The sequence below is a fragment of the Ochrobactrum chromiisoli genome, assembly GCF_026241335.1.
In the GTDB taxonomy this organism is placed as follows: Bacteria; Pseudomonadota; Alphaproteobacteria; order Rhizobiales; family Rhizobiaceae; genus Brucella; species Brucella chromiisoli.
Genome location: NZ_JAPHAV010000001.1, coordinates 229,869 through 287,093 on the forward strand (window position 1 = coordinate 229,869; position 57,225 = coordinate 287,093).

Below are 57,225 nucleotides of genomic sequence, written 5' to 3' on the forward strand. Positions count from 1 at the left end.
GCCGATGATTATGTGGTGAAGCCTTTTTCGACACCGGAACTGCTCGCCCGCGTTAAAGCCATGCTGCGCCGCGCCAATCCAAGCGTGCTTTCGCATGTGCTGAAAGTCGGAGAGCTTGTGCTCGACCGTCAGCAGCATCGCGTCTATCGCAAGGAAAAAGAAATCCGCCTGGGGCCGACAGAGTTTCGTCTGCTCGAATATTTCATGATGTCGCCGGGCCGCGTCTTCTCGCGCAGTCAGCTGCTGGATGGTGTCTGGGGACCGGATATTTATGTCGATGACCGCACGGTGGATGTGCATGTCGGACGTCTGCGCAAGGCCATTAATCTCGGTCGCGCGCTTGATCCGATCCGCACGGTGCGCGGCGCGGGCTATTCCTTTGGATAGCCGTTCAGGCATCCTCAAATGTGTATATTGGCATCTCGCTGCTTGAAAAAAGCGGCGAGATTTTTGTTTGGTGAGAGGCTTTCTGCCTCACCCATAACAACAGCCGATTCGGAAATTATGGTCTTCAGCAGCGCCGGAATGGCCCTTCTCACGCGATATTACAGTTTTGTCGATAAAGTTGAAGGCACTTATTTGGCGTGGTGAAAACAGCGTTTTCGACGTGCTTTTTTGGCCCAAAATTCCGATTGCTAAAAACTTGAAAGAAAATGGGAATTGGGGCGCTGATGTGGCTTGTGTGTAACCAGATTGAATCGCGTTAAATCAATACCTTATAAGAATTGACGCGTCTCATTAAGGATTTATTAATATATTTGAAGGGTTTGCAGCAAAATTCAAGCTTATGATTCAAGTTGATTTCATCATCATCCTATTGGTGACGTGAATTTTGAAATTTGACCCTTTGCCTTTTTTTGGCCTAAAAATTCAAAAACCTTGTAGTCGATGCGTAACTGCAAAACAGTCGATTTTTGATTTTCGTTCTATTTGGCTTTGCATCATAGCCGGTTTTGCAAGCGCCTATGCGGCGCGTATGACAGGCTGGATCAGGTAAGGGGTCTAATTATGAGATTTGTCCGTTGACGCGCGCTGGTAAATGGAAATGGCCTGTTGTTATCGGGTTGCTCGTAGCACCGTTTTTGGTGACGGGCTGCACGACGACAGGCGGAACAACCAAGGCCAAGACGGAAAAGACAGCGGCGACCAGCCACGTCAAGACCGTCAATGGCGTTAAGACTTTCACCTACACTGCCAGAGACCGCGAGTGCCTTGAGCGCGCGATGTTCTTTGAATCAAACCGCTCAAGCCCGGATGGTCTGATGGCTGTCGGTACAGTTGTAATGAACCGCCTTGCATCGGGCAGCTATCCCGACACAATCTGTGGCGTTGTGGGGCAGAAAAACCAGTTTGCGCCCGGTGTTTTGAGCCGCAAGATGAATTCCAAGGCAATGCCGGATGTTGAGGCCGCAGCCGATGCCGTTCTCAAGGGCAAGCGTCATCCAAAGCTGAAAAACGCGATGTTCTTCCACACGGCGGGCCTCAAGTTCCCCTATCGCAACATGCATTATGTGCTGGTTGCTGGCGGAAACTCTTTCTATGAAAAGCGTGGCCGCGATGGTGCGTTGGAGAATCCTGTTCCGCAGATACCTTACAATTTGGCCTATGTATCAACACCACAGTCGCCTTCCATGCCCGATGGCCCGTTCTATAACGTGACATCGCAGCAGGATGTTCCTGTTCCGCAGGCGCAGCCAACTGTTCAGGTTGCTCTGGCCGAAGCAGCTAACAGCGTTGAAGCGCGGCAGAATGATGGTTCGGGCCCACAGGCTCGTGGCAACCGGCTCGCGACCCTTCCTGTGAAGCCAGCTGAAAAGCCGGCTGTGATGCAGGTGGCAAGCTATCAGCCGACATTTGATGAAACGGCACCAAACGTTCAAAATGTGTCACTCGGATATGCGGCTGACAAAAAGCACGTCGATGCAATCGGCGCGATGCTTCTGTCGCAGGAACGCCCGGAAGCACCGCTCTAACAAGAGCTTGAGATGTAAAAAGCGCCCTTAGCGGGCGCTTTTTTATTTGACGGGCACTGCAACGGGAACTGGCTGATAAATTACCATCGGTCCATCGTAGAAATCAGCTCTGTTTTGCCATGCACGACTGTCTGCGCGGCGGTCGAGATCAAGCCGCATCATACAATTTGCAAAAGCATCGGTCCTTTGTTTGAAACCATAATTGCGGCAGGTCTGTTCATCTGCTGCACGGCGCTGTTCCGGTGTCATGGTCTGACAGCCTGCAAGCAGTCCCGCCAGACCGAGGATAAGAAGCACAGTTTTCTTCATGAAGTTGCTCTCGTAAAATCAAAAAATTATCGACCGCTATAAGAATATAGCGCAGTTGCAGGAAAAAGAGTGGTGAAATTAAGGGCTCTGATACACTGCCGCTGATTCTTTCAAACACGAGGTTTGCAGCCCTATGGCAATTGACAATAACGCTCCCGTCATCGATCCGGTAAAACTCGAACGTCTGGCCGAAGTTGCCGTGCGTGTGGGCCTGCAATTGCGCGAAGGACAGGACCTTGTCATCACGGCGCCCGTTGTTGCTCTGCCGCTGGTACGCCTGATTGCAAAACATGCCTATAAAGCAGGCGCGGGTCTTGTCACGCCGTTTTTCTCAGATGATGCAATCGCGCTGGCACGGTATGAAAATGCAAGCGATGAAAGCTTTGATCGTGCAGCCGACTGGCTCTATGAAGGCATGGCGAAAGCCTATGCCAATGGGGCGGCCCGTCTTGCCATTGCAGCCGATAATCCGATGCTGCTGTCGGCGCAGGATGCATCAAAGGTTTCGCGCGCCAATCGCGCCAATTCCAAAGCCTATCAGCCAGCACTCGAAAAGATTGCCGGTTTTGACATCAACTGGAACATCATTTCCTATCCGAACCCGGAATGGGCCAAGCTGATGTTTCCGAATGAAACGGAAAATGTTGCGACCCGCAAGCTGGCGGATGCGATCTTTGCAGCCTCCCGCGTTGATGTCGATGACCCGGTCGGGGCATGGGCCGCACACAATGCAGCGCTGCGCACCCGCACGCGTTTTCTGAATGCAAAGGCCTATAGTGCGCTGCATTTTCAGGGTCCGGGTACCGACCTGACGGTCGGTCTCGCCGATGGCCATGAATGGCATGGTGGCGCATCGACGGCAAAGAATGGCGTTACCTGCAATCCGAATATCCCGACCGAAGAAGTCTTTACCACGCCCCATGCGTTGCGCGTTGAAGGCCATGTATCGAGCACCAAGCCATTGTCGCATCAGGGAACATTGATCGACAATATTTCGGTGCGCTTTGAAGGCGGCCGCATTGTCGAGGCCAAGGCAAGCCGTGGCGAAGAAGTGCTCAACAAGGTGCTGGATACCGATGAAGGCGCACGTCGCCTGGGCGAAGTGGCGCTTGTTCCGCATTCCTCACCGATCTCGCAGAGCGGGCTGTTGTTCTATAACACGCTGTTTGATGAAAATGCTGCGAGCCATATCGCGCTCGGCCAGTGCTATTCGAAATGTTTTGTTGATGGCGCAAAGCTGACGCCAGAACAGATCAAAGCGCAGGGCGGCAATTCGAGCCTCATTCACATCGACTGGATGATCGGATCTGACAAGATTGACGTTGATGGCGTCAATGCAGATGGCAGCCGCGAGCCTGTGATGCGTGGCGGCGAATGGGCTAATTAACTGTTGCAAATGAAAAGCCCGGCTTAGAGCCGGGCTTTTTATAGGTCTTTAGAGCACTAAAATCAGTTTTTTTCCTGAACATGGGCTTCCAGGAACCACAGCGCCTTGTCGAGACTGCGCGATGCAGCAGTGAAAATGTCTGCGGTCGTGTCATCACCTGCTTCATCAGCATCTTTAATCGACTGGCGCACAAGATTGGCGACATCGCCATAACGCTCGATCAGTGCGTTCAGGTGGTCGTGCACAGCGTAAATATCGGTCGGATAGGCTTTAAGCTTGGAGTCTTTTGCGACAACCTGCGTCGTGCCATAGGCGGTGCCGCCAAGCTGCACGGCGCGTTCTGCAATTGTGTCCACATGACCGTCAAGATCGGAACGGAACGTGTCGAGCAATTCATGCACGGCGATAAACTGAGGCCCCTTGAGGTTCCAGTGCGCCTGCTTGGTGATGAGGGCAAGATCGATGGTCGCAGCCAGATTTTCATTCAGCAGCGCAATCATCGTGGTCTTTGTATTGGAGGGAAGATCGTTGCGGGTTGCATGCATCGACTTCTTGGACATTTTATCCTCATATCCTTTGCACGATCCGGCTTTTTCCAACGTTGAGAAACCGCTGTTGAAAAACAGATTTGTTTTCTGAAACCGGTCCCGCCAGATCTCAATGAAAGGCCGGTTCAGGGATACGAAATTGAAAATTGCCCCGCATCCTCAATTTTAACGCCGTGCATGGCGTTTTGTTCCGAAAATATGTAGTAATTTTCGCAAGATTCATGTGTTTTGCTTGTCGCAAGCCGATTTCTGATTTACCCGATGGCTCATGAAGATACTTGCCCTTGATACCGCCTCTTCCTGGTGTGCTGCCGCAGTCTATGATTCGCGCACGGATAGGGTTCTTGCCAAAATAAGCGAGAATATCGGAAAAGGTCATGCCGAAGTTTTGATGGACTATATCGGGCGCGTGATGGAGCAATCCGGTATTGCCATGACTGAACTTGATCGCGTGGCGGTCAATGTCGGTCCCGGATCATTTACCGGCGTGCGCATTGGTGTGTCGGCGGCACGCGGTTTTGCACTGGCTCTTGGCCGTCCGGCTATGGGCATCAGCGCCTTTGATGCGCTTGCCGCTGAAGTAGCGCTCAGCCAGCCGGGACAGCCGGTTCTGGTGCTGCTTGAAGCGCATCGCGGTGAAATCTACGCGCAGGCCTTTGGTGGTGATGCGGTGGCCACAACCGGGCCAATGGTGCTCGCGCGTGACGAAGCGCTGACGCTTATTCAGCAACAGCCGTCTGAAACGGTTCTGGCTGGCTCGGCTGCTGCTGCGCTCAATGAAATTCTGGCTGGCACATTCAGTGTCGTGCGCCCTGAGCCAACGGGTCAAATCGGCACGTATGCAAAGCTTGCAGCCATCGGCGCGCCGGGTGAAGCACCAAAGCCGCTCTATATGCGCGGACCGGATGTGAAGCCACAAACCGGATTTGCCTTGCCGCGCAGGGCGGACGGGGATGCGCGGTGATGGGACTTTCGTTTCTGCGCTTCGGTAGCAAACCCGTTTCGGTGGAAAAGCTTGATGTTCATGACAGCGGCGAAATTCAAAGAGTTCATGCGCTTTCCTTCCATCACGCATGGAGTTCGGACGATTTCCGTTCGCTGATCGCGCAGGATAGCGTTTTTGGCTTTGTGGCGCGGCCCGAAGGCAAGCCGGGCAAGGCGTGTGGCTTTGTGCTGGCGCGGCTCGTTGCCGGTGAGGCGGAAATTCTCACCATTGCGGTTTCCAATGCGGTGCGCAAGCAGGGCATCGGCCATGCGTTGATGGATGCCGTGCTGCGCTATCTCTATCAGGAGCGCGCCGAGACGCTGTTTCTGGAAGTCGATGAAAACAATGTCGCAGCACTGGCTCTTTATCGCCGCATGGGGTTCAACAAGGTCGGTGATCGCCCTGCCTATTATGAAACGGCCAATGGCCGTTCTTCGGCTTTCATTCTGCGCCGCGATCTGGTGAGGCCGCAATGATCGGTGCCATCCGCATTATTCTGGTTGTTGCAGCCATGGTGGCGCTCAGCCTGTCGCTCATTCCGGTGCAATATGTGTTTTTGAAACTCAAAAACACATGGAAGCGACGGCTTCCGAATTTCTTCCATCGTATCATTGCGCGCCTGCTCGGTTTCCGCATTACAATCGTCGGCGAGATGCCGGAAGGCCGACCGTTGCTGCTGGTTGCCAATCACGCATCGTGGAGCGATATTGTCGTGCTTTCGGCTGCGGGGCAGGTGTCTTTCATTGCCAAATCACAAGTCAGAAGCTGGCCGGTGTTTGGCTTCTTTGCCGTGTTGCAGCGCACGGTGTTTGTGGAGCGTGAACGGCGCGGCAAGACCGGCGAACAAACCTCTGACATTGCAAAACGTCTGGCTGATGGTGACGCCATGGTGCTGTTTCCCGAAGGAACGACATCGGATGGCAATCGTGTGCTGCCGTTTAAGACCGCTTTGTTTGGTGCAGCCCATGCCGCAATCCGGGAAGCAGGCGTGCCGGAAGTCATCGTGCAGCCGGTCGCGATTGCCTATACCGGCGTGCATGGCATGGCGATGGGCCGATACCATCGCCCGATTGCTTCATGGCCGGGCGATGTTCAGCTGATGCCGCATCTCAAAGGCATTCTGCGCGAAGGTGCCATTGATGTTGAAATACGTTTTGGCGAGCCGATTGTGGTCACCGCCGAAACGGACCGCAAGGCGCTGGCGCGCACCATGGAGAACCGGGTGAGGGCGTTGTTGCAGACCTCGCTGCTCGGGCGCGAAATCGCGGAAGATTAAAGCATTTCCAGCAAAAGTGCGGAGCGATTTTGCGTGGGATAATGCGATAAAAACAAAGAGATTTAGCATTCCCTATGATTCATTCTAAATAGGAAATGCTCTGAGAGTGTTAGTTTGTCGCCTTCCAAAGCAGCGATAAAGACGCTAGATAGCCGCGCATGAGCGAAAATATGACCGATATCAAGACAAACCCGAATGGCAGCAACACGCGTAAGGTTTTTGTAAAAACCTATGGCTGCCAGATGAATGTCTACGACAGCCAGCGCATGGCCGACAGCCTTGCCGCTGAGGGCTATGTTGCGACTGACACGCCCGATGATGCCGATCTGGTTTTGCTCAACACCTGCCATATTCGTGAAAAGGCATCGGAAAAGCTTTATTCTGCGCTGGGTCGGCTGCGCAAGATGAAGGATGCACGCGGACCAAATGGCAAGGAACTGACAATCGGCGTTGCCGGTTGTGTGGCGCAGGCCGAGGGGCAGGAAATTCTGCGCCGTGCGCCCAATGTCGATCTGGTGATCGGACCGCAGACCTATCACCGCCTGCCGGATGCGCTTGCGCGTGTGCGTGGCGGCGAAAAGGTCGTCGAAACCGAATATGCGATCGAAGACAAATTCGAGCACCTGCCAGCACCCAAGCGCGAAGAAACCCGCAAGCGCGGCGTTTCAGCCTTTCTTACGGTGCAGGAAGGTTGTGACAAGTTTTGCACGTTCTGTGTGGTGCCTTATACGCGCGGTTCGGAAGTCTCGCGCAGCGTTGCGCAGATTGTGGCCGAGGCCGAGCGTCTTGCTGACAGCGGCGTGCGCGAACTGACCCTTCTGGGTCAGAATGTGAATGCGTGGCATGGCAAAGGCGATGATGGCCGCGAATGGGGGCTTGGCGAGTTGCTGTTCCGCCTTGCACGCATTCCCGGTGTGGCACGTCTGCGGTATACGACCAGCCATCCGCGCGATATGGATGATACACTGATCGCAGCGCATCGTGATTTGCGCCAGCTGATGCCTTATTTGCATCTGCCTGTTCAGGCGGGTTCGGATCGTATTCTCAAGGCGATGAACCGTCGCCACAAGGCCGATGAATATATCCGTCTGGTTGAGCGTATCCGTGAAGTGCGCCCCGATATGGCGCTTTCGGGTGATTTTATCGTTGGCTTCCCCGGCGAAACCGATCAGGATTTTGAAGATACGATGCGGCTGGTGCGTGAAGTGCATTATGCGCAGGCCTATTCATTCAAATATTCGCCGCGTCCGGGCACGCCGGGTGCCGATCTTCCCGATCATGTTGAAGAAGCGGTCAAGGATGAGCGCCTTCAACGGCTTCAGGCATTGCTCAACGAACAGCAATATGCGTTTCAGGATTCGCTGGTCGGTCGCGAAATGGATGTGCTTCTGGAAAAGCCGGGCCGCTTCGAGCGCCAGATGGTTGGCCGTTCGCCTTGGCTTCTGCCAGCAATCATCGATGACAATGACGATCAGGTCGGTGAAATCATCCGCGTAAAAATTACGGGGACTGGTACCAATAGTCTTATTGCGCAAAAGCGCGTCTAAGCGCATGATGTTGTTCAGGCAGTAGTCGCGGTGCGTAGCCTTTGACCGAACGTCCTGCCAAGACTGCGATTGCAATGCGTGAACCTTTGGGAGATGCGTTTGAGCGCTACGGAAAAACTTAAGCCTGCCAAGCCAACCATCCATACGCAAACAAACACAATTTCAAGCCCGGCTGCCAGTTCTGCGCCAAGTTCTGCAACTGGCGCCGCATCCGGGGCCTCCGATATGGCCCATATCGTCCTTACATTCGACAATAACCGTCTTGCCAGTGCGCTTTACGGCCAGTTCGATGAGAATCTGGCACGGATTGAGCAGAAGCTCGGCGTTGATGTGCGTTCAAAGGGCAATCAGCTCTCCATTCGCGGAGAACCCACCGCCACCGAACAGGCACGGCGTGCGCTGGATAATCTCTACGAAACCTTGCAGAAGGGCCATGAACTTGGGCCATCCGATGTGGATGGCGCGTTGCGCATGGCCATTGCTGCCGATGATCAGCTGATACTGCCCACCCTTGAGAATAAGGGTAAGCTTTCATCAGCTCAGATTTCGACGCGCAAGAAAACAATCTTTGCACGCACGCCGGTTCAGGACGCTTATATGCGTGCGCTTGAACGCTCGGAACTGGTTTTTGGCGTTGGTCCCGCGGGTACAGGTAAAACCTATCTCGCAGTTGCTCATGCAGCCATGCTGCTGGAGCGCGGCCTTGTCGAGCGCATCATTCTGTCTCGTCCGGCTGTTGAAGCAGGCGAACGTCTCGGCTTTCTGCCGGGCGACATGAAGGAAAAGGTCGATCCTTACCTTCGTCCGCTTTATGATGCACTTTACGACATGATGCCTGCGGAAAAGGTCGAACGCGCCATTACCGCTGGCGTGATCGAAATTGCACCGCTTGCCTTCATGCGTGGTCGCACATTGGCGCATTCCGCTGTCATTCTTGACGAAGCACAGAATACGACCTCCATGCAGATGAAGATGTTCCTGACCCGTCTTGGCGAAGGTTCGCGCATGATGGTCAATGGCGATCCAAGCCAGATCGATCTTCCGCCCGGTCAGAAATCCGGTCTTGTCGAGGCGCTGCGCGTTCTTGAGGGCGTGGATTCGGTGGTCAAGGTGCGCTTTACCGAGAAGGATGTGGTTCGCCATCCACTGGTGGCCGCCATTGTTGGCGCTTACGACGATGATGCGAAAAAGCATGCCCGGTCAGAATAATTCAAAATTATTCTTGTATTCGCGTAGAATAATGACGATTTAAAAATATTACGTCCGCTTTTTAGCGGACGCTTCTTTTAACAACTGGAAGGATAGAGCGGCTGTTTCATCGCAAGCCGCGGCAGAAGTGTCAGACAACGCGATCCAAATCGATATCATGATCGAAGCCGGCAACTGGCCGGAAGAAACAGTCCTTGAAGGACTTGTGCAGCGCTCCGTGGAGGCGGCCTGGGATAATCTTGGGCTTCAACCCGCCAAGAGCGAACTCAGTCTGGTTTTTACCGACGATGCTTCCATCCGCAAGATCAATGCCGAGTGGCGCAACAAGGACAAGGCCACCAATGTGCTGTCCTTCCCGGCTTACCCTGTAAAGGCTGGCGAGCAGCCAGGCCCGATGCTTGGCGATATCATCATCGCGCGCGAAACGGTTGAACGCGAGGCTGTTGAGGAGGGAAAGCCGCTCGATAACCATCTCACGCATCTGGTCGTGCATGGGTTTTTGCATCTTTTGGGATATGATCATGAGACGGATGATGAGGCCGAGGAGATGGAACGCCGCGAGCGCGAAATCCTTCATGCTCTTGCCATCCCGGACCCTTATGCTGTATCCGATGTGAACATTGAAACAGATTGATCATGGCTGACCAAAACAACTCATCCACCGCTGGCGATAGCCGAGGCGACACACAGGACACTGAGGGGCAAAGTACGCAGCGCTCGCAATCGAGCGAAAAGCGATCCCTTCTGGCAAATATTTTTCCATTTATGCGTTCGCGGCACTCATCTTCCCTGCGTGAAGATCTCGCCGATGCGCTTTCAAGCACGGAGAGCGAACAGGATTCCGCTTTCTCGCCTGAAGAAAAGGCGATGCTCAACAACATCCTGCGCCTGCGGGAAATCCGTGTCGAAGACGTGATGATCCCGCGTGCTGATGTTGTGGCGATAGAAATTTCCACACCGCTCTGGCAAGCGCTGGAACTGTTTGAAACCTCCGGTCATTCGCGTATGCCGGTTTATGCTGAAACGCTGGATGATCCGCGCGGCATGATCCATATCCGCGATGTTCTCAATTATATCACCAGACAGGCGCGCCAGAACACGCAAAGCGATGCCGGTGAAGCAGGCCCCGCCAAGTTCGATATAGGTCGCATTGATCTTAGCAAAACGATTGGCGAGCTTGATCTCATGCGCAAGGTGCTGTTTGTGCCACCTTCAATGATGGCGAGCGGTTTGATGGCGCGCATGCAGGCAGCGCACATCCAGATGGCACTGGTCATCGACGAATATGGCGGCACTGACGGCCTGGCTTCGCTGGAAGACATCGTTGAAATGGTTGTCGGCGACATCGAAGATGAACATGACGACGAAGAAATCATGATCGCCGAAGAAGCCGATGGCGTGTTTGTCGTTGATGCACGCGCGGACCTTGATGAGCTCACACAGAAGATCGGCCCGTCCTTTGAAGCGGGTGAACACGGGGAGGATGTCGATACGGTCGGTGGCCTTATTTTCTCCGTCCTTGGCCGTATTCCGTTGCGCGGTGAAGTCGTACAGGCGATCCCCGGCTACGAGTTCCATGTGCTTGAGGTCGATCCGCGGCGCGTCAAACGCGTGCGTATTGTACCGCTTTCTGAAGCGGACAATCACAGACATCCATCCACGGTGGGCGCCGATGATGCATCCGGCAACACCACGGAAACATCCAAAGAGGCCTGATGATCGAGAGATTTGCGGGAAGGATCTCTTCATTGAGCGGATGGCGCCGTGCGCTGGTTGCTTTTCTCAGTGGCGCTGTCGCAACGCTGACGCAGCCGCCCTTTGATATTGCCATTGCCGGTTTCGTTGCCTTTCCGCTTCTGGTCTGGCTGATTGACGGTGCTATCCCCGATAAGAACAAAGGCCTGATAAGGCGGTTTTTTCCCGCAGGCTTCATCGGCTGGTGTTTTGGCTTTGGCTATTTCGTGTCGGGCCTGTGGTGGATCGGCACGGCCCTTCTTGTCGATGCAGAGCAATTTGCCTGGGCGGTTCCTTTAGCCGTTCTTGGCCTGCCTGCATTTCTTGCGATTTTCTATGGGTTGGCTGCGATGATCGCGCGCCTGTTCTGGTCGCAGGGCATTGGACGCATCTTCGCGATTGCTGTCGCCTTTGGCTTTGTCGAATGGCTGCGAACCTTTGTTTTCACCGGCTTCCCGTGGAATGCGCTGGGCTATGCGCTCATGCCCACACCGATGATGATGCAATCGGTCGAGATTGTGGGTCTGGTTGGAATGAGTGCGCTTGCGGCCCTTATTTTTTCCGCACCGGCATTGTTGAGCGGCGGGCGTCTGGCCAAAAGCGGCATTGTTCTGGCCGCAACCTTGCTTGCTGCCCATATTGGCTTTGGCGCATGGACGTTATCGCGTGCACCAGCGCCTGATACGGAGCGTACTACGCTTTCAATCCGCGTGGTTCAGCCCTCCATTTCACAGAGCCTGAAATGGGATGATAACGAACGCCGCGCGATTTTTGACAAGTTCATTGCCATGACAAAACAGCTGCCGGCTGAGGGCAAGCCAAGGCCCGATGTCGTTATCTGGCCTGAAACCGCAGTTCCCTATATCCTTTCGCTGACGCCCGATGCGCTTCAACGCATTTCTGAAGTGATTGACGATGATCAGGTGCTGTTGACAGGGGCAGTGAGGGAGGAACGCGTTCCGCGTCGCGAGCCACGCTATTATAATTCCATCCTGACCATCAACAGCCAGGGTACAATCATTGATTATACCGACAAGGTGCATCTGGTGCCTTTCGGCGAATATCTGCCTTTTGAGCGGACGCTGCGCAGTTGGGGCTTGCAGGAAGTGGTGGAATTGCCCGGTGGCTTCACCGCTGCCAAGACGCGCCACGCAATCAATGTCATGGAAGGGCAGACCTTCCTGCCGCTGATCTGCTATGAGGCGATTTTCCCTGATGAACTGTCTTATACGGGCCGCAAGGTGACGGCGATTGTCAATGTTACCAATGACGCATGGTATGGAGACACGCCGGGGCCTTATCAGCATTTCCGGCAGGCACAGGTGCGATCTGTCGAACAGGGGCTGCCGCTTGTTCGTGCGGCCAATAACGGCATTTCGGCTGTGGTGGATTCTTACGGTCGAATCATAGATGAGTTACCGCTTGATGCGGTGGGCGTCATTGATGCCTATCTGCCGGAGGAACGTGTGCCATTTTGGGGCAATGCCCCCGGTGGCAAACAGACTCTTGCAGTTCTGTTAACCCTACTCGCCATATGCGTGTGGTTCAGGCTGCCTTTCAGCAGGCGTTTTCATTGACACGGCAATTTTGTTAAGCTGTTATATTAGCGCGGTGACGGTTAATTGCGCGAACTCGTCTGACTACCTCCCATATTGATTTTTATCCCTGTTCACATGAACAGGCCATGAATGAAAGCTCGCTGTTGCGAGGAGTGACACTGTATGATTGAGAATAAGAAGAAACCCAACCCCATCGATGTGCATGTGGGCAGCCGCATCCGCCTTCGTCGCAATATGCTGGGTCTCAGTCAGGAAAAATTGGGCGAAAGCCTTGGCATTACATTCCAGCAGATCCAGAAATACGAAAAAGGCACCAATCGCGTTGGCGCGAGCCGTCTTCAGGCAATTTCCTCGGTTCTCACGGTCCCTGTTTCCTTCTTTTTTGAAGATGCACCGGGTTCCAATGCCAGCACGCAGCCAGGCTTTGCCGAAGACAATGAAGCGACCTATGTTGTCGATTTCCTCAGCTCAAATGAGGGCGTGCAGCTGACGCGCGCATTTACAAAAATTGCCGATCCGAAAGTGCGCCGCAAGATTATCGATCTGGTGAAGTCACTGGCGGCCGAGAGCGAATAACCCGTCGCCACGCCAAAAAAAGCGTTTGCCGGGCAAATTTTTTCCGGCAACGCGGTGTCGCAACAAGAATATGCATTGACGGTTTAATCCCAACTTCGCTAACACAAACATGTGCCCGGACCCTGTTTATTGTTCCGGGCGCTACTGTGTTTCCATAACGGATCGTCGTCCGTTGGATTTTCAAGAGGGGTTACCCGTGTCGCGCAGTTCTTATCTCTTCACCAGCGAATCGGTGTCCGAAGGTCATCCGGACAAGGTTTGCGATCGTATTTCCGATGAAATCGTAGACATGATCTACAAGGAGGCGCGCCGTTCGGGCGTTGACCCCTGGTCCGTCCGCGTCGCATGTGAAACGCTGGCCACCACCAATCGCGTGGTTATTGCCGGCGAGGTGCGCGTGCCTGAAACGTTCCTGAAGAAGAATAAGGACGGCACAATTGCGCATGACAAGAATGGTCACCCGCTGATCAATCCTTCACGTTTCCGTTCAGCTGCGCGTAAAGCGATCCGCGAAATTGGCTATGAGCAGGACGGCTTTAACTGGCGCACCGTGAAGATTGATGTGCTTTTGCACCCGCAATCGGCCGATATTGCGCAGGGCGTGGACAACGCAGCCGACCGTCAGGGCGAAGAAGGTGCGGGCGATCAGGGCATCATGTTTGGCTATGCCTGCCGCGAGACCCCTGATCTCATGCCGGCGCCGATTTATTATTCGCACAAGATTCTCGAAAAGCTCGCAGAAGCCCGCCACAAGGGCGAAGGCGATCCGGGCAAGCTCGGCCCTGATGCCAAAAGCCAGGTAACCGTGCGTTATGAGAACGGCGAGGCTGCGGAAGTAACCCAGATCGTTCTTTCCACACAGCATCTGGATGCAAGCTGGGATTCCAGCAAGGTTCGCTCCGTTGTCGAACCCTATATTCGCGAGGCGCTTGGCGATCTTCCGATTGCCGCAAACTGCAACTGGTACATCAACCCGACCGGCAAATTCGTCATCGGCGGACCGGATGGCGATGCAGGCCTGACAGGCCGCAAGATCATCGTGGACACCTATGGCGGCGCAGCTCCGCATGGCGGCGGTGCCTTTTCGGGCAAGGACACGACCAAGGTTGATCGTTCCGCAGCTTATGCCGCGCGCTATCTTGCCAAGAATGTCGTTGCTGCCAATCTTGCAGACCGTTGCACGATCCAGCTTTCCTACGCTATCGGCGTCGCACAGCCGCTTTCCGTCTATGTCGATCTGCATGGCACGGGCAAGGTGGAAGAAGCAGCCGTTGAGGACGCCCTGCGCAAGGTTATGGACCTGTCGCCAAGCGGCATCCGCAAACATCTTGATCTTAACAAGCCGATCTATGCCAAGACGTCGTCCTACGGTCACTTTGGCCGCAAGCCGGGTCGTGATGGTTCTTTCTCATGGGAAAAAACCGATCTCACAAAGGCATTGAAGAGCGCTCTTTCAGCGTGACTGTTTTTAAATGAGCGATGAAAATCATCCCGTACGTGCGGCCGGAAATTTTTTCGGCCGCCGTCATGGCAAGCCGCTTCGTCCGCATCAGAACAGTCTGTTTGAGGATCTGCTGCCGCGCCTGAAACTTGACCCCGACACACCTGCACCGCAGGATTTGCGGACATTGTTTGATGCGCCGGTTGAAAATGTGCGTATGGAAATCGGCTTTGGTGGTGGCGAACATCTCCATCATGAGAGCGGCCGTTATCCGCAGTCTGGCTTTATCGGTGTCGAGCCTTTCGTCAACGGTATGGCAAAAATGCTCACAGCGCTTCATGACGCGCCACGCCCGAATCTTCGCCTCTATGATGAAGATGCGACCGATGTGCTGGATTGGCTGCCGGATGCGTCGCTTTCTGGAATTGACCTGTTTTATCCCGATCCATGGCACAAGCGTCGCCATTGGAAGCGGCGCTTTGTCAGTGATGCCAATCTCGATCGTTTCGCACGTCTGCTGAAGCCTGGTGCAAAATTCCGCTTTGCGTCCGATATCGAACATTATGTCAATTGGACGCTTCAGCATTGCCGCAGACATCCGGCTTTTGAGTGGCAGGCACAAGGCCCGGACGACTGGAACAATGCCTATGATGGCTGGCCGGGAACCCGTTATGAAGCCAAGGCATTTCGGGAAGGTCGCCGTGCGGCCTACCTCACTTTCATCCGCCTGTAATCTATCTCAGATGCGGGTCTTGAAAAAATCAGCATCGGCTGGTATATAAGTCTCAAATTCTTGGTCGTTTGAACAAGAGTGGGCCCTCCCGGACCCGCTCTTTTTTGTTACCTGCGGCCCAGTGAAGAAGGTTTATCGAGTGAGCGAACACGAACAGGCAGCTGAGGCCGTAACCGCAGATGAGCGTATCATTCGCGAAACGGGCATCGATGCAAAAATAGCATCCATTGTGGAGCCGGTGATCAATACGCTGGGTTTCCGCCTTGTGCGTGTGCGCCTTTCCGGCCTCAATGGCCAGACATTGCAGATCATGGCCGAGCGGTCTGACGGCACCATGACGGTTGAGGATTGTGAATTGTTGAGCCGCACCGTGGCTCCGGTTCTCGATGTCGAAGATCCGATCAGCGGCAAGTATCATCTTGAAATCTCGTCGCCGGGTATTGATCGTCCGATGGTGCGCAAGTCCGATTTTACCGATTGGGCCGGGCACATCGCAAAGGTCGAAACGTCGATTGTTCATGAGGGCCGCAAAAAATTTCGCGGTCGTATCGTGATCGGCGATGGCGATTCGGTCGTGATCGAAAGCGATCAGATTTCCTATGGCAATGAGCCCGTCGTTCGCATTCCCTTCGATCTGATTGCGGATGCGCGTCTGGTTCTGACCGATGATCTGATCCGTGATGCGTTGCGCAAGGACAAAGCTTTGCGTGAAGGCCGCATTCCCGGTGATGATCTGGGCGATGGTCTGCGCGGCGATACGGAAGAAGCAGGTTCAGCGGAATCTGAAACGGAAAAGAAATAAGTTTCAAAGTGAGTTTCAGGCGTCCGGTACTCGAAGAAGGCCGGATGCGTCACCAAGGAGAGACCTATGGCAGTCAGTGCAAACAGGCTGGAACTTCTGCAGATCGCCGATGCGGTCGCACGTGAGAAGTCAATTGACCGCGAGATCGTTCTTGCGGCCATGGCCGATGCGATCCAGAAGGCAGCGCGCTCGCGTTATGGTCAGGAAAGCAACATTCGCGCCGACATCAATGCAAAGTCCGGTGAGATTAAGCTCCAGCGCCTGCTCGAAGTGGTCGAGACTGTCGAAGACTATTCCACGCAGATTTCGCTGTTCACGGCCCGCGACCGCAACCCGGATGCGCAGGTCGGTGATTTCATCGCTGATCAATTGCCTCCAATGGACTTCGGTCGTATTGCTGCGCAGTCTGCCAAGCAGGTCATCGTGCAGAAGGTCCGCGAAGCCGAGCGTGACCGCCAGTATGATGAATTCAAGGATCGTGTCGGCGAAATCGTCAACGGCACCGTCAAGCGCGTTGAATATGGCAATGTGATTGTCGATCTTGGCCGTGGGGAAGCAATTGTTCGTCGTGACGAGTTGATCCCGCGCGAAGCATTCCGCTATGGCGACCGTATCCGCGCTTATGTCTATGACGTTCGTCGCGAACAGCGCGGTCCGCAAATTTTCCTCTCGCGCACCCATCCATCTTTCATGGCGAAGCTGTTCAACATGGAAGTGCCGGAAATTTATGACGGCATCATTGAGATCAAGTCGGTTGCCCGTGATCCGGGTTCGCGCGCCAAGATCGCCGTTGTTTCGCGTGATGCGTCGATTGATCCGGTCGGTGCCTGCGTTGGTATGCGTGGTTCCCGCGTTCAGGCCGTTGTTGCCGAATTGCAGGGTGAAAAGATCGACATCATTCCATGGTCGCCAGATGCGGCTTCCTTCATCGTCAATGCGCTTCAGCCTGCTGAAGTTGCCAAGGTTGTTCTCGATGAAGATGCGGAACGTATTGAAGTTGTGGTTCCGAATGACCAATTATCATTGGCAATTGGTCGTCGCGGTCAGAATGTGCGCCTTGCGTCGCAGTTGACGGGCTGGGACATTGACATCCTGACCGAAGACGAAGAATCCGAACGTCGCCAGAAGGAATTTGCTGAGCGTTCGAACCTCTTCATGGAAGCCCTCAACGTTGATGAGATGGTTGGTCAGGTTCTGGCTTCGGAAGGCTTTGCCTCTGTTGAGGAAATTGCTTACGTTGAGCCGGGTGAAATCGCTTCCATCGATGGTTTCGATGACGATACGGCTGGTGAAATTCAGGATCGCGCCCGCGAATATCTTGAGCGTATCGAATCCGAACAGGATGAGCGCCGCAAAGAACTGGGCGTTGAAGACGAACTTCGCGAGCTTCCGGGCCTCACCACAGCCATGTTGGTTGCGGTTGGCGAAGATGGCGTGAAGAGCATCGAAGACTTCGCCGGTTATGCGGTTGACGATCTGGTCGGCTGGCGTGAGCGCAAGGAAAACGAGACCGTTATACACAGCGGTATCCTGTCGTCGTTCGATGTGTCGCGCGTTGATGCGGAACAGATGATCCTGACGGCACGTTTGAAGGCTGGCTGGATCACCGAAGATGAGCTGGTCGCGACGGAAGTCGAGGAAGAGCTTGAAGCAGGCGAGGAAGAAGCCGCTTCGTAAAATATTTAGAGCGTTTCCTTGTTCACTCAAAACAGGAAACGCTCTAAATTGAGTTTGATATTGTGATGTGGCTTTACCTCTGCTAGGCCGCTGCCAGTTACGTAAGTTGAATAAAAGGCAGTTCATGGCAAAGTCGGCAGCGCGTGTGGAGCAGGATATGAATGACAGAACCTGTATCGTCACACGCGAAAGCGGTTCTGCGGATGATCTGATCCGTTTTGTGGCCGGTCCTGATGGTTCGGTTGTGCCGGACTTGAAGCGTAACCTGCCGGGCAGGGGGTGCTGGGTCAAGGCGGAACGGCGTCTGGTGGACGAAGCTGTCAAGCGCAAGCTGTTTGCGCGGGCGCTGAAGGAAGGTGTAACGCCGCAGGCGGATCTTGGCGCACTGGTTGACCAGTTGCTGACGAAATCTGCACTGGGCAGTCTGGCGCTGGCCCGCAAGTCGGGTGCTGTGGTATCCGGATCGACAAAAGTGGATCAGGCGATCCGCTCCGGCGCTGCGGCTCTGGTGCTGCACGCGCAGGAAGCCGCCACAGATGGTGTGCGCAAGCTAGATCAGGCGCGACGTGTCGTCGTGCATATGGATGGCCCCGAAATCCCGGCCTTCTCTCTTTTCAAGGGGGAAGAAATGGATTTGGCATTTGGGGGTGGAAATGTGATACATGCAGCCGTGCTCGACACAAAGGCAGCCGCCGGGGTCGTGCAACGATTGCTTTTATTGCATCGCTATCGAGGTGAAAGCCCAGTGAATTGAAACGGCGAATTGAAACGGCAGTCCGACACTGCTGTGGTATAAATTAGTAGAGCGGTTCTCTTGAATTCCGAGAATATAGGATCCGCTCTGGAGCATGAACCGGATTGTCGGCTTGATTGGCCTAACCGGATTATGCGCTGAGGTGGATGACCGGAGCATTATTCAAAATGATCTGATCGCGTGGGATAATGCTCGGGTAAAGCAGCAGAAGCTGCGAAGGAAACGGAAACGTAATGAGCGATAAAACAAACGACGACAAGACGCTGAGCGTCAACTCCAAGAAGACGCTGACCATTAAGCGCCCAGGCGTTGAGCAGAGCACCGTGCGCCAGAATTTCAGCCACGGCCGCACAAAGGCTGTCGTCGTTGAAACGAAAAAGCGCAAGTTCTCACGGCCTGATGAGAAGCCTGAAGCGGAAGCGCCGGCACTCAAGCCTGCAGCGCCTGCGCCTGCGGCTCCAGCACCCGTTGCAGCACCCGCCCCAACACCTGCGGCTCCTGTTGCGCCGGCTCCGGTAGCGGCAACGCCAGCACCGGCGCCTGCGCCAGTAGCTCCGGTTGCAGCAAAACCGGCCGCTCCCGCGCCGCAGCCGCCAAAGCCTGCGGCACCTGCCGCCGCTGCACCGCGCCCGCAGACAGCACAGCATCAGCGTCCGGGCCAGCAGCAGTCTCGCTCTGGTCAGCCACAGCGCTCCGGCCAGCAGCAGCGCCCGCGTCCGTCTGATCGCTCAGGCATGGTGCTCAACACGCTGTCGCGTTCAGAAATGGATGCACGCCGCCGTGCGCTTGAAGGTGCTTTGGTTCGTGATGCGGAAGATCGCGTGCGCGCTGCCGAAGAAGCCAAGCGCCGCGCCGAAGAGGATGCACGTCGTGCCAAGGAACGTGAAGAATCCGCTCGCCGTCAGGCTGAAGAAGAAGCACGTCTGAAGGCGGAAGCGGAAGCCAAGGCACGCGCCGCTGCGGAAGCAGCCAAGCGCGCTCCACAGACAGAAACGCGTTCTCCGGAACGTCGTGATGATCAGCGCGCCGCGCCGCAGGGTGGACGTCCGCAGCATTCCGGTCGCCCACAGCAGGGTGGTCGTCCCGGTCAGGGACAAGGTCAGCGCCCGGCATCGCCGGCGATTGCAGACGTTATTCCAACGGCAAACAAGCCGCTTCCACAGAGCCAGCAGCGCAAGCCCGGTGGCAATGTGGATGACGATGATCGTCGCGGTCCGGCAGGCGCCCGTCGTGGCACCCCTGCCAAGCCGGAAGTGCGTGCACCAAAGGTTGTTAAGGGTGAAGACGACCGCCGCCGCGGCAAGCTGACGATCTCCAGTAATCTGGAAGATGAAGGCCGTTCGCGTTCGCTTTCGGCAATGCGTCGCCGTCAGGAAAAGTTCAAGCGCTCGCAGATGCAGGAAACCCGCGAAAAGATTTCGCGTGAAGTGGTTATTCCTGAAACGATTACGCTTCAGGAACTCGCACAGCGTATGACCGAGCGTTCGGTTGACATTATCAAGTACCTGATGAAGCAGGGCCAGATGATGAAGCCGGGCGATGTGGTCGATGCCGATATGGCGCAGTTGATCGCTGAAGAATTCGGCCACACCGTGAAGCGCGTTGCTGAGTCGGACGTTGAAGAAGGTATCTTCAACGTGGAAGACGATCAGGGTGCAATGGTTTCGCGTCCGCCGGTTGTCACCATCATGGGTCACGTCGATCACGGCAAGACCTCTTTGCTGGATGCGATTCGTCAGGCCAATGTGGTCTCCGGCGAAGCAGGCGGCATTACCCAGCATATTGGTGCCTATCAGGTCGAACAGAACGGTCAGAAAATCACCTTCATCGATACACCGGGCCACGCAGCGTTTACGGCAATGCGTGCACGTGGTGCACAGGCAACCGACATCGCCATTCTGGTGGTCGCAGCTGATGACAGCGTGATGCCGCAGACGATTGAATCGATCAACCATGCCAAGGCGGCTGGTGTGCCGATCATCGTTGCCATCAACAAGATCGACAAGCCGGAAGCCGATGCGCAGAAGGTTCGCACAGCCTTGCTTCAGCACGATGTGTTCGTGGAAACCATGGGCGGTGAAGTGCTCGATGTTGAAGTGTCGGCCAAGAAGAAGCTGAACCTCGACAAGCTGCTTGAAGCTGTTCTGTTGCAGGCCGAAATTCTTGACCTGAAGGCTGATCCGGCCCGTACGGCTGAAGGTGTTGTCATCGAAGCGCAGCTTGATCGCGGTCGTGGTTCTGTTGCAACCGTTCTGGTTCAGAAGGGTACGCTTCGTCCGGGTGATATTATCGCTGCCGGTAATGAATGGGGCCGTGTGCGCGCTCTGGTCAACGACCGTGGTGATCATGTCAAGGAAGCTGGTCCTGCAATGCCGGTGGAAGTTCTCGGTCTTCAGGGCACGCCACAGGCTGGTGACCGCTTCGCGGTTGTTGCCAATGAAGCCAAGGCCCGTGAAATTGCCGAATATCGTCAGCGTCTGGCACGCGATAAGGCCGTGGCACGTCAGTCTGGCCAGCGCGGTTCGCTTGAGCAGATGATGAGCCAGTTGCAGGTGACGGGCACCAAGGAATTCCCGCTTGTCATCAAGGGCGACGTGCAGGGCTCGGTCGAAGCGATTATCTCCGCTCTCGAAAAGCTCGGCACCGACGAAGTGCGTGCGCGCATCGTTCATTCGGGTGCAGGTGGTATCACGGAAAGCGACGTATCGCTGGCCGAGGCCTCCAATGCCGCGATCATCGGCTTCAACGTGCGTGCCAACAAGCAGGCGCGTGATGCAGCCGACCAGCAGGGCACCGAAATTCGCTACTACAACATTATCTACGATCTGATCGAAGATGTGAAAGCAGCGATGTCGGGTCTTCTGTCGCCAGAACGCCGTGAAACCTTCATTGGTAATGCTGAGATTCTCGAAGTCTTCAACATCACCAAGGTCGGTAAGGTTGCCGGTTGCCGTGTGGTGGATGGTAAGGTTGAACGTGGTGCAGGCGTCCGCCTCATTCGTGACAACGTGGTTATCCACGAAGGCAAGCTCAAGACACTCAAGCGCTTCAAGGATGAAGTGTCCGAAGTGCCGATGGGTCAGGAATGCGGTATGGCGTTCGAAAATTACGACGACATCCGTGCAGGCGATACGATCGAAGCGTTCCGCGTCGAACATATTACTCGTACCCTTTAATGCTGTTATGCCGGGCCGCCCCTTTTATGGGCGGTCCGGTTTTTCATAAATCCGTTGCCCGGTTCCGAGGGTCTGACTCCCGTCTGAATTGTGGTAAATTGCGCTTTATAGCGCTTGCCAATTTGTCGTCATGTTATCGGCCGGCCCCGTGGGGCTGGATTGCGATTCATGGTGTTTATCGAGGATATAGCTATGGCCCGTTCTCCAGACCCCAAAGGCTCGGGTGGCCTTTCCCAGCGCCAGCTCCGCGTGGGCGAGCAGGTGCGTCATGCATTGGCGCAGGTTCTTCAGCGCGGAGAAATCCGTGATGATCTGATTGAGCGCACGGTTATTTCGGTGTCGGAAGTCCGTATGTCGCCGGATCTGAAAATTGCGACCTGTTTCATCACGCCGCTCGGCAGCACCGATGTTCAGGCCGTCATCAAGGCATTGGCCGCAAATGCGAAATTCATTCGTGGACGTGTGGCTCCAAGCCTAAATCAGATGAAATATATGCCGGAATTCCGCTTCCGGGCCGATACCAGCTTCGACAATTTTTCCAAGATTGATGCGCTTCTGCGTTCGCCGGAAGTGGCGCGTGATCTGGCACGTGACAATGATGATGACGGTGAAGCAGATGACGCTTCGCGCAATGGAGACGCATAAAGCATGGCAAGACGGGGCAAGAAAAAAGGCCGTCCGGTTTCTGGCTGGGTTATTTTTGACAAGCCAAAGGGCATGGGATCGACAGAGGCGGTCTCGAAGATCAAGTGGCTGTTCAACGCTGAAAAAGCCGGTCATGCAGGCACGCTTGATCCGCTGGCATCCGGCATGCTGCCGATTGCGCTGGGCGAAGCAACCAAGACCGTGCCTTACGTCATGGATGGAACCAAGGTCTATCGTTTCACGGTGAGCTGGGGTGAAGAGCGCTCGACCGACGATCTGGAAGGCGTTGCCACTAAAAATTCAGACAATCGCCCGTCACGTGCAGATGTCGAGGCTTTGTTGCCCAATTATACCGGCGTCATTTCACAGATTCCGCCACAGTTCTCAGCCATCAAGATTGCAGGCGAGCGCGCCTATGATCTGGCGCGTGAAGGCGAAACGGTGGAGATTCCGGCCCGTGAAGTCGAAATTGACCGTCTTGAGATTGTCGAATTCCCGGACGAGAACCGTACCGAATTTGAAGTCGAATGCTCCAAGGGCACCTATGTGCGATCACTCGCACGCGATATGGGGCGCGATCTTGGCTGCTTTGGCCATATTTCGGACCTGCGCCGCATTGAAGTCGCGCCTTTCACCGATGAGGATATGGTAACGCTGGCCGAGCTTGAAGAAGCATGGCCGCCATTGCCGCCCAAGAAGGAAGAGGGCGAGGCAGAGGCTGAGGTTATCGAGCAGCCAGCGCCGCGCCGCGATTTTTCGGCACTTGATGCGCTGATCATCGATACAGGCGCAGCCCTTGATTGCCTGCCGCAGGTGGCTCTGTCTGATGATCAGGCACAGCGCGTGCGCCTTGGGAACCCGGTCATCATCCGGGGCCGTGATGCGCCACTGGAAGCGGATGAGGCTTGCGTAACATCACATGGCAAGTTGCTTGCCATTGGCTATATTGAGCATGGTCAGTTCAAGCCCAAGCGTGTGTTCACCGCAGCATAACCGAACCAGTGGTTTCTATAGAGTTTCAGCGCGCCGTGACCCCGATGGTTTCACGGCGCGCTTTGTTTTCAGGCGGCTTGAAACTGATCAAAGGCGCGAATGGCGTCGGCGGCATACATAAGGGCCGGGCCACCGCCCATATAGACGCACATCGCCATAACCTCGGCCACTTCCTGCCGGGTTGCGCCAAGATTGTGAAGCGCCTTTGCGTGAAAGCCGATGCAACCATCGCAACGCTGCGTCACACCGATTGCAAGCGCAATCAGTTCTTTCGTTTTCTGATCCAGTTCACCGGATGCGCCCGCACTTTTTGCAAGCGCATGGAACGCCTGCATGGTTTCGGGCACCATTTTGCGCAGCTCGCCGCTATATTGCGATATGTCCTTGGTGATGTCCTGATAGTTCTTGGTCACGGTTTTGCCCTTTTGTCTTGCGTTTCAATTCATATTTTTATAATATCACAAAAATATAAATCGTAAAGAGGCAACAGTGTCCATCAATCAAGAAATGCCGGCTCGGGCAGATATCGTGTCCAATTTTCTAAAAGGACTGGCCAATCCGCATCGGCTTCTCATTCTGTGCGAGCTGGTGAATGGCGAAAAAAGCGTGACCGATCTCATCAACGCAACAGGCATTGCACAGACGTCAATGTCCCAGCATCTTAACAAGCTCAAGGAGGAAGGCATTCTCAGCTATCGCCGGGAACACAGATTGCTTTTCTACAAGATTGAACATCCGGCTGTGATGGAAGTCATGGCTGTGCTTTATGCCCATTTTTGCCCAAAAGACCCATTATGATGAATTGGCCAATAGGTTTCGCCGTTGCAGACGTTAGATGACTGACCTCTTTCAATTCGAGCGGATTTGCTTTATAGGCACAGCGAGCAATGGGATATGCCTGCTGCTTTCATGGCCCGCGCTGGACGACATCCCGGCCTGGGCGTCTGTTTTTCCTCTCATCAAGAAAGGGTGTACGATGTCGATTACTGCTGAGCGCAAACAAGCACTTATCAAGGAATACGCCACCAAGGAAGGCGATACCGGTTCTCCTGAAGTACAGGTTGCCGTTCTTTCCGAGCGTATTGCCAACCTCACCGAACACTTCAAGGGCCACAAGAATGACAATCATTCGCGTCGCGGCCTTCTGAAGCTGGTTTCGCAGCGTCGCCGTCTTCTTGACTATGTCAAGGGCATCGACCAGTCGCGTTATCAGGCGCTGATTACCCGTCTGGGCCTGCGCCGCTAACGGTAAATCGGGCGACGTCTCAAAACGTCGCCCGTTTGTTTTACGAGCGCATCTTGCAAGATGCGCGCAGACTTACCGACTGTATTCCAAGGACGAGCGGATAGCCGCTATCCTGAAAGAGAATGCGTTTAAAGGGCAAAAGCCCATCTGGCATGAGACGGTGCACCGGGTGCATTCCGTCATGCCAACCGAGCCATAAGGCTCATGACCTGGACCAGTCATGGGGCAGGATTGCAGGTGGTTCGTGCAAGAGAATATTCCGGGTTGAATATTCTGGTCATAACGAACTTCCCGTTGTCTTGCCCGTGGCGTGTCCGCCAACCCGGATGATGTCCCAGCGCTTTTGCGCGGCGTCTCCATATAAGGACGAGATATGTTCAATACACATAAAGTAGAAATCGAATGGGGCGGTCGTCCGCTTACACTCGAAACCGGTAAGATCGCCCGTCAGGCTGACGGTGCCGTTCTTGCAACCTACGGCGAAACCGTTGTTCTGGCGACTGTCGTTTCTGCCAAGGAACCAAAGCCGGGTCAGGATTTCTTCCCGCTGACCGTAAACTATCAGGAAAAGACCTACGCAGCTGGCAAGATTCCTGGTGGATATTTCAAGCGTGAAGGCCGTCCAAGCGAAAACGAAACGCTTGTTTCGCGTCTGATTGACCGTCCGATCCGCCCACTGTTCGTTGATGGCTACAAGAACGATACACAGGTTGTTCTCACCGTCATTCAGCATGACCTTGAAAACAATCCGGACATTCTGTCGATGGTTGCAGCATCGGCTGCACTGACCCTTTCCGGCGTTCCTTTCATGGGCCCGATCGGTGGCGCGCGCGTCGGTTACATCAACGGCGAATATGTGCTGAACCCGAATATCGACGAAATGCCGGAATCGAAGCTTGATCTGGTTGTTGCCGGTACTGCTGATGCCGTTCTGATGGTGGAATCGGAAGCACAGGAACTCTCCGAAGATGTCATGCTCGGCGCTGTTGTTTTCGGACAGCAGGGCTTCCGTCCCGTCATCGATGCGATCATCAAGCTTGCTGAAGTTGCAGCCAAAGAACCACGTGACTTCCAGCCGGAAGACCTGTCGGACCTTGAAGCCAAGATGCTCGCAGTTGTTGAAAACGATCTGCGCGATGCTTACAAGATCACCGAAAAGCAGGCGCGTTATCTGGCTGTTGACGCTGCCAAGGCCAAGGCGAAAGATCACTTCTTCCCCGAAGGCGTTGAAGAACCGGAATTCTCGACTGAACAATTCGCTACTGTTTTCAAGCATCTTCAGGCGAAGATCGTTCGCTGGAACATTCTGGATACCGGCAGCCGTATTGATGGTCGTGATCTTTCGACCGTTCGTTCGATTGTTTCGGAAGTTGGCCTTCTGCCACGCACCCACGGCTCGGCGCTGTTCACCCGCGGTGAAACACAGGCCATCGTTGTTGCCACGCTTGGCACCGGCGAAGATGAGCAGATGATTGACGCACTGACGGGGACCTACAAGGAATCCTTCATGCTGCATTACAACTTCCCGCCATATTCGGTCGGTGAAACAGGCCGTATGGGTTCGCCAGGCCGTCGTGAAATCGGTCATGGCAAGCTCGCATGGCGCGCAATCCACCCAATGCTGCCAGCTGCTGAACAGTTCCCATACACGATCCGCGCTGTTTCCGAGATTACCGAATCCAACGGTTCGTCATCGATGGCTACCGTTTGCGGCACCTCGCTGGCGCTGATGGATGCAGGCGTTCCAATCATCCGTCCGGTCGCTGGTATTGCGATGGGCTTGATCAAGGAAGGCGAACGCTTCGCTGTTCTCTCCGATATTCTCGGTGATGAAGATCACCTCGGCGACATGGATTTCAAGGTTGCCGGTACGGAAAACGGCATCACTGCTCTTCAGATGGACATCAAGATCGACGGTATCACCGAAGAGATCATGAAGGTTGCTCTGGAACAGGCAAAGGGCGGTCGCGTTCACATTCTGGGTGAAATGAGCAAGGCTCTTTCCACCTCGCGTGAAGAACTCGGTGAGTTTGCTCCGCGCATCGAAGTGATGAACATTCCAACCGACAAGATCCGTGATGTTATCGGCTCGGGCGGCAAGGTCATTCGCGAAATCGTCGAAAAGACAGGCGCGAAGATCAACATCGAAGACGATGGTACGGTCAAGATTGCTTCGTCCAACGGCAAGGAAATCGAAGCCGCCAAGAAGTGGATTCATTCGATTGTTGCAGAACCGGAAGTCGGCGAAATCTACGAAGGTACGGTGGTTAAGGCCGCTGACTTCGGCGCTTTCGTGAACTTCTTCGGTCCACGCGATGGTCTGGTTCACATTTCGCAGCTGGCTGCTGACCGCGTTGCCAAGACCACGGATGTGGTCAAGGAAGGCCAGAAAGTCTGGGTCAAGCTCATGGGCTTTGACGAGCGTGGCAAGGTTCGCCTGTCGATGAAGGTTGTCGATCAGGAAACCGGCAAGGAAATCGTTGCTGAAAAGAAGGCAGAAGCCGACGCTGAATAAGCGCTGCAGTCTGCAATCAATTGAGAAAGAGCGCGTCCCAGGGCATTTGGGGCGCGCTTTTTTGTTGCGCGCAGAACAATTGAACGGCATGGGTGAAGCATGATGACACCAGCACAAAAAACACTGTTTCTGCCGTTCGAGCAGGATATTCTGGATATTCCTGAAGAGGGCCAGTCCTTCCTCGCCTGTGGAATTTCTGCGGACCGGTCGCTTGAGGACGAATGGAAGCAGGCGCTGACCTGCCTGCAACCATGGCGCCCGGATTTTCTGGCGCTGAAAAAGGAAGGCTTTCAGGTTGAGCCGAGGTTGCCCGACAGTGCGCGTTTTTCCGGCGGGCTACTTCTGCTCGGAAAACATCGCGGGCGCAATGAGGCGTGGTTTGCGGAGCTTTTGACGCGTGTTGAGCCGGGTGGCTGGATCGTTGTCTGTGGCGACAAGAAACTGGGCGTTGACAGTTTCCGCAAATGGGTCGGCAATATTGCGCAAATCAGCGACCGCCTGTCCAAGAACCATGCCGTGGCATTCTGGTTGCAGCGTCCGGCCGATCTCGATGATGACTTCATCCATGCGTTGAAACCGCTGGCAGCTGATATTGACGAAGTGTTCCGCACCGAACCCGGCATGTTCTCACATGGCGCCATCGACAAGGGTTCAGCGCTGCTCGTTCCCCATATGGAAAAGATCGTGTTCGGCCATGTTGCGGATTTGGGTGCTGGCTGGGGCTATCTTGCAGCACAAAGCTTGAAACATGTTGATCGCCTCAAGAGCATCGATCTCTTCGAGGCTGATTACGAGGCACTGGAAGCCGCTCGCGGCAATCTGCAGCGTCTCAGTCCGTCTGTGCCGATTGCGTTCAACTGGTTTGACGTGACGAGTGAAAAGCTGACGGGCATTTATGACACCGTCATCATGAACCCGCCCTTTCACGAAGGACGGGCGACCGACATGTCGCTTGGTCAGACGTTTATTGCTGCGGCTGCCTCACGGCTCAAGGTTGGCGGACGCTTGCTGATGGTTGCAAACCGCCAGTTGCCCTATGAGGCGACACTCAAGAGCGTGTTCAAGAATGTGAGTGTGCTTGAAGAGGCAAATGGCTTCAAAATCTTTGATGCAAAAAAGTAATTAAAAAAGCCACCCTCGCAGGTGGCTTTTTTGTTGGTGAAAACAAAGCTTATTCGCCGCGTTCGGCATCTGAGCTTTTGAGTTCTTCCAGGGTGGGCATCGAAACGATGTTATAGCCCGAATCCACATAATGGATTTCGCCGGTCACACCGCTCGAAAGATCCGACAGCAGATAAACAGCCGATTTGCCGACGTCGTCGATATCGACGGTGCGACGCAGTGGCGAATTGCGGCGCTGATAGCTGAAGATTGCGCGTGCATCGCCAATGCCGGCACCAGCCAGCGTGCGCACAGGACCGGCTGAGATCGCGTTCACACGAATGCCCTGCGGGCCGTAATCGGCAGCCAGATAACGAACCATCGCTTCAAGGGCTGCTTTTGCGACGCCCATGACGTTGTAGTTCGGGATCGTGCGAGTCGAACCGCCATAGGTCAGCGTCAGGATCGAGCCGCCGTCCTTCATAAGCTTTTCTGCACGCTGTGCCATTTCGGTGAAGGAGTAGGCGGAAATCACCATGGTGCGACTGAAATTATCACGTGTGGTGACGTCTGCGTAACGTCCCTTCAGCTCCGTTTTATCCGAGAAGCCGATGGCATGAACGATGAAATCGAGCTTACCCCATTTCTTCTCGATTTCAGCAAAAACAGCGTCAACTGAAGCGATATCTTCAACATCACAAGGCAGAACCATATCCGAACCGACTTGTTCGGCCAGCGGCTTTACGCGTTTACCGAGCGCATCACCCTGATAGGTGAATGCCAGTTCGGCGCCCTGTGCTGCAAGCTGCCTAGAAATTCCCCATGCGAGTGAATGATTATTCGCGACCCCCATAATGAGGCCGCGTTTACCTTGCATCAAGCCTTCCATATTTTCCCTCTCTCTCAGCTCTCGTAACGCTGGAAAACCAGCGTCGCATTGGTGCCGCCAAACCCGAAGGAGTTGGAAAGCACGGTGTTGAGCTGAGCATTATCAATACGCTTGCGGACGATAGGCATGTCCGCGAAGGCAGGATCCAGTTCTTCGATGTGAGCGCTTTCGCAGATGAAGTTGTTCTTCATCATCAAAAGCGAGTAAATTGCTTCCTGCACGCCCGTTGCACCCAGCGAATGGCCGGTCAGCGACTTTGTGGCGGCAATGGGTGGGCAGGCATCGCCCGATCCGAAAATCTGGCGAATGGCGTCGATTTCCGGTGCATCGCCAGCAGGTGTCGAAGTGGCGTGCGGATTGATGTAGTCAATCTTGCCCTTGACGGTTGAAAGCGCCATTTTCATGCAGCGAATGGCACCTTCGCCCGAAGGCGCAACCATGTCGTAGCCGTCAGATGTCGCACCATAGCCGACGATTTCGCCGTAAATTTTGGCGCCACGCGCAAGGGCTGTTTCAAGGTCTTCCAGCACGAGAACGCCAGCACCACCTGCAATCACAAAACCATCGCGGTTCTTGTCATAGGCGCGCGAAGCAGTTGACGGCGTGTCATTATATTTTGACGACATGGCACCCATGGCATCAAACAGCACCGAAAGGGTCCAGTCGAGGTCTTCACAGCCACCCGCGAAAACGCGGTCCTGCTTGCCATACTGAATCATTTCATAGGCATTGCCGATGCAATGATTCGATGTCGCACAAGCCGAAGAGATCGAATAATTCACGCCCTTGATCTTGAAGAAGGTCGCGAGCGTTGCCGATGCGGTCGAGCTCATGGCTTTCGGCACGGCAAAAGGGCCAACGCGTTTGGGGCCTTTTTCACGGGTGATGTCGGCACTGTCGACAATCGTGCGTGTCGAAGGACCGCCGGAACCCATGATGATGCCTGTGCGGTCGTTGGAGACTTCCTCTTGCGAAAGTCCGGCATCGGCAATCGCCTGATCCATGGCGATGTGGTTCCAGGCCGTACCACGGCCATGGAAACGCATGGCGCGGCGGTCTACAAGCGCCTCGACATCGATCTTCGGGGTACCGTGTACCTGACAACGGAATCCGAGTTCGGCATATTCTTCAGCACGGGAAATGCCGGATTTGGCCTCACGCAGAGAGGTTGTAACCTCTTCGGTGTTATTTCCAATTGAGGATACAATCCCCATACCCGTTACGACCACACGCCGCATCGCGTTCTCCTTTGCACCTGTTTCGTGTGATCAGCCGGCGAGGCTGATCTCTTAACGATTAGATAGGTGCGATCTTCGCATGTTTTGAGCGCGGCCGTATGAAAACTCGATGTTTTCTACGGTCGCGCCCGTGAATGATGATAAATTTAAGCGCTTTCGCTGTCTTTCGAAAGGCCAACACGCAGGTCGCTTGCCTTATAGATGGTTTCGCCGTCTGCTTTCAGCCAGCCATCGGCTGTGCCCAGAACAAGACGACCGCGCATCACACGCTTGAAGTCAATGCCATATTGCAGAAGCTTGGTGGTCGGGCGAACCATGCCCTTGAACTTCACTTCGCCGGTGGACAGCGCCATACCACGACCGGGTTCACCCAGCCAGCCAAGGAAGAAGCCCGTCAGCTGCCACATGCCGTCGAGGCCAAGACAGCCCGGCATGATTGGGTTGCCCTGAAAATGGCATGGGAAGTACCAGTCATCGGGGCTGACGTCGTATTCGGCACGGATATAGCCCTTGTCGAACTCGCCGCCTGTTTCGGAAATTTCGGTGATGCGGTGCACCATCAGCATTGGCGGCAGGGGGAGCTGTGCATTGCCGGGACCGAACAACTCGCCGCGCGCGCAGCTCAAGAGCTCTTCATACCCGTAGCTCGATTTCTGTTCTGCCATTACGCCTCCCTTGAGGATTATTCTGCTGTGACCATTTCTGCGTCAGAAACGGTCGGGTTGTCGTCTTTCGGGAACACCTCTAACACAGAGTGTTTCCATCAGTAAAATAGTGCCGGTGGCTTTCCAAAAAAAGGCGGGATTGCCATGCCTATTGATACTTAATCCGCAACGGCATATATCAATGTCAGTATGCAATGGGCAACAGCCCGTTTAATGTTTGACGAAATTGCTACAAGCTTGTGACGGATCCAAGGGTGAAAATGCAGAATTATCATGCCAGCCACTCGATGGTTTCAATGGAAGAGCGGCTTCGCGGCGCGGGTTTGCGCCCGACGCGCCAGCGTGTTTCGCTTGCCAATCTGATCTATGCGCAGGGCGACCGCCATCTTTCCGCTGAAGACCTTCATGAAGAAGCAGTCCTCGCAAATGTGCCGGTCTCGCTTGCGACTGTCTACAACACGCTGCACCAGTTCACCGAAGCCGGCATGCTGCGCATTATTGCGGTCGAAGGGTCGAAAACTTATTTCGATACCAATATTTCCGACCACCAGCATTTCTTCCTCGAAGGCGAGAATGTGGTTTTCGATATACCGCACGGTGAGCGTGGACAGCCAACCGTTTCCAACATGCCCGAAGCGCCGCAGGGTATGGAAATCGTCAATGTGGACATTATCGTCCGCCTTCGCCGCAAGACGCGTTAGGCATTTGGTATAATTTTCTAAAAAGGCAGCCTTTTCGGGCTGCTTTTTTGTTGCGCGCTGAAGTCTAAAATGATTCATCCGACCCATCCCTTTCTCAGGCGCATTTGAAAGCGGTCCTCCCAACCGGGCATGAATGCGTCGATAACGATTTGACAGGAGACGTCTATGCGTAAGTTGATCATTGCGGCCACCGCATTCGCCCTTTTCTCAACGGCAAGCGCTTTTGCCGAAAAGATCCGCATCGGCGTGACGCCCGGTCCGCATGCGCAGATCATGGAAAAGGTCAAGGAAGTCGCAGCGACCAAGGGCATGGACATCGATATCCAGGAATTTTCTGACTATGTGATTCCCAACATGGCGCTGGCCGATAAGGCCCTTGAGGCCAATTCCTTCCAGCATCAGCCCTATCTCGACAATCAGGTTGCAGATCGCGGCTTTCCCATTGAGACCGTGGCACAAACGGTCAATTTCCCGATGGGTCTCTATTCGAAAAAGCTGAAAAATATCTCGGAACTGGCGGATGGTGCCACCATTGCCATCCCGAATGATCCGACCAATGGCGGTCGCGCGCTGCTGGTGCTTGCCGATAATGGTCTGATCAAGCTTGATTCTTCGAAAGGCCTGAAGGTTACATCAATCGATGTGACGGAAAACCCGAAGAACCTGAAGTTCGTGGAACTGGATGCAGCGCAACTGCCGCGCTCACTCGAAGATGTGGATGCTGCGGTCATCAACACCAATTATGCCTTGGAAGCAGGCCTCAACCCGGCAGGCGATGCCCTGATCCGCGAAGGTGAAAAGGCGCCTTATGTCAATGTGCTGGTCGTGCGCAGCGAAGACAAGGATGCTGAATGGGTCAAGACGCTCATCAGCAGCTATCACAGCCCGGAAGTGAAGCAGTTTATTGCAGAAACCTTCAAGGGCTCGGTTATTCCAGCCTGGTAAGAACCCATAAAGAATAGGAATGAAAAGCGGGACGAGCAATCGCCCCGCTTCTTTATTATGCCTTGATTTCCATCAGGATATTGGCAAATGGAAGTCCGTTGTCATCCTGCGCACGGCGGCTGATTTCCCGAAAACCAAGCTTTTGATAAAACGCACAAGCGCTTCTATTGTCGGCATAAACCTCAAGTGAGAGTTTGCCTTTCTCTGCCAGAGCATGGTTGATTAAACGGCGCCCGATGCCATGGCCCTGATCGTGCGGATCGACAAACAGTCCGCCGATAAAGCTGTCCAGCAGGCCGATAAAGCCCACAGGCCTGCGCTCAAGGACCGCAACAAAAGTTTCGGACTTTTCCAGATACACGTCTTCGATCAGCTTTCGTTGCTTGCGCAGCAAATCCTGACCCAGAAATGCATGGGCTTCCATCGAAGCGCGATACCAGATGGACGACAAACTTGGTTTGTCCGTCGCTTCATAAGCGCGGATGTCGATAATCCTGTTTTTCATGATGTTTCCAGAGTTTTGATATGCACAAAAATCCCACCCCGCTGGGTGAGGTCCAAATCCGTTAAAACGGCAACAATGAACGTCTGCGCATAAAACTCCTTCTTATCTTTGCTTCGTGAGAATTAATCTCACAAACGGTGTAGCGTCAAGATAGGGGCGATACAGGATCAGTCAAACACCTCATCCGGGTAAACTCCCCAGAGGTCGGATTGTTTGATCCAGCCGCGCGTACCCTGCACGTCCATCCGGCACCATTGCCCGTTGCATTCGCGCACGGTGCCGATCACATTGGGCTCAATTTCTGCTGCGACGCTGGCCGTTTCCACTGGATCACGGCGCATGATGATCATGGAGCCTGCATCGTTTTTGAGCCAGGGTGCTGTCACAGCCGTGCGCTTGCCGGAAAGAAGTGACTGATAGACCCAGCCTTCCGTGCCATCGGCATCGCGGATGCGGCGCCAGTTGTCATATTCCTGAATGATTTCGACAGGCAGGCCGGATTTCATGAACAGCCACGAAACCGCATAATCACGTCCCGGCCCGATGCGCAGATTGACGCGCGCCGGTTTGAGACTGACAAAGCGCGGCACAGGCAGCCCGCTTGCACCAAGTGTGGTGCCGGCGGGGGATGCGGCATTGGCGGCGTGCGTGGTTGGTGCGCCAAGAGATGCGATGACCAAAAGCAATGCGATGCTGCCAAGCACTGCGATGAAAAAGCGTTGCGAAAGTACTCGGTACAATTCTGACCTCTCGCCGTCCTGTCATGTCGATGCAGTTTCAGGACAGGGGGAGGAGCGTCTGAAACCGCTGAATTAATAAATTTCGCGGTTTTCCCGCGTTTGATGCCGTTTTAACGATTCTGTTTTTCTTTGTCTTTGCTGCGCCGCCTTGCTAGAGATGAGCAGCCGAAGCAAAATCACATATTGCACCTTCTTGGTTAAGGAGGTCTCAACGTGTTAAACGGCAAGGCAGGTTTCCTGTGAAATTTGTGCGCCTGCACAGGTGGTATTGCTCAAATAATGGGCTCACAAAAATGGGGTGGAGATGTCGAACAAGAAAAAGCCGCTGGTTGTTCTGACCCGGAAACTGCCTGACCCGGTGGAAACCCGAATGCGGGAATTGTTCGAGGCCCGTTTGAACATAGACGACCATCGCATGTCGCAGCCCGAAATCATCGCAGCGATGAAAGAGGCTGATGTTCTGGTGCCTTGCATCACTGATGTGATTGATGCGGCAGCGATTGAGCAGGCTGGGCCCAATCTCAAACTCATCGCCAATTTCGGCAATGGTGTTGATAATATCGATGTGGCTGCGGCTGCAAAGCGCGGTATTACCGTCACCAACACGCCCAATGTTCTCACCGAAGACACCGCTGATATGACGCTGGCGCTCCTTCTCATGGTGCCGCGCCGTCTGGTTGAAGGGGCCAACGTGCTCAATGAGCGCGATGGCCAGTGGCCGGGCTGGTCGCCGACATGGATGCTCGGCCGCCGCATCTGGGGCAAGCGCCTGGGTATTGTCGGCATGGGCCGCATCGGCACGGCGGTTGCGCGCCGCGCCAAGGCTTTCGGACTTTCGATCCACTATCACAACCGCAAGCGGGTGAGCGCGCAGATCGAAGAAGAGCTGGAAGCCACCTATTGGGACAGCCTTGATCAGATGTTGGCCCGTATGGACATCATCTCGGTCAATTGTCCCTCGACACCGGCAACGTTTCATCTGCTTTCCGCGCGCAGGATCGCGTTGATGCAGCCGACGGCTTATCTGGTGAATACAGCGCGTGGCCAGATTATCGATGAAAATGCGCTGGTCGATCTGATTGAGCAGGGCAAGCTTGCCGGTGCAGGCCTTGATGTTTTCGAACATGAACCTGCGGTCAATCCGCGCCTGCTCTCACTGGCGCAAAAGGGCAAGGTCGTCTTGCTGCCGCATATGGGGTCGGCCACGATTGAGGGCCGTGTTGATATGGGTGACAAGGTGATCATCAATATCAGGGCTTTTGTCGACGGTCATCGTCCGCCGGACCGTGTGCTTCCGAACAGAACCTGACTTTATTTGCTGGCGGTGAGACGATCAGCAGCCGCATCATCAGCGATGAAGGTGAGCACCGATCGTGCATAAAGGCGCGGGTTTTCCGCCGGAACGCTATGGCCCGAATCGGGCAGGATGATCAGTTTCGCACCCGGAATATGATGCGCCATGAATTCCGTATGCTCGCGTGTGATGGCCGTATCGTGATCACCGATCACGATGGCGGTTCGCACATTGATTTTTGCGAGATCATCAATCGAATAATTCGGCTCATTGGCCCAAAGGGCATGAATTTCCTTGTCGATGCTTGCATAATGGCGCAGTTCGGGAATTGGCTTGCCTTGCGCGCGCGCCAGCGCAAAGCCGGTTGAGCCTTCCGGCGTGACATTGGCAGCCTGTGCGAACAGGCTTTTCAATCGTTGAGGATAACGCATGGCAATATCGAGACCAATTATGCCGCCATCGCTCCAGCCAACCAGATCGACTTTGTCAATGTTGAGATAATCGAGCAGCGCCACATAATCATCGGCCATCAAGTCATAGGTGATCGGTTTATTGGTGCGTGTCGAGCGCCCTTGTCCGCGGCTGTCTGCCACAATCACCATATGATCGCGTGCCAGAATCGGCAGTTGCGCATCCCAGACATGCTGGTCGGAAAGACCGCCATGGATCAGCAGGATCGGCGGACCTTTGCCCACGACACGGTAATACATTTCAATGCCGTTGACGCTGGCAAAGCTTGCCGGGGACGCCGTTATGGTCATACGGGAAATTCTTTCAAACGAGACGGCTGAAGGCAAAAAAAGGGCGAGACCGAGAATGAGCCCTGCGATTCTTATTGTCGCTTTTGCCTTCATGGTCGCACACTTACGGCCTGCGGATCAGTGTTGGCAGATCATAAAGATAGGCGATCCGCTTGATGGCATCCTTAAGCGGCTCCAATGTGACGCTCATCGTGTGACCGCTGGCATGGATCAGCATGTCAGGCGCAGCACAAATGGCAACGTGGCCTTTCCAGAAGACGAGATCGCCGCGCTTGAGATTGGAATAATCCGCATCAGGCGCGACAACCTCGCCGAGCGTGTTTTGCTGCATATCCGAATCGCGCAACACTTTGCGACCCGCCACCCACATTGAAAGCTGGACAAGGCCGGAACAATCAATACCAAAGCCGGATGTCCCGCCCCAGAGATAGGGCGTATGCATGAGCGTTTCGGCAACCGCAACGAAATCCTCGGCATGGTCGCTCAATGGCTTGAGATGCCGGGCAATCAGCGCTTCGCCGCTCGCAAGCAGCGCATATTCGGTGCCGCGTTTTTCAGAGGAGCCGACGATTCGCACGCGCGAGCCAAGCGACAATGTTCTGGTGTGCGGGAAGCGAAGATCATTGCCAGGATAGACGAATGTGCGCGGCGCGATCACCATATGCGTCGCCTCAGCTTCCGGCTTTTCGAGTGAAGCCGCTGATACGTAGCCGGTATAGCCGTCGCGTTCAGCCTGAACCCAGCACCAGCCATCCTGTTCGTCAAAAACACGAACCCTATCGCCGAAGATAATTTGCGTTTGCGGTCCGCTGTCCGGGCGAGGGTCGGCGCGCAGATCGACCACCGAATCGCAAACCTGCATCACTGTGCCGGACGTAAAACGCCTCGCCTCCACCTGACCGCTCAACCGTTCATCGGCGAGATCGGGACGGTAGGCATTCAAACGATGGTCGAGCATGCTCACAATGGTAACTCCCTGGCATTGGCGATCACCAGATCGCCCAGTCTTTCGACATAAAGCGCGCCAGCGACTGTTCTTTTAACTAGCACATTTCGACGATCTTTTTCATCACGATGCCGGGAGACGAGATTGAGCGTGCCCATCGTGTCGAGCGCACGCGTTATCACCGGCTTGGTGACATTCAGCTTGGCTGCAAGGCCGCGCACCGTATGCGGCGGCGGCTCCAGATAAATGGTCAGAAGAACAGCAACCTGCCGCGTGGTCAGGTCAGGCATTTCATCCTGCACCTGTGCCAGCGAAAGCGTTCTCAGCAATGTCAGTGCCTGCAAAGGCTTCAGTTCAACGGGCATGTCATACCGAATGCTTGGTCATTGTTTCGGACCCGTATCATTCAACGCTGTTTTCTTTTTGCAGGCAAGTCATTTCATCTTTGTTGCGACCGGGCTGCGTATTTCTCTTTGAGAAGCGCATAAAGCGCCCGAATGGCCTGTGCTTCGCCGCCAACAGGCGAAGCAGGCTTTTCGACGGGCACCCAGCCGTAAATATCGAAATGCGCCCAAGCCTTTGCCTTCTCAACAAAGCGGCTCAGGAACAGAGCAGCCGTAACGGAACCGGCAAAACCATCGGTGGTGACATTGTTGAGATCCGCAACGCGCGATGAGAGTTTTTGCGTATAGGGCTGCCACAGCGGCATGCGCCAGAGCGGATCAGCCGTCTCGGTGGCTTTGTCTGCAATGGTCGCAGCCAGCGCATCATCATGTGTGTAGAAAGGCGGCAGATCGGGGCCGAGTGCGACGCGCGCAGCCCCTGTGAGCGTTGCCATGTCGATGATCAGGTCCGGCTCTTCTTCATCGGCCAGTGTCAGCGCATCGGCCAGAACCAGACGGCCTTCCGCATCGGTATTGCCGATTTCCACCGTTAACCCTTTGCGGCTTTGCAGCACATCGCTCGGGCGGAATGCATTGCCTGCAATCGAATTTTCGACCGCCGGGATGAGCACGCGCAGCCGCACGGGGAGCTTGGCATCCATGATCATGGACGCAAGGCCCAGCACATTGGCAGCGCCACCCATGTCTTTCTTCATCAGCAACATGCCGCTTGCAGCCTTAATGTCGAGACCGCCGGTATCAAAGCATACGCCTTTCCCGACCAGCGTGATTTTCGGATCGCTGTCCTTGCCCCATGTGAGATCGATAAGGCGCGGCGCGATGCTGCCTGCGCGACCGACCGCATGGATCATCGGGAAGTTTTGTTTGAGCAGCGCATCACCTTCAATGGTGCTGACTTTCGCGCCATTTCTGGAAGCAAGATCGCGCGTTGCCTGTTCCAGCGCGTCCGGCCCCATATCATTGGTGGGCGTGTTGATGAGGTCACGTGCCAGCGTCACGGCATACGCAATCGATTGCATTTCTGCGGCATCCACACCTTCCGGCACCGCCAGACGGATCATCTTGTCGCTGCCCTTGCGGTAGCGCGTGAAATTATAGCCACCCATCAAGAAGGCGAGGGCAGTCAGCTCGGCGTGATCCGGTTTTCCTTCAATGTGCCAGTCGCCTTCGGGCAGACCACGCGCCAGTTTTCCGGCGAGCAACTGCGACTGTCCGCCCTGTGCAATATCTCCTGTGCCAAACAGCGCCCCGGCAATCGTTCCATCGGTACCGGGAAGCACCAGAACCTGACCGGCCTGGCCGTTAAAATCATTGGCCTTCGCCCAGCTTAGGGCATCCTGCGTCAATCCCGCCTGATCAATGGCATTTTTGCTGATGAACCAGACTGGGCGGCTTTCGGCTGATTTTGCGGCTATGATCTCAACGGTCATGATAATCCTCGGCAATAAAAATTTATAATAACTCCAATAAACAAATAGCCCCCCTGCGTGAACCGGGTGGCTATTCAATTCTGCATGAAGCGATGAAATTCAGCGTTGATCGTAAGTTTGAACCTGCGCTGCACGATAGTCAAAAGCGGAAGCGGGCTTTCCTGCAAAAAGCGCCATACCACTGACGACAGCAATAATCGCCAGCGCACCGATGAGTGTGCATTCGATCATCGCTGCACCCGATCTGTTCTTGAAAAAGCGCGTCATCAAAGCCGGCATGTTACTTACCCTGAGCTGAAGTCTCGTTGGGGCTTCTTTTATTGCCTGCCAATTGTGATGAGTTTAAGAAACAAGGAAAATAAAACGTTAATATCGGTTGGAAACAGCTTCAATCTGGTTTGGGTTAACGGATGGCAAACACAAGGCGATAGGCTTATATGCGTGTAACCACAGTCATTGCCTGAAAGATGATCAATGCCCGAATTGCCAGAGGTCGAAACGGTTCGCCGGGGTCTTGAACCTTTTATGGAAGGTTCAACAATTGCGCGGGTCGAGCAAAACCGGCCCGATTTGCGCTTTCCCTTTCCGGATCATTTTGTTGAACGTCTAACGGGGCGCCATATAGATGCGCTGGGGCGGCGTGCGAAATATCTGACCCTGCATCTTGATGACGGGCTGTCGATCATCTGCCATCTCGGCATGTCCGGCTCGTTTCGGATTGAAGCGGATGATGCGCAAGCCATACCCGGTGACTTTCATCATGAGCGATCCAAAATCGCCAAACATGATCATGTCGTTTTCCATCTCCTGCGCCCGAATGGTGCAGCCGCACGCATCATTTATAATGATCCACGGCGGTTCGGCTTCATGCTTTTTGCAGAAAAAGGCACGTTGGATATGCATCCTCTGCTCAAAGGGCTGGGCGCTGAACCCACCGGCAATCGCCTGTCAGGTGAATTGCTTGGAACCCTCTTTGAAGGCCGCAAAACACCGCTGAAAGCGGCCCTTCTTGATCAGCGTCTGATTGCTGGACTGGGCAATATCTATGTCTGTGAGGTTTTGTGGCGCTCCCGGCTCTCACCCATGCGGTCTGCGGGTTCCATTGCCAATGATAAGCCGGTGCTTGAGCGTCTGGCGGGCGATATTCGCAGCGTGATTGCCGAGGCGATTGCCGCGGGCGGGTCGAGTCTTAAGGATTACATTCAGGCCAATGGCGCGCTCGGTTATTTTCAGCACTCATTCTCTGTCTATGGGCGTGAGGCGCAGCCATGCCGTGCACCGGGCTGTGGTGCTTTGGTGGAGCGTGCCGTACAGGCGGGCCGCTCGACCTTTTTCTGCGCCTCCTGCCAAAGTTGATATTCGGCTGGTCTTGCCAAATGCAAAGCCTCGGTCCACCTTGGCCGCAAAATATAAACCGATCAAGGAGGAGAGGTTTCCCCATGGCTTATGAAACGATCATTGTAGAAACGCGCGGTGGCGTTGGTCTTGTCCGTCTTAATCGGCCACAGGCGCTTAATGCATTAAACAGCACTGTGCTGAAGGAACTCACCGAAGCACTGGCTGCTTTTGACACCGATGGCAGAATCGGCGCGATCGTTCTGACCGGCTCCGAAAAGGCCTTTGCGGCCGGTGCCGACATTAAAGAAATGCAGCCGATCAACTTCGTTGATGCCTATTTGCAGGACATGTTTGCGGAGTGGCGCAAGGTGGATCGCGTGCGCAAGCCAATCATTGCCGCCGTTTCAGGCTATGCGCTGGGCGGGGGCTGTGAACTTGCCATGATGTGTGATTTCATCATCGCCGCCACCAATGCCAAATTCGGCCAGCCGGAAATTACTCTGGGGGTGATGCCGGGCATGGGTGGCTCGCAGCGTCTCACGCGCTTTGTTGGCAAATCGAAGGCGATGGATATGTGTCTGACGGGGCGCATGATGGAGGCCGAAGAGGCCGAACGCTGCGGCCTTGTCTCGCGTCTGGTTGCACCGGAGGAACTCATCGAAGTGGCGCTGAAGGCGGCGGAACGCATAGCTTCCTTCTCACAGCTCTCCGTGCAGATGGTGAAGGAATCGGTCAATCGTTCTTACGAGACCACCCTTGATGAAGGTTTGCGTTTCGAGCGGCGCCTGTTCCACTCGCTCTTTGCGACGGAAGACCAGAAAGAGGGCATGGCCGCTTTTATCGACAAGCGTACGCCATCTTTCAAGAATCGCTGATCGCGTGATTATAAAGACAGAGCTTCCCGTGCCATTTAGCCAGATTGGCGTCTCAGGCGGCCGAAATTTCAGCCAGAAGGCCGCATATCCGGCCTTCTGGCTGGTTTGCAGATCAGAATCCTCGTTGACGCGAGGATAAAGCTGATCTATAAGCCCGGCACGGATCGGTGGCCCTAGGCATTATGGCTGCCCTAGTGGTTTTGTGCCCAACGGTTTGACCAAATGGGCTAGCTGACAGAAAAAGAGAGGCATTTATGGCCAATACTCCTTCGGCCAAGAAGGCAGTGCGCAAGATAGCCGCACGCACCGAAATCAACAAGTCGCGCCGTTCGCGCGTTCGCACTTTCATCCGCAAGGTTGAAGATGCGCTCCTGAGCGGCGACAAGGAAGCAGCATCGGTTGCTTTCAAGGCTGCTGAGCCAGAACTGATGCGCGCCGCTTCCAAGGGCGTCGTTCACAAGAATACAGCTGCTCGTAAGGTTTCGCGCCTTGCCGCACGCGTTAAGGCTCTGAACGCCTAATATTTCCTGAAATTAAAATCAGGTTTTAGAAACCCGGCTCATTGTTAGCCGGGTTTTTCTTTTTGGAATGATTTTAAGGAATGCGCTGTTATGTTTGAGCCGGCACCGCTCTGTATTAATTATGCAATTAATTCGTAAAATTTCGCAGTGTTCCAGAAAGTGACTGGTGCAATTTCCCTTTCTTTTTCAAAAGCTTGTGAGGTATTATCCACACTTATCCACAGGCGTGCCGAAGGACTCGGAAGCGGGTTTGAGTCAAGCAAATTATTAAAAATTATTTTCCTAGGAGAACAGACAGTGGCCGTCTAAAAAATCAGCAATCAAAACACATTGAATCCAAAGGTGTTATTTCTTTGATGCCCGATTCTCCGGTCGCGTTTGCAGGCCATGCAAGCCTTAATTGAAGAAAAAACAGCAATTCTTAGACTTGCTCTTTGCCACAAGGCTTCGTTAAAGTCAGGGCTCAAGAGAGGTGGGCCACGGCTCAGAGTTAGCATTAAAATTTGTTCTATATTGGCGCGGAATGTTCCTCCGCGAATGCTTAGTTCTGTGTCTAAGGTCCTGTTCCTGTTATGTTTGTCTCTTATGGGGGTGCTTACCATTCATTAACCGGAATGCTGTTTTAGGCGCATCTTCGTCAATTGAATGGTTGTCGCAAGACCCGTTCCGGGCAATCAGCTTTGAGCAAGGATTTTGTGAGTCGACGCGTAGCCGAAAAGGAGCGTCCGGGGGTTGGTCCATGGCATGTGTTCGAAGCGTGGACTGTTTGAGTTTGTGTTTGGCCCTTCCCGTGAGGGCTTGAGTTAAAATGTGTACCTGCGAGGCGACCGGATCAAAAGATCAGGCGGACCTATGCGGGAAATAACGACAAGCGCCGCAAAAATGGCGCGTAAGAATGTGAAGGCAGGCGAGATGATGGCAATGATGACTGGTAAGTCGACGGCAACGATGGGTGATGATGCGCATGCGAACCGTATCCATGGATCTTCTGCTAAAGGAAAAGACACAAGCCTCATGGTGAGTGCTGATACTGGCGTCAGCGATGACGTTTTTGATCGTCTGACGGCAAAGCTCAAGGCGCGCGTTGGCAGCGAGATTTACTCAAGCTGGTTTGGCCGCCTGAAACTGGACGATCTCTCCAAAAGCGTTGTCCGCCTGTCCGTTCCGACAGCTTTCCTTCGCTCATGGATCAACAATCATTATTCCGAATTGCTGACGGAACTCTGGCAGGAAGAAAACCCGCAGATTCTGAAAGTTGAAGTGGTCGTGCGCGGCGTGAGCCGTGTGGTTCGTGCGCAAGCACCTGCTGAAACCAGTGAAGCCACCGAAGCAAAGTCGCCGGCTGCAATACGCGAAAAGGTGGTTTTCCCGGTCGGTCAGCCCAGCGCTGACAAGCGCGGCTCCACAGTCGTCGCCGAATCGGCATCAGGCGCGGTTCTCGGCTCTCCCCTCGACCCGCGTTATACGTTTGATTCTTTTATCGATGGTGCTTCCAACCGCGTCGCTCTTGCCGCCGCCCGCACCATTGCAGAAGCAGGCTCAAGTGCCGTGCGCTTCAACCCGCTTTTCATTCATGCATCCGTTGGTCTTGGCAAGACGCATCTTTTGCAGGCCATTGCCGCCGCAGCATTGCAGCGTCAGGAAAAGGCACGTGTTGTTTATCTGACGGCCGAATATTTCATGTGGCGCTTTGCCACCGCCATTCGCGACAACAATGCGCTCTCGTTCAAGGAACAGTTGCGCGATATCGATCTGCTGGTCATTGACGACATGCAATTCCTGCAGGGGAAATCGATCCAGCACGAGTTCTGTCATTTGCTCAACACGCTGCTCGACAGCGCCAAGCAGGTGGTTGTGGCAGCAGATCGCCCACCATCGGAATTGGAATCGCTTGATGTCCGCGTTCGTTCGCGCCTTCAGGGTGGTGTGGCTCTCGAAGTTGCAGCGCCGGATTACGAAATGCGCGTTGAAATGCTGCGTCGCCGCCTGACTGCCGCACAGGTGGAAGATCCAAGCCTCAACATTCAGGATGAAATCCTTACCCATGTTGCCCGCACCGTCACCGGATCGGGCCGTGAGCTGGAAGGCGCTTTCAACCAGCTTCTGTTCCGCCAGTCGTTCGAGCCTAATCTCTCCATCGACCGTGTTGATGAACTGCTGGGCCATCTGACCCGCGTTGGTGAGCCAAAGCGCATCCGCATTGAAGAAATTCAGCGCATTGTTGCACGTCACTACAATGTTTCCAAACAGGATCTGCTGTCGAACCGCCGTACGCGCACCATTGTCAAGCCGCGTCAGGTTGCGATGTATCTTGCCAAGATGCTGACCCCGCGCTCGCTGCCGGAAATCGGTCGCCGTTTTGGCGGACGTGACCATACAACCGTGCTTCATGCCGTGCGCAAGATTGAAGACCTGGTCGGTGCCGATGGCAAGCTTGCGCAGGAACTTGAGCTTCTCAAGCGTCTGATCAACGATCAGGCCGCCTGATCGATAGAAATGAGTTAAAAAGCCTGCGCTGTGTCGATTTGAGACGCGGCGTGGGCTTGCTTTTCGCCTCAAAAATCTGCCACTTTAGCAAACCTTCTGGCGCCACAGGTGCCTTATTGATAGGGGCGTCTGCCCGTTGCGCGGTTGCCCAGTCCTAGAGAGCGAGTGCGTTTCAATATGCGTGTAACCCTGGAACGGTCGAACCTTCTTAAATCCCTCAATCATGTGCATCGCGTTGTCGAACGTCGCAACACGATTCCTATCCTGTCGAACGTGCTTTTACAGGCCGAAGGCGCAAGCCTTGCCCTCAAGGCAACGGACCTTGATCTCGAGGTCAATGAAGCGACCGCTGCCATGGTCGAACAGGCAGGAGCCACCACCGTTCCGGCGCATCTTCTTTATGATATCGTGCGCAAGCTGCCCGATGGTGCGGAAGTTATGCTGTCGACGAACCCAGATGGCGGTTCCATGTCGGTGGTTTCGGGCAAGTCGTCCTTCCGCCTGCAATGCCTGCCACAGTCGGATTTCCCGGAATTGACTTCGGGTTCTTTCACGCATACTTTCCGCATTGATGCGCAGGCCTTAAAGCGCCTGATTGATCGCACGCAGTTTGCGATTTCGACGGAAGAAACCCGTTATTATCTCAACGGCATTTATTTCCATGCCATTGAAAGCGATGGAGCGCTCAAGCTGCGCGCTGTTGCAACCGATGGTCACCGTCTTGCGCGCGCTGAACTGGAAGCCCCTTCGGGTACTGAGGGCATGCCAGGCATCATCATTCCGCGCAAAACGGTTGCGGAACTCCAGAAGCTCGTCGACGCGCCGGATACGGTCGTTTCGGTTGAACTTTCGGATGCAAAGATTCGCTTCACTGTTGGTTCTGTCGTTCTGACCTCCAAGCTGATCGACGGGACATTCCCGGATTACCAGCGGGTGATTCCATCGGGCAATGACAAGAAGCTCACCATCAGCCGTCAGGATTTTGCAGCCTCCGTTGACCGTGTTTCGACCATTTCAAGCGAACGTGGCCGTGCGGTAAAGCTTTCGATTGCCGATGGTCAGTTGACGCTTACCGTCAACAATCCCGATTCGGGCAGTGCGACTGACGAACTGGCTGCCGATTACGATGCTGACCCGATTGAGATTGGTTTCAACTCGAAATATCTGCTCGACATTACAAGCCAGCTTTCAGGCACCGATGCAGTCTTCATGCTGGCCGATGCAGGCTCTCCGACGCTTGTGCGCGATACCGGCGATGAAGATGTGCTTTATGTTTTGATGCCGATGCGCGTCTAGGATCTGTAAACCGACCGTGAGCATGTCTGAATCCAATATAAGCCGCCCGGATCGAGTTTCGGTCCGGCGGCTTAAACTTGTCAGTTTCCGCAATTATGCGGAGCTTGCGCTGCCGCTTGGCCCCGGCCATGTGGTGCTGACCGGCGAAAACGGTTCGGGCAAAACCAATCTGATTGAGGCTTTGTCGTTTCTGTCTCCGGGGAGGGGGCTGCGCCGCGCATCCTATGATGATGTGGCGCGCGCGGGGAGCCATGACGGCTTTGCCATTCATGCAGCACTTGACTGCATGATCTATGGCGACGCTGAAATCGGCACGGGTACGACAGGCGGGGGCGAAGGTGGCCGCAAGGTCCGCATCAATGGCATAGCCGCATCGGGCGATGAGTTGCTTGATTATGCACGCGTGTTGTGGGTTGTGCCGTCCATGGATGGGCTGTTTACCGGTGGCGCCTCGGACCGGCGGCGGTTTCTCGACCGCATGGTGCTGGCCATTGACACGGGCCACGGCAAGCGGGTGCTCGATTATGAAAAGGCCATGCGCGCGCGCAATCGTCTGCTCAGTGATGGCAATGGTGACACGCAATGGCTTGATGCGATTGAAAGCCAGATGGCGGAACTGGGCATTGCCATTGCGGCAGCACGCGCAGAAGGCATGCGGCTGATCGCGGCGATGATTGAGCGTCTGCCGACAGATGGGCCTTTCCCCAAGGCAGATTGCTTTCTCGAAGGATCGCTGGAACAGCGAATCGCTCTGGAAGCAGCTCTTGATCTGGAAGAGGATTTTCGCTGCACGTTGCGCGATGGCCGTGCGCGCGATCGCGCCGCGGGGCGCACACTCGAAGGCCCGCATCGAACCGATCTCATCGTCCAGCATCGGCCCAAATCGATGCCCGCAGCCCTTTGTTCAACGGGTGAGCAGAAAGCACTGCTGATCGGCCTTATTCTGGCACATGCAAGACTAACGGGAGAATTGTCCGGCATGGCACCGATTCTTCTGCTTGATGAGATTGCTGCTCATCTTGATACCGGACGCCGTGCAGCACTGTTCGGCATCCTTGACGATCTTGGCGGGCAGGCATTCATGACTGGCACTGACCGATCGCTTTTTGAGGCGCTGGAAGGCGATGCGCAGTTTTTCAATGTGGCGGCGGGCCAACTGACAAAAATCTGAAAATAGTCGCTGACAGCGCATTTGCGCGGGCTTATGTTGAGCCATTATGAATGCATCATCAAAGCCTTTTTCATCGGAAGAATTGGAGCGCTATGCGCGCCATATCGTGCTGCCGGAAGTTGGCGGGCCGGGTCAGCAGAAGCTGAAAGCCGCCCGTGTTCTGGTTTTGGGGGCCGGCGGCCTTGGTGCGCCTGTGCTGCAATATCTGGCGGCGGCAGGCATTGGCACACTCGGTCTTGTCGATGACGATACGGTTTCGCTGTCAAATCTGCAAAGGCAGGTGATCCACGATACGGACAGTGTCGGGCTGGCGAAGGTGGAGAGTGCAAAGGCATCCATCGCGCGTATCAATCCGCATGTGCATGTTCAAACGCACGCCTTGCGGCTTAATGCCGAAAATGCGCAGGCCCTGATCGGCGATTACGACGTGGTTGTCGATGGTTCTGACAATTTTGCCACGCGGTATGCTTTGGCTGATGCCTGTGCCGTGGCCGAACGCCCGCTGGTCACCGGTGCGATGGGCCGTTTTGATGGCACCGTCACTGTTCTTATGCCTTATAGGCAAGGTGCTGACGGCACACAAAACCCATCCTATCGCGATCTCTTCCCCGATATGCCACCGCCTGGGGCTGTGCCCACATGCGCGCAGGCTGGTATTCTTGGTGTGTTGCCGGGCGTTATCGGCAGTTTGCAGGCGATGGAAGTCATCAAACTGGTAACAGGAATTGGCGAGCCGCTGATCGGTCGGCTTCTGCTTTACAACGCCTTGAATGTGCGCTTCGAAACCATCCGATACAAGGCGCGCAAACCGAAATGACACAGTTTCGCATGATCGCGATTGGCCCCGACTTCGACCGCTGGAACGCCCTTTTGACGCTCGTTCGCGACAGTTTCGCCTATATGGATGGCATCATCGATCCGCCATCATCCGTGCATCTGCTGACGGTTGAAAACCTTAAGATCAAGGCCCGCGATGAACAGGGCTTTGCAGCCTTTCTTGGTGACGAACTGGCTGGATGCGTGTTTATCAAAGAAAAGCATGACCATTTTTATCTCGGCAAACTTGCGGTGGCACCAGCTCTGGAAGGGCAGGGCATTGGTCGCAAGCTGATGGAACAGGCTGATAAGACAGCTGTTGCGCGGGGTAAGCCGGTGATCGAGCTTCAGGTACGCATTGAGCTGATACGCAACCGCGTGGTTTTTGAAAAGCTGGGCTATCGTTTAACCGCTGAGACTGCGCATCCCGGCTATAACCGCACAACATCAATCACGATGCGCAAAGACATTGCGCATCGTAATTAGCCGGTTAATCTTTTAATATTGTGTGGCGCGATCGACCACGTTTTCCAGCGTTCCATCGCGTTCAAAGGCTTCGATCTGCCGGATGATCTGCGGAACGATTGCACTGGCTGATGAACTCGCAGCCGCATGTGGGGTGATTGTGACTTTCGGATGCGTCCACAGCGGGCTATCGGTTGGCAATGGCTCCTGATTGAACACATCAAGCGTGACTGCGGAAAGCAAGCCACGATCAAGCGCTGCCAGAATATCGGCTTCGTTCTGCAAGCCGCCACGACCAGCGTTGATGAGCACAGGCGCGCCCAGCGGTCCGTCGCTTTTCAATTGCGCAAACATGCTCATGGACAGGATGCCCTTGGTGTCGGGCGTCAAAGGCAGAAGGCAGACGAAAATATCGGCAGTCTTGAGAAAGCGCGCAAAGCCTTCCTTGCCGTTGAAGGTCTGAATGCCGTCGATTTCCTGCGGACGGCGGCTCCAGCCCGTTACATTGAAGCCGAGCGTTTTTAGTTTCTCGGCTGCATCGCGGCCCAAAACACCCAGCCCCATGATACCGACGGTGACTTCATGGGCTGCTGGCTGGCGCGGGTCTTCGTGCCAGACATGGTTTTTCTGCTGCTTGCGATAGCTTGCACCAAGCCGGTGATGGTCAAGCACCTGCCAGACGACATATTCTGTCATGCGCATGGTGAGATCATCTGAAATGACACGCACCAGCGGCACATCGGGAATATGGGGATCATGAAAGACATGATCGACGCCAGCACCCAGCGAGAAGATCACTTTGAGATTGGGCAGATTTGTCAGTGAACCGGGCTTCTGCTTCCAGACAAGCGCATATTCGATGCTTGGGTCGTTGTCTGTGCGTTCTGTCACCACACTGCGATCCGGCCCATGCGCCTTGAAACTGTCGATCCAGATCGCTGGATCCCAATTGGTGAGTGCGAGAAGAATGTTTTTATCATTCTTGCCTGTCATTGTTTTACTCCTCCCGAAGTGGTCGTCTCCATGTGGAAGGCTGCCGCCATCAACGCTTTTGTATAGTCGGTTTTGGGATTGGCAAAGACTTCCTGCGAGGTTCCATATTCGACTGCCTTGCCATTGCGCATCACCAGCACATCATTGGCCAGTGCCCGCACCACTTTCAGATCGTGACTGATGAAAAGATAAGCGAGATCATGCTTCTTTTGCAATGCGCGCAAAAGATCGACCACCTGCGCCTGCACGCTCATATCAAGCGCTGAGGTTGGCTCGTCGAGCATCACGAATTTCGGATTGAGCACCATGGCGCGCGCAATGGCGATACGCTGGCGCTGGCCGCCTGAAAATTCATGCGGATAGCGAAAGCGGGTTTCAGGATCAAGGTTCACTTCCTTAAGGGCTGCCACCACACGTTCGTCGCGCGCATCCGCCGAAAGCCTTGGCTCATGCACCAGAAGACCTTCGGCAATGATATCGGCAATAGTCATGCGTGGGCTTAACGAGCCGAACGGGTCCTGAAACACGATCTGCATTTCCCGGCGCAACGGGCGCATATCCTTGAAGCTGAACTGCGCAATGTCGCGCCCCTCGAAGCGGATTTCGCCTTTGGATGAAATCATGCGCGACAGGGCGAGACCCAGTGTTGTTTTGCCTGAACCCGATTCACCCACCACGCCAAGCGTCTGGCCGGCGCGCAGTGTCACGTCGATGCCATCGACGGCTTTCACATGATCGACGGTCTTGCGCAGAAACCCCTTTTTGATCGGGAACCAGACGCGGACATCCTTGCCTTCCATCACCGTTTTGGCAGAAAGATCAGCCAGTGGCGGTTCGCCCTTTGGTTCAGCCGCCAAGAGATGCTTGGTATAGTCGTGCTGCGGATTATCAAAAATTTCGCGCGTTGGACCCGTTTCGACAATCTTGCCCTTGCTCATCACGCAGACACGGTCGGCGATCTTGCGCACGATACCGAGATCATGGGTGATGAAGAGCATCGACATGCCCTGCGATTCTTTAAGGTCCGCAAGAAGCTGCAAAATCTGCGCCTGTACGGTCACATCAAGGGCAGTTGTCGGCTCATCGGCAATCAGCAGCTTCGGCTTGTTGGCGAGCGCCATGGCGATCATAACGCGCTGCCGTTGGCCACCTGAAAGCTGGTGCGGGAAGGAGGCAAGGCGTTTTTCAGGATCGCGAATGCCCACTTCATGCAAAAGCGCCAGCGTGCGCGCGCGCGCCGCCTGATCCCCCATGCCCTGATGCATTTTCAGGATTTCAGCAATCTGCCGCTCGACCGTGTGCAGCGGATTGAGCGAAGTCATCGGCTCCTGAAAGATCATGGTGACATCATTGCCGCGCACGCGCCGCAATTCGGGCTCCTGAGCCTTCATCAGATCCTTGCCGTCAAACAGAATTTCCCCTGATGGGTGACTGGCTGACGGATAAGGCAGAAGTTTCAGGATGGAGAGTGCTGAAACCGACTTACCGGAACCGGATTCACCGACAAGTGCGACTGTTTCCCCCTGTCTTATGTCGAAGGAAACGCGGTCGACGGAAATGCGTTCTTCACCATTCTGGCGGAAGGCGACCGAAAGATCACGCACAGAAAGCAACGGCTTGTTCATGGACCCACTCATTGAAACGCCTTTCGTGGATCGAATGCATCACGGGTGGCTTCACCGATGAAAATGAGCAGCGATAGCATGACCGAGATCACCACAAAGCCGGTAATCCCAAGCCATGGCGCCTGAAGATTGTTCTTGCCCTGTGCGAGCAATTCACCAAGCGAGGCCGAACCCGGCGGCAGACCAAAACCAAGGAAGTCGAGCGACGTCAGTGTTGTGATTGAGCCATTGAGGATGAAGGGCAGGAAGGTGAGTGTTGCGACCATGGCATTTGGCAAAAGATGCCGCCACATGATGGTGGCGTTTTTCACGCCAAGCGCGCGGGCTGCATTCACATATTCAAAGTTTCGCGCGCGCAGGAATTCGGCCCGGACAACGCCGACAAAGGCCACCCATGAAAACAGCAGCATGATGCCCAGCAAGACCCAGAATCCGGGTGGCAAAATCGCGGCAATGATCAAAAGCAGATAAAGAACCGGGATGGACGACCAGATTTCGATCACCCGCTGGAAAATGAGGTCGACCCAGCCACCGAAATAACCCTGCACGGCACCGGCGCTCACGCCAATGATTGCCGAGAAGAAGGTGAGGATGAGACCAAACAGCACCGATATGCGAAAGCCGTAAAGCGCGCGTGCGAACACGTCACGCGCCTGATCGTCGGTGCCAAGCCAGTTGAAATTGCCGATAATGCAATTGGGATCATTGACGCCGAGCGGATAGCGCTGGCAGCGCTGTTCTTGCGTATAAAGCCAGAATGGTTTTGAGGGGGCAGCTTCTGGAATGTCGTTATTGACGGTGTTGTAGGAATAACGCACCGGTGGCCAGAGCGCCCAGCCATTGGCGTTGATCTCTTCCTGTATCACCGGATCGCGATAATCGGTGACGGCATAAAAGCCGCCGAATTTTTCTTCCGGGTAATCGACAAAAACCGGCGCCAGCAGCTCGCCCTTGTAGGAAACAAGGATCGGCTTGTCATTGGCAATGAACTCGGAACAAAGGGCTGCGACCAGCAGAAACAGGAAAATCCACAGCGACCAGTAACCGCGCTTATTGGCCTTGAAATTCTGCCAGCGGCGGCGGTTGAGCGGCGAAAGAAATGGACGTTTAACACGCTTTGCCTGAGGGGTAAGAGTGGTGTCGGTCATCACACATCCCTCCGGTCAAAGTCGATCCGCGGATCGATCCATGTATACATCAGATCGGACAGAAGACCGACGAGCAGGCCGATCAGCGAGAAAATAAACAAGGTGGCAAACACAACCGGATAATCGCGATTGATGATCGACTGGTAGCCAAGCAGCCCCAGCCCGTCGAGCGAGAAGATGGTTTCGATCAGCAATGAGCCGGTAAAGAAGGCAGAAATGAACGCTCCCGGAAAACCGGCAATCACGATCAGCATCGCATTGCGGAACACATGGCGATAAAGCACCTGATTTTCGGTCAGCCCCTTGGCGCGCGCCGTCGTCACATATTGCTTGCGGATTTCTTCCAGAAACGAGTTCTTGGTCAACAGTGTGGTTGTGGCAAAAGCCGAGAGCACCAGGGCTGTAACCGGCAGAACCATGTGCCAGAGATAATCGCCAATCTTGGCCCAAAATGACATTTGCGCAAAATCAGGCGAGGTGAGGCCACGCAGCGGAAACCAGTCTAAGAACGAGCCGCCGGCAAAAAGCACGATCAAGAGGATCGCAAACAGAAAGCTCGGAATGGCATAACCGACAATGATGATCGCGCTGGTCCAGGTGTCAAAGCGCGTCCCTTCCTTGATCGCCTTGCGAATGCCAAGCGGGATCGAGATCAGATAGGACAGGAAGGTGAGCCACAGTCCAAGCGAAATTGAGACAGGCATCTTTTCCTTGATGAGGTCGATCACGCTGATATCGCGGAAATAGCTGCGCCCGAAATCAAAACGCATATAGTTCCACAGCATCTGGCCAAAGCGTTCCAGCGGCGGCTTGTCGAAGCCGAACTGCTTTTCCAGATCGGCAATGAATTGTGGATCCAATCCCTGCGCACCGCGATATTTGGAGCTGGACGAACCGCTGTCCATATTGCTTTGACCAAAATCGCCGCCACCACCGGAAAGGCGATCCAGCGCATCGCCACCCTGACCGGAAAGCTGCGCAATGACGCGCTCAACCGGCCCACCGGGTGCAAACTGAACCACGGCAAAAGATATGGCCATAATGCCGAGGATGGTCGGGATCATCAAAAGCAGGCGGCGTAAAATATAAGCGCCCATCAGCTCTCAATGCTCCGAATGTTCAGTTTGTTGTTACGGCTTGCCAACAGCTTCCACTTTCTTCTGATCAATCCACCACAGCGTCTCAACCGGAAAGCCATAATCGGGCTTTGGCTCCTTGAAACCAAAACGATCCCAATAGGCGACCAGGTGATTCGCGACAGTCCAATTTGGAATCCACTCGAGCCGGATACGCAAGTACCGATCCAGCACCCGGATTGTTGCAACCAGCTCTTCGCGCGTGGAAACATTGCCAACATCATCAATCAGGGCGTCGATCATTGCGTCTGATGTGCCCGGAAGATTATAGCTGCCCGGTGTTTTTGCAGCTTCTGACCCGAACATGGACGCAAGCGATTCTTTGGTGGGCGTTGCACCAAATTGCATGGCGATGCCGACAAGATCGAAATCGAAATCCTGCATGCGCGCCTGATATTGGCTGGAATCCACCAGTCTGAGGCTCGCATCAATGCCAATGGCCCGCATTTTCTGCACGAAGGGATTATAGATGCGGGAGAAACTCTCCGAATTGCTGAGAAGCTCAAGCGAGAGCTTTTCGCCATTCTTGCTATGGAACTGGCCATTCTTGCGCACAAAACCCGCCTCTTCGAGCAGGGCGATGGCGCGTGAAAACTGCTTGCGGTCGCGCCCAGAGCCATCGGAAACCGGCATGAGAGCAGCATCCCCAAAGGCCGCTTCGGGAATTTTGCCACGATAGCGCTCAAGCACTTTCATCTCATCTTGCGTGGGCAATCCGACCGCCTGAAAATCTGAGCCGTTGAAACAGGATTGCGAGCGTTCATAGGTCGAATAGAAGAGGTTTGCATTGGTCCATTCAAAGTCAAAGCACAGATTGATTGCCTCGCGCACCCGCGGATCGCGAAAACGCTCCCGCCGCTGATTGAGCGCCCATGCCTGCATGAGTGGACTTTTTTCTTTTGGGAACGTGCGCTTGATGATCTTGTTTTGTTGAATGGCAGGGAAATCATAGGCTGTTGCCCAGGTCTTTGAAACGCTTTCCTGCCGGAAATCGATATTGCCTTTTTTGAAGGCTTCAAATTCCGGTTGACGGTCGCGATAAAACTCAATGCGGATACGATCAAAGTTGGCTGAACCACGCGCAACCGGCAAATCTTTCGCCCAATAATCCTCGACCCGCTCATATTCGATAAGCTGTCCGGCCGTGATTGGACCGACGCGATAAGCGCCTGATCCAAGGATGGCTTCCATGCTGGCCGCCTCGAAATCCCGATCTTTGAACCAGTCTTTCGACAATATCGGCAATGTCACTGCATTGAGAACAGCGCTGGGCCCACGACCGGAAGCAAAGTGCATGCGCACGTCGTGTGGGCCGATTTCTTTGATCGTTTCGAGTGCTGAGAGCACCTGCCGGATCAGTGGATGGCCTTTCTTTTTGAGCATCTCATAAGTGAAAACGACGTCCTTGGCTTCGATGGGCGAACCGTCGTGAAAGCGCGCTTCTTTGCGCAGCCGGAAGAGACATTTCTGACGATCTTTAGAAAGCGTAACGCTTTGCGCAATCAGACCGTAAACCGAATCCGGTTCATCAAGCGCCGGAGCCATCAGACTGTCAAAGGTCAGCTCCATGCGCGGCGGCGCATCGCCTTTGAACGTCACGGTGTTGAGGGTGTTAAATGTCTGCGTGTTCTGGTTCCAGACCCACGTATTGGGTGCCAGTGTGAAGGTGCCACCCTTTGGCGCATCGGGATTGACATAATCGAAATGCGTGAAATCGGGCGGGTATTTCAGATCGCCAAAGGCTGACAGACCATGCAGGGGGGTGCCTGTGGCAAGCTTTGCGAAAGCCGTTTGGGGCAGGCAGGCCGCAATTGCAGCACTGCCTGTCAGTCCGAGAAAATGACGGCGATTGAGATGTAAGCCCGGCATGGCCGATATGCCCCCTTAATTCGAGCTGTTTTTGAGCTTTGCCTCCTTGGCGGGGTCGACCCACCAGGAGAAAGGGTCAATCCCAAGATAGTCGGGTTGCGTTTCAGGCATGCCGAATTTGTTCCAGTAAGCGACATTGATATGGTCGGAATACCATTGCGGAATGACGTAATAATTCCACAAAAGCGCACGGTCGAGCGCATGGGTCGCAGCCACCAGTTCCGCACGATCCTTGGCATAGACAACGCGATCAATCAGCTTGTCGATTGCCGGGTTTTTGATACCGGCATAATTGCGGCTGCCTTTATAGTCGGCAGCTTTCGAGCCCCACATGTCACGCTGTTCGTTGCCAGGTGATCCGCTCTGCGGCATAACAGAAGTTATAACGTCATAATCAAAATCATTGACGCGGGCCTGATATTGCGCGCTGTCGACAATACGAACGGTGGCACTGATACCGATCTTGCGCAGGCTTGCGGCAAACGGATTGTAAATCCGCTCATCGGTCGGATCCTTGCCCAGAAACTCGATTGTGAACTGCGTGCCTTTTGCATCAACGAGCTTGTTGCCCTGCAATTTCCAGCCAGCCTCGCCAAAAAGCTCGAGCGCCTTGCGCAGATTGTCGCGTGTCGCCTGTGGTGTATCATAGACAGGCAGTTTGAATTCCTTGGTCAGTGCATCGGCTGGCAGCTGATCCTGAACGCTTTGGAGAATGGCTTGTTCTTCAGGGGTCGGGACACCACTCAGATGCAGCTCGTTGCCGGCAAAATAGCTATTGATGCGCTGATATTGATTGAAGAACAGCAGGCGGTTCATCGATTCAAAATCAAATGCATAGGTCAGTGCTTCGCGAACTTTCACGTCCTGAAACTTGTCGAGGCGCGTGTTGAGGAAATAGCCCTGCATGCGTCCGACCGCATGATAGGGAAAGGATTTCCTGATCACATCACCCCGTTTGACAGCGGGGAAATCATACTGTTCAGCCCAGCGCCGGGCGCTGTTTTCAAGCCGGTAGTCATATTGTCCGCCTTTCTTGAAGGCTTCCCATGTCGCATCTTCGTTGAGATAATATTCGTAGCGAACTTCATTGAAATTATAGCGCCCGACATTGACCGGCAGGTCTTTGCCCCAATATTCGTCGGCGCGCTCCCAGATAATCGAGCGCCCCGGAACCACGGATTTGATCTTATAGGCACTGGAGCCGAGCGGGATTTCCAGTGTCGGCCGGGTTACATCGCGCTGCTTGCCCTGCGCATCCTTGCCCGTCCACCAGTGTTTGGGGAGAATGGCAAGCTGGCCCATAATCTGCGGCAGTTCGCGATTGCCTGTCTGCGAGAAGGTGAACTTGACCTTGTGGTCGCCGGTCTTTTCCGCCTTTTCAACATCGCCATAATATTTGTTATACATGGGCGACTGCTTTTTGAGCACTTCAAATGACCAGATCACATCATCGACGGTGATCGGCTCGCCATCATGCCATTTGGCATTGGGGTTGAGCCGAAATTTGACCCATGAGAAGTCATCAGGATACTGCAACGCTTCCGCGATCAATGGATATTGGATCGATCCTTCATCGAGCGAATCACTCATCAATGTGTCGTAGAGCATGCCGCCGCCAAAATCTGACAGGCCCGCCGCCGCAACACCCTGAATGACATAGGGGTTGAGCGTGTCGAATGTGCCCACCGCCACCATGTTGAGTGCACCGCCTTTGGGTGCATCCGGGTTCACATAGTCATAATGTTTGAAATCGGCTGGATATTTGGGCTCTCCAAGCAGGCTGGAGGAATAGCGCCATTGCGGATCGGCATCATTGGCATAGGAGCTGGAAACCGTACCGCTCAACATCGTTCCTGTGAGCATCGTAATTGCAAACGCGCCCGCCCAAAAAGCTCTCATCCAGCATCTCCGTTCTTGTCTCGGATATAGTGGGAGCAAGTTTTATGGCTTTTTGCGGAGGAAGAAAGGCACAAGTTGAAAAAACATGTCGCCAGAGCAGAAGTCTGATCTGAGCAGAACGCACGCTCATAAAAAAACCGGGTCGAAACCCGGTTTTTATCATTGTTTCATCAAAGATTAATTGGCTGGAGCCGGTGCAGGCTCTGCCGGGGCTGCTGGTGCAGGCGCTGCCGGTGCTTCGCCACCTTCGGCAGGTGCTGCTTCCGCAGGCTTTTCACCTTCACTCGCAGGGGCCGCGTCGACGGTTGGAAGCGGGGCCGGATTGTCCGAAAGCGAACGCAGATAAGCAATGAGATCAGCGCGTTCATTGTCCTTTTTGTCGCCAGCAAAGCCCATGGCTGTGCCTTTGATATAGCCCTTTGGTGAGGTCAGGAACTTGTTGAGATGTTCATAATCCCACTTGTTACCCGCAGCTCCAAATTCCTTCATCGCAGCCGAATAGCCGAAACCTTCCACAGATGCAGCCGGGCGGTTCAGTACGTCCCAAAGATGTGGTCCGACCTTGTTGGCACCGCCTTTTTCACCCGTGTGACACGCAGCGCAGCGCTTGAAAACGTTCTGTCCGCGCGCAGCATCTGCGGATTGCAACAGAACTGCAATCGACACTTCTTCCTTGGCAGGTGCTGCTGCGCCACTGCCCGCCGAAGCCTCTGTTGCTTCGATTATAAAACCTGGCTTTTCAGGGGCTGGCGCATGAAACAGCGTATCGGACAAAATGCCCGTCGTCATGACAACGAAAACCGTTGCCAGAAAAGCCATTATAAACTTGTTAGTTCGGGTTGAATTCATCGCCGGTCAGCGCTCCCTCTACTCAACGCCCTC

At 54.6% G+C, this 57,225-nt stretch carries 55 protein-coding genes (1 of these 55 cut by a window edge); 35 read left to right on the plus strand and 20 right to left on the minus strand.

Annotated features, from left to right (window positions below; translation table 11 throughout):
• On the plus strand, positions 1-387 hold the 3' portion of the coding sequence (gene phoB, locus OPR82_RS01145; RefSeq protein WP_094505949.1) for a phosphate regulon transcriptional regulator PhoB. Its footprint begins 300 nt before the window's first position; the window shows 387 of its 687 coding nt (coding positions 301-687); its start codon lies beyond the left edge, outside the window; it ends in the stop codon at positions 385-387.
• 635 nt (positions 388-1,022) lie between these two features.
• Positions 1,023-1,973 (plus strand): cell wall hydrolase, encoded by a 951-nt coding sequence (locus OPR82_RS01150; protein ID WP_265982532.1) that lies wholly within the window; start codon positions 1,023-1,025, stop codon positions 1,971-1,973.
• Between the two features lie 42 nt (positions 1,974-2,015).
• On the opposite strand, the gene OPR82_RS01155 is transcribed toward OPR82_RS01150, so the two are convergent.
• Positions 2,016-2,282 carry a hypothetical protein gene (locus OPR82_RS01155; protein ID WP_265982533.1) on the minus strand — a complete coding sequence of 89 codons (267 nt, stop codon included), beginning with the start codon at positions 2,280-2,282 and terminating at the stop codon, positions 2,016-2,018.
• A 133-nt stretch (positions 2,283-2,415) separates the two neighbouring features.
• Here OPR82_RS01155 and OPR82_RS01160 point away from each other — a divergent pair, with 133 nt between their 5' ends.
• The gene (locus tag OPR82_RS01160; RefSeq protein WP_265982534.1) at positions 2,416-3,669 is read left to right on the plus strand and encodes an aminopeptidase; all 1,254 of its coding nucleotides are present in this window, start codon (positions 2,416-2,418) and stop codon (positions 3,667-3,669) included.
• A gap of 62 nt (positions 3,670-3,731) precedes the next feature.
• On the opposite strand, the gene dps is transcribed toward OPR82_RS01160, so the two are convergent.
• The gene (dps, locus tag OPR82_RS01165) at positions 3,732-4,229 is read right to left on the minus strand and encodes a DNA starvation/stationary phase protection protein Dps (RefSeq protein ID WP_265982535.1); all 498 of its coding nucleotides are present in this window, start codon (positions 4,227-4,229) and stop codon (positions 3,732-3,734) included.
• A gap of 256 nt (positions 4,230-4,485) precedes the next feature.
• On the opposite strand from dps, the gene tsaB reads away from it, so the two are divergent.
• The 17 genes from tsaB to truB all read left to right on the plus strand — a co-directional run bounded on the left by tsaB (position 4,486) and on the right by truB (position 23,324).
• Positions 4,486-5,181: a tRNA (adenosine(37)-N6)-threonylcarbamoyltransferase complex dimerization subunit type 1 TsaB gene (gene tsaB, locus OPR82_RS01170; RefSeq protein ID WP_265982536.1), complete on the plus strand. Its 696-nt coding sequence runs from the start codon at positions 4,486-4,488 to the stop codon at positions 5,179-5,181.
• Entirely contained in the window at positions 5,178-5,678 is a 501-nt protein-coding gene (gene rimI / locus OPR82_RS01175; protein ID WP_265982537.1) for a ribosomal protein S18-alanine N-acetyltransferase, read from the plus strand. Before tsaB ends, rimI begins: the two co-directional genes overlap by 4 nt.
• Positions 5,675-6,478 (plus strand): lysophospholipid acyltransferase family protein, encoded by an 804-nt coding sequence (locus tag OPR82_RS01180; protein WP_265982538.1) that lies wholly within the window; start codon positions 5,675-5,677, stop codon positions 6,476-6,478. The genes rimI and OPR82_RS01180 overlap by 4 nt, the downstream gene beginning before the upstream one ends.
• Before the next feature lie 158 nt (positions 6,479-6,636).
• The gene (miaB, locus tag OPR82_RS01185; RefSeq protein WP_265982539.1) at positions 6,637-8,025 is read left to right on the plus strand and encodes a tRNA (N6-isopentenyl adenosine(37)-C2)-methylthiotransferase MiaB; all 1,389 of its coding nucleotides are present in this window, start codon (positions 6,637-6,639) and stop codon (positions 8,023-8,025) included.
• Between the two features lie 99 nt (positions 8,026-8,124).
• Positions 8,125-9,234, plus strand: a complete 1,110-nt coding sequence (locus OPR82_RS01190; protein ID WP_265982541.1) for a PhoH family protein — start codon at positions 8,125-8,127, stop codon at positions 9,232-9,234.
• A 127-nt stretch (positions 9,235-9,361) separates the two neighbouring features.
• Positions 9,362-9,868 carry an rRNA maturation RNase YbeY gene (gene ybeY / locus OPR82_RS01195; RefSeq protein WP_265982543.1) on the plus strand — a complete coding sequence of 169 codons (507 nt, stop codon included), beginning with the start codon at positions 9,362-9,364 and terminating at the stop codon, positions 9,866-9,868.
• Between the two features lie 2 nt (positions 9,869-9,870).
• The gene (locus tag OPR82_RS01200) at positions 9,871-10,950 is read left to right on the plus strand and encodes a hemolysin family protein (RefSeq protein WP_265982544.1); all 1,080 of its coding nucleotides are present in this window, start codon (positions 9,871-9,873) and stop codon (positions 10,948-10,950) included.
• A complete protein-coding gene (gene lnt / locus OPR82_RS01205; protein WP_265982545.1) occupies positions 10,950-12,545 on the plus strand; it encodes an apolipoprotein N-acyltransferase in 1,596 nt (531 codons plus the stop codon). The genes OPR82_RS01200 and lnt overlap by 1 nt, the downstream gene beginning before the upstream one ends.
• Positions 12,546-12,689: 144 nt before the next feature.
• Positions 12,690-13,103, plus strand: a complete 414-nt coding sequence (locus OPR82_RS01210) for a helix-turn-helix domain-containing protein (RefSeq protein WP_265982546.1) — start codon at positions 12,690-12,692, stop codon at positions 13,101-13,103.
• A gap of 196 nt (positions 13,104-13,299) precedes the next feature.
• Positions 13,300-14,565 carry a methionine adenosyltransferase gene (gene metK, locus OPR82_RS01215; RefSeq protein WP_265982547.1) on the plus strand — a complete coding sequence of 422 codons (1,266 nt, stop codon included), beginning with the start codon at positions 13,300-13,302 and terminating at the stop codon, positions 14,563-14,565.
• A 10-nt stretch (positions 14,566-14,575) separates the two neighbouring features.
• Positions 14,576-15,277, plus strand: coding sequence for a tRNA (guanine(46)-N(7))-methyltransferase TrmB (gene trmB / locus OPR82_RS01220; RefSeq protein ID WP_265982548.1), 702 nt, complete (start codon positions 14,576-14,578; stop codon positions 15,275-15,277).
• Positions 15,278-15,416: 139 nt separating this feature from the next.
• Entirely contained in the window at positions 15,417-16,079 is a 663-nt protein-coding gene (rimP, locus tag OPR82_RS01225) for a ribosome maturation factor RimP (RefSeq protein WP_265982549.1), read from the plus strand.
• A gap of 66 nt (positions 16,080-16,145) precedes the next feature.
• Positions 16,146-17,756 carry a transcription termination factor NusA gene (gene nusA / locus OPR82_RS01230; protein ID WP_265982550.1) on the plus strand — a complete coding sequence of 537 codons (1,611 nt, stop codon included), beginning with the start codon at positions 16,146-16,148 and terminating at the stop codon, positions 17,754-17,756.
• 124 nt (positions 17,757-17,880) lie between these two features.
• On the plus strand, positions 17,881-18,510 hold the full coding sequence (locus OPR82_RS01235; RefSeq protein ID WP_265982551.1) for an RNA-binding protein: 630 nt from the start codon (positions 17,881-17,883) through the stop codon (positions 18,508-18,510).
• A 233-nt stretch (positions 18,511-18,743) separates the two neighbouring features.
• On the plus strand, positions 18,744-21,686 hold the full coding sequence (infB, locus tag OPR82_RS01240; protein WP_265982552.1) for a translation initiation factor IF-2: 2,943 nt from the start codon (positions 18,744-18,746) through the stop codon (positions 21,684-21,686).
• A 192-nt stretch (positions 21,687-21,878) separates the two neighbouring features.
• Positions 21,879-22,331, plus strand: coding sequence for a 30S ribosome-binding factor RbfA (rbfA, locus tag OPR82_RS01245; RefSeq protein ID WP_265982553.1), 453 nt, complete (start codon positions 21,879-21,881; stop codon positions 22,329-22,331).
• 3 nt (positions 22,332-22,334) lie between these two features.
• Positions 22,335-23,324, plus strand: a complete 990-nt coding sequence (gene truB, locus OPR82_RS01250; protein ID WP_265982554.1) for a tRNA pseudouridine(55) synthase TruB — start codon at positions 22,335-22,337, stop codon at positions 23,322-23,324.
• 68 nt (positions 23,325-23,392) lie between these two features.
• On the opposite strand, the gene OPR82_RS01255 is transcribed toward truB, so the two are convergent.
• A complete protein-coding gene (locus OPR82_RS01255) occupies positions 23,393-23,737 on the minus strand; it encodes a carboxymuconolactone decarboxylase family protein (protein ID WP_265982555.1) in 345 nt (114 codons plus the stop codon).
• Between the two features lie 115 nt (positions 23,738-23,852).
• Between OPR82_RS01255 and OPR82_RS01260 the strand changes: the two genes are divergently transcribed.
• The 4 genes from OPR82_RS01260 (at position 23,853) to OPR82_RS01275 (ending at position 28,207) form a co-directional block, all read left to right on the plus strand.
• Positions 23,853-24,122, plus strand: a complete 270-nt coding sequence (locus OPR82_RS01260; protein WP_265982556.1) for an ArsR/SmtB family transcription factor — start codon at positions 23,853-23,855, stop codon at positions 24,120-24,122.
• 178 nt (positions 24,123-24,300) lie between these two features.
• Positions 24,301-24,570, plus strand: a complete 270-nt coding sequence (gene rpsO / locus OPR82_RS01265) for a 30S ribosomal protein S15 (RefSeq protein WP_265982558.1) — start codon at positions 24,301-24,303, stop codon at positions 24,568-24,570.
• Positions 24,571-24,943: 373 nt separating this feature from the next.
• Positions 24,944-27,085, plus strand: coding sequence for a polyribonucleotide nucleotidyltransferase (gene pnp / locus OPR82_RS01270; RefSeq protein WP_265982560.1), 2,142 nt, complete (start codon positions 24,944-24,946; stop codon positions 27,083-27,085).
• A 99-nt stretch (positions 27,086-27,184) separates the two neighbouring features.
• Positions 27,185-28,207, plus strand: a complete 1,023-nt coding sequence (locus tag OPR82_RS01275; protein WP_265982562.1) for a class I SAM-dependent methyltransferase — start codon at positions 27,185-27,187, stop codon at positions 28,205-28,207.
• A gap of 49 nt (positions 28,208-28,256) precedes the next feature.
• Here the strand turns inward: OPR82_RS01275 and fabI are convergent, their stop codons facing one another.
• The 3 genes from fabI to fabA all read right to left on the minus strand — a co-directional run bounded on the left by fabI (position 28,257) and on the right by fabA (position 30,978).
• Positions 28,257-29,075, minus strand: coding sequence for an enoyl-ACP reductase FabI (gene fabI / locus OPR82_RS01280; protein WP_265982564.1), 819 nt, complete (start codon positions 29,073-29,075; stop codon positions 28,257-28,259).
• Between the two features lie 14 nt (positions 29,076-29,089).
• A complete protein-coding gene (fabB, locus tag OPR82_RS01285) occupies positions 29,090-30,313 on the minus strand; it encodes a beta-ketoacyl-ACP synthase I (protein ID WP_265982566.1) in 1,224 nt (407 codons plus the stop codon).
• A 146-nt stretch (positions 30,314-30,459) separates the two neighbouring features.
• Positions 30,460-30,978 carry a 3-hydroxyacyl-[acyl-carrier-protein] dehydratase FabA gene (gene fabA, locus OPR82_RS01290; RefSeq protein WP_265982569.1) on the minus strand — a complete coding sequence of 173 codons (519 nt, stop codon included), beginning with the start codon at positions 30,976-30,978 and terminating at the stop codon, positions 30,460-30,462.
• 260 nt (positions 30,979-31,238) lie between these two features.
• Between fabA and irrA the strand changes: the two genes are divergently transcribed.
• Both irrA and OPR82_RS01300 read left to right on the plus strand, forming a co-directional pair.
• Positions 31,239-31,679 (plus strand): iron response transcriptional regulator IrrA, encoded by a 441-nt coding sequence (irrA, locus tag OPR82_RS01295; protein WP_265982571.1) that lies wholly within the window; start codon positions 31,239-31,241, stop codon positions 31,677-31,679.
• Positions 31,680-31,844: 165 nt separating this feature from the next.
• Complete coding sequence (locus OPR82_RS01300) at positions 31,845-32,624, plus strand: MetQ/NlpA family ABC transporter substrate-binding protein (RefSeq protein ID WP_265982573.1); 780 nt, start codon at positions 31,845-31,847, stop codon at positions 32,622-32,624.
• Positions 32,625-32,679: 55 nt separating this feature from the next.
• Here the strand turns inward: OPR82_RS01300 and OPR82_RS01305 are convergent, their stop codons facing one another.
• Both OPR82_RS01305 and OPR82_RS01310 read right to left on the minus strand, forming a co-directional pair.
• Positions 32,680-33,129: a GNAT family N-acetyltransferase gene (locus tag OPR82_RS01305; protein ID WP_265982576.1), complete on the minus strand. Its 450-nt coding sequence runs from the start codon at positions 33,127-33,129 to the stop codon at positions 32,680-32,682.
• 167 nt (positions 33,130-33,296) lie between these two features.
• Complete coding sequence (locus OPR82_RS01310) at positions 33,297-33,869, minus strand: SH3 domain-containing protein (RefSeq protein WP_265982577.1); 573 nt, start codon at positions 33,867-33,869, stop codon at positions 33,297-33,299.
• A 304-nt stretch (positions 33,870-34,173) separates the two neighbouring features.
• On the opposite strand from OPR82_RS01310, the gene OPR82_RS01315 reads away from it, so the two are divergent.
• A complete protein-coding gene (locus OPR82_RS01315) occupies positions 34,174-35,178 on the plus strand; it encodes a 2-hydroxyacid dehydrogenase (RefSeq protein WP_265982578.1) in 1,005 nt (334 codons plus the stop codon).
• A gap of 2 nt (positions 35,179-35,180) precedes the next feature.
• On the opposite strand, the gene OPR82_RS01320 is transcribed toward OPR82_RS01315, so the two are convergent.
• The 5 genes from OPR82_RS01320 to OPR82_RS01340 all read right to left on the minus strand — a co-directional run bounded on the left by OPR82_RS01320 (position 35,181) and on the right by OPR82_RS01340 (position 38,983).
• Entirely contained in the window at positions 35,181-36,017 is an 837-nt protein-coding gene (locus tag OPR82_RS01320) for an alpha/beta fold hydrolase (protein WP_265982579.1), read from the minus strand.
• 10 nt (positions 36,018-36,027) lie between these two features.
• On the minus strand, positions 36,028-36,882 hold the full coding sequence (locus OPR82_RS01325; RefSeq protein WP_265983811.1) for a C40 family peptidase: 855 nt from the start codon (positions 36,880-36,882) through the stop codon (positions 36,028-36,030).
• 2 nt (positions 36,883-36,884) lie between these two features.
• Complete coding sequence (locus tag OPR82_RS01330; RefSeq protein ID WP_265982580.1) at positions 36,885-37,235, minus strand: MarR family transcriptional regulator; 351 nt, start codon at positions 37,233-37,235, stop codon at positions 36,885-36,887.
• Between the two features lie 74 nt (positions 37,236-37,309).
• Positions 37,310-38,704 (minus strand): leucyl aminopeptidase family protein, encoded by a 1,395-nt coding sequence (locus OPR82_RS01335; RefSeq protein ID WP_265982581.1) that lies wholly within the window; start codon positions 38,702-38,704, stop codon positions 37,310-37,312.
• Positions 38,705-38,803: 99 nt separating this feature from the next.
• Positions 38,804-38,983, minus strand: coding sequence for a Flp family type IVb pilin (locus tag OPR82_RS01340; protein ID WP_265982582.1), 180 nt, complete (start codon positions 38,981-38,983; stop codon positions 38,804-38,806).
• Between the two features lie 195 nt (positions 38,984-39,178).
• On the opposite strand from OPR82_RS01340, the gene mutM reads away from it, so the two are divergent.
• From mutM to OPR82_RS01380, 8 genes are all read left to right on the plus strand, one after another.
• On the plus strand, positions 39,179-40,060 hold the full coding sequence (gene mutM / locus OPR82_RS01345) for a bifunctional DNA-formamidopyrimidine glycosylase/DNA-(apurinic or apyrimidinic site) lyase (protein WP_265982583.1): 882 nt from the start codon (positions 39,179-39,181) through the stop codon (positions 40,058-40,060).
• 83 nt (positions 40,061-40,143) lie between these two features.
• A complete protein-coding gene (locus OPR82_RS01350; protein WP_265982584.1) occupies positions 40,144-40,917 on the plus strand; it encodes an enoyl-CoA hydratase in 774 nt (257 codons plus the stop codon).
• Positions 40,918-41,171: 254 nt separating this feature from the next.
• Positions 41,172-41,438, plus strand: coding sequence for a 30S ribosomal protein S20 (gene rpsT, locus OPR82_RS01355; RefSeq protein WP_265982585.1), 267 nt, complete (start codon positions 41,172-41,174; stop codon positions 41,436-41,438).
• Positions 41,439-42,359: 921 nt separating this feature from the next.
• Positions 42,360-43,925 (plus strand): chromosomal replication initiator protein DnaA, encoded by a 1,566-nt coding sequence (gene dnaA / locus OPR82_RS01360; protein ID WP_265983812.1) that lies wholly within the window; start codon positions 42,360-42,362, stop codon positions 43,923-43,925.
• Between the two features lie 177 nt (positions 43,926-44,102).
• A complete protein-coding gene (dnaN, locus tag OPR82_RS01365; protein ID WP_265982586.1) occupies positions 44,103-45,221 on the plus strand; it encodes a DNA polymerase III subunit beta in 1,119 nt (372 codons plus the stop codon).
• 22 nt (positions 45,222-45,243) lie between these two features.
• Complete coding sequence (recF, locus tag OPR82_RS01370; RefSeq protein WP_265982587.1) at positions 45,244-46,392, plus strand: DNA replication/repair protein RecF; 1,149 nt, start codon at positions 45,244-45,246, stop codon at positions 46,390-46,392.
• A 46-nt stretch (positions 46,393-46,438) separates the two neighbouring features.
• A complete protein-coding gene (locus tag OPR82_RS01375; protein WP_265982588.1) occupies positions 46,439-47,209 on the plus strand; it encodes a molybdopterin-synthase adenylyltransferase MoeB in 771 nt (256 codons plus the stop codon).
• Positions 47,206-47,694 carry a GNAT family N-acetyltransferase gene (locus OPR82_RS01380; RefSeq protein ID WP_265982589.1) on the plus strand — a complete coding sequence of 163 codons (489 nt, stop codon included), beginning with the start codon at positions 47,206-47,208 and terminating at the stop codon, positions 47,692-47,694. The genes OPR82_RS01375 and OPR82_RS01380 overlap by 4 nt, the downstream gene beginning before the upstream one ends.
• Before the next feature lie 12 nt (positions 47,695-47,706).
• Here OPR82_RS01380 and OPR82_RS01385 read toward each other — a convergent pair whose 3' ends face one another.
• The 7 genes from OPR82_RS01385 to OPR82_RS01415 form a co-directional block, all read right to left on the minus strand.
• Positions 47,707-48,666: a 2-hydroxyacid dehydrogenase gene (locus OPR82_RS01385; protein ID WP_265982590.1), complete on the minus strand. Its 960-nt coding sequence runs from the start codon at positions 48,664-48,666 to the stop codon at positions 47,707-47,709.
• Positions 48,663-50,291: an ABC transporter ATP-binding protein gene (locus OPR82_RS01390; protein WP_265982591.1), complete on the minus strand. Its 1,629-nt coding sequence runs from the start codon at positions 50,289-50,291 to the stop codon at positions 48,663-48,665. The genes OPR82_RS01385 and OPR82_RS01390 overlap by 4 nt, the downstream gene beginning before the upstream one ends.
• Positions 50,292-50,299: 8 nt before the next feature.
• Positions 50,300-51,439, minus strand: coding sequence for an ABC transporter permease (locus tag OPR82_RS01395; RefSeq protein ID WP_265982592.1), 1,140 nt, complete (start codon positions 51,437-51,439; stop codon positions 50,300-50,302).
• Positions 51,439-52,536, minus strand: a complete 1,098-nt coding sequence (locus OPR82_RS01400; protein ID WP_265982594.1) for a microcin C ABC transporter permease YejB — start codon at positions 52,534-52,536, stop codon at positions 51,439-51,441. Before OPR82_RS01400 ends, OPR82_RS01395 begins: the two co-directional genes overlap by 1 nt.
• A gap of 33 nt (positions 52,537-52,569) precedes the next feature.
• Positions 52,570-54,444 (minus strand): extracellular solute-binding protein, encoded by a 1,875-nt coding sequence (locus OPR82_RS01405; protein WP_265982595.1) that lies wholly within the window; start codon positions 54,442-54,444, stop codon positions 52,570-52,572.
• Positions 54,445-54,459: 15 nt separating this feature from the next.
• On the minus strand, positions 54,460-56,343 hold the full coding sequence (locus OPR82_RS01410) for an extracellular solute-binding protein (protein ID WP_265982596.1): 1,884 nt from the start codon (positions 56,341-56,343) through the stop codon (positions 54,460-54,462).
• 177 nt (positions 56,344-56,520) lie between these two features.
• Positions 56,521-57,192, minus strand: a complete 672-nt coding sequence (locus OPR82_RS01415; RefSeq protein ID WP_265982597.1) for a c-type cytochrome — start codon at positions 57,190-57,192, stop codon at positions 56,521-56,523.
• Positions 57,193-57,225: the final 33 nt, after the last annotated feature.

Bases quoted from the DNA above. Each gene is read 5' to 3' on its own strand.
- OPR82_RS01155 (WP_265982533.1), bottom strand. From the start codon at position 2,282: ATGAAGAAAACTGTGCTTCTTATCCTCGGTCTGGCGGGACTGCTTGCA.
- OPR82_RS01160 (WP_265982534.1), top strand. From the start codon at position 2,416: ATGGCAATTGACAATAACGCTCCCGTCATCGATCCGGTAAAACTCGAA.
- dps (WP_265982535.1), bottom strand. From the start codon at position 4,229: ATGTCCAAGAAGTCGATGCATGCAACCCGCAACGATCTTCCCTCCAAT.
- tsaB (WP_265982536.1), top strand. From the start codon at position 4,486: ATGAAGATACTTGCCCTTGATACCGCCTCTTCCTGGTGTGCTGCCGCA.
- OPR82_RS01180 (WP_265982538.1), top strand. From the start codon at position 5,675: ATGATCGGTGCCATCCGCATTATTCTGGTTGTTGCAGCCATGGTGGCG.
- miaB (WP_265982539.1), top strand. From the start codon at position 6,637: ATGAGCGAAAATATGACCGATATCAAGACAAACCCGAATGGCAGCAAC.
- OPR82_RS01200 (WP_265982544.1), top strand. From the start codon at position 9,871: ATGGCTGACCAAAACAACTCATCCACCGCTGGCGATAGCCGAGGCGAC.
- lnt (WP_265982545.1), top strand. From the start codon at position 10,950: ATGATCGAGAGATTTGCGGGAAGGATCTCTTCATTGAGCGGATGGCGC.
- OPR82_RS01210 (WP_265982546.1), top strand. From the start codon at position 12,690: ATGATTGAGAATAAGAAGAAACCCAACCCCATCGATGTGCATGTGGGC.
- trmB (WP_265982548.1), top strand. From the start codon at position 14,576: ATGAGCGATGAAAATCATCCCGTACGTGCGGCCGGAAATTTTTTCGGC.
- nusA (WP_265982550.1), top strand. From the start codon at position 16,146: ATGGCAGTCAGTGCAAACAGGCTGGAACTTCTGCAGATCGCCGATGCG.
- OPR82_RS01235 (WP_265982551.1), top strand. From the start codon at position 17,881: ATGGCAAAGTCGGCAGCGCGTGTGGAGCAGGATATGAATGACAGAACC.
- infB (WP_265982552.1), top strand. From the start codon at position 18,744: ATGAGCGATAAAACAAACGACGACAAGACGCTGAGCGTCAACTCCAAG.
- rbfA (WP_265982553.1), top strand. From the start codon at position 21,879: ATGGCCCGTTCTCCAGACCCCAAAGGCTCGGGTGGCCTTTCCCAGCGC.
- truB (WP_265982554.1), top strand. From the start codon at position 22,335: ATGGCAAGACGGGGCAAGAAAAAAGGCCGTCCGGTTTCTGGCTGGGTT.
- rpsO (WP_265982558.1), top strand. From the start codon at position 24,301: ATGTCGATTACTGCTGAGCGCAAACAAGCACTTATCAAGGAATACGCC.
- pnp (WP_265982560.1), top strand. From the start codon at position 24,944: ATGTTCAATACACATAAAGTAGAAATCGAATGGGGCGGTCGTCCGCTT.
- OPR82_RS01275 (WP_265982562.1), top strand. From the start codon at position 27,185: ATGATGACACCAGCACAAAAAACACTGTTTCTGCCGTTCGAGCAGGAT.
- fabI (WP_265982564.1), bottom strand. From the start codon at position 29,075: ATGGAAGGCTTGATGCAAGGTAAACGCGGCCTCATTATGGGGGTCGCG.
- fabB (WP_265982566.1), bottom strand. From the start codon at position 30,313: ATGCGGCGTGTGGTCGTAACGGGTATGGGGATTGTATCCTCAATTGGA.
- fabA (WP_265982569.1), bottom strand. From the start codon at position 30,978: ATGGCAGAACAGAAATCGAGCTACGGGTATGAAGAGCTCTTGAGCTGC.
- irrA (WP_265982571.1), top strand. From the start codon at position 31,239: ATGCAGAATTATCATGCCAGCCACTCGATGGTTTCAATGGAAGAGCGG.
- OPR82_RS01300 (WP_265982573.1), top strand. From the start codon at position 31,845: ATGCGTAAGTTGATCATTGCGGCCACCGCATTCGCCCTTTTCTCAACG.
- OPR82_RS01305 (WP_265982576.1), bottom strand. From the start codon at position 33,129: ATGAAAAACAGGATTATCGACATCCGCGCTTATGAAGCGACGGACAAA.
- OPR82_RS01315 (WP_265982578.1), top strand. From the start codon at position 34,174: ATGTCGAACAAGAAAAAGCCGCTGGTTGTTCTGACCCGGAAACTGCCT.
- OPR82_RS01320 (WP_265982579.1), bottom strand. From the start codon at position 36,017: ATGAAGGCAAAAGCGACAATAAGAATCGCAGGGCTCATTCTCGGTCTC.
- OPR82_RS01325 (WP_265983811.1), bottom strand. From the start codon at position 36,882: ATGCTCGACCATCGTTTGAATGCCTACCGTCCCGATCTCGCCGATGAA.
- OPR82_RS01330 (WP_265982580.1), bottom strand. From the start codon at position 37,235: ATGCCCGTTGAACTGAAGCCTTTGCAGGCACTGACATTGCTGAGAACG.
- OPR82_RS01335 (WP_265982581.1), bottom strand. From the start codon at position 38,704: ATGACCGTTGAGATCATAGCCGCAAAATCAGCCGAAAGCCGCCCAGTC.
- OPR82_RS01340 (WP_265982582.1), bottom strand. From the start codon at position 38,983: ATGCCGGCTTTGATGACGCGCTTTTTCAAGAACAGATCGGGTGCAGCG.
- mutM (WP_265982583.1), top strand. From the start codon at position 39,179: ATGCCCGAATTGCCAGAGGTCGAAACGGTTCGCCGGGGTCTTGAACCT.
- OPR82_RS01350 (WP_265982584.1), top strand. From the start codon at position 40,144: ATGGCTTATGAAACGATCATTGTAGAAACGCGCGGTGGCGTTGGTCTT.
- rpsT (WP_265982585.1), top strand. From the start codon at position 41,172: ATGGCCAATACTCCTTCGGCCAAGAAGGCAGTGCGCAAGATAGCCGCA.
- dnaA (WP_265983812.1), top strand. From the start codon at position 42,360: ATGATGACTGGTAAGTCGACGGCAACGATGGGTGATGATGCGCATGCG.
- dnaN (WP_265982586.1), top strand. From the start codon at position 44,103: ATGCGTGTAACCCTGGAACGGTCGAACCTTCTTAAATCCCTCAATCAT.
- recF (WP_265982587.1), top strand. From the start codon at position 45,244: ATGTCTGAATCCAATATAAGCCGCCCGGATCGAGTTTCGGTCCGGCGG.
- OPR82_RS01375 (WP_265982588.1), top strand. From the start codon at position 46,439: ATGAATGCATCATCAAAGCCTTTTTCATCGGAAGAATTGGAGCGCTAT.
- OPR82_RS01380 (WP_265982589.1), top strand. From the start codon at position 47,206: ATGACACAGTTTCGCATGATCGCGATTGGCCCCGACTTCGACCGCTGG.
- OPR82_RS01385 (WP_265982590.1), bottom strand. From the start codon at position 48,666: ATGACAGGCAAGAATGATAAAAACATTCTTCTCGCACTCACCAATTGG.
- OPR82_RS01390 (WP_265982591.1), bottom strand. From the start codon at position 50,291: ATGAACAAGCCGTTGCTTTCTGTGCGTGATCTTTCGGTCGCCTTCCGC.
- OPR82_RS01395 (WP_265982592.1), bottom strand. From the start codon at position 51,439: ATGACCGACACCACTCTTACCCCTCAGGCAAAGCGTGTTAAACGTCCA.
- OPR82_RS01400 (WP_265982594.1), bottom strand. From the start codon at position 52,536: ATGGGCGCTTATATTTTACGCCGCCTGCTTTTGATGATCCCGACCATC.
- OPR82_RS01405 (WP_265982595.1), bottom strand. From the start codon at position 54,444: ATGCCGGGCTTACATCTCAATCGCCGTCATTTTCTCGGACTGACAGGC.
- OPR82_RS01410 (WP_265982596.1), bottom strand. From the start codon at position 56,343: ATGAGAGCTTTTTGGGCGGGCGCGTTTGCAATTACGATGCTCACAGGA.
- OPR82_RS01415 (WP_265982597.1), bottom strand. From the start codon at position 57,192: ATGAATTCAACCCGAACTAACAAGTTTATAATGGCTTTTCTGGCAACG.